The organism is Streptomyces sp. NPDC002564, from assembly GCF_042889645.1.
In the GTDB taxonomy this organism is placed as follows: Bacteria; Actinomycetota; Actinomycetes; order Streptomycetales; family Streptomycetaceae; genus Streptomyces.
The window spans coordinates 195,292-251,986 of the sequence record NZ_JBIARE010000008.1 but is presented as its reverse complement, the minus strand read 5'-3'; the positions used below and the strand labels follow the sequence as shown (position 1 = coordinate 251,986).

52 protein-coding genes and 1 pseudogene (1 of these 53 cut by a window edge) are annotated in these 56,695 nt (G+C 72.1%); 11 read left to right on the top strand and 42 right to left on the bottom strand.

The genetic code is table 11. The features are described from left to right. Positions 1–41, bottom strand: the start of a protein-coding gene (locus tag ACFYXE_RS27750) for an ROK family transcriptional regulator (protein WP_361176935.1). The gene continues 1,135 nt to the left of window position 1, outside the view; only the first 41 of its 1,176 coding nucleotides appear in the window; its start codon is at positions 39–41; its stop codon lies off the left edge, out of view. A 97-nt stretch (positions 42–138) separates the two neighbouring features. Here ACFYXE_RS27750 and ACFYXE_RS27745 point away from each other — a divergent pair, with 97 nt between their 5' ends. The 3 genes from ACFYXE_RS27745 to ACFYXE_RS27735 all read left to right on the top strand — a co-directional run bounded on the left by ACFYXE_RS27745 (position 139) and on the right by ACFYXE_RS27735 (position 4,331). Then, positions 139–1,350 (top strand): MFS transporter, encoded by a 1,212-nt coding sequence (locus ACFYXE_RS27745; protein ID WP_389316632.1) that lies wholly within the window; start codon positions 139–141, stop codon positions 1,348–1,350. Between the two features lie 139 nt (positions 1,351–1,489). Next, entirely contained in the window at positions 1,490–2,893 is a 1,404-nt protein-coding gene (locus ACFYXE_RS27740) for a uracil-xanthine permease family protein (RefSeq protein ID WP_389316629.1), read from the top strand. Positions 2,894–3,140: 247 nt separating this feature from the next. Beyond that, positions 3,141–4,331 (top strand): Cmx/CmrA family chloramphenicol efflux MFS transporter, encoded by a 1,191-nt coding sequence (locus ACFYXE_RS27735; RefSeq protein ID WP_389316626.1) that lies wholly within the window; start codon positions 3,141–3,143, stop codon positions 4,329–4,331. On the opposite strand, the gene ACFYXE_RS27730 is transcribed toward ACFYXE_RS27735, so the two are convergent. Continuing rightward, positions 4,332–5,282, bottom strand: coding sequence for an NADP-dependent oxidoreductase (locus ACFYXE_RS27730; protein WP_389316623.1), 951 nt, complete (start codon positions 5,280–5,282; stop codon positions 4,332–4,334). Between the two features lie 89 nt (positions 5,283–5,371). Between ACFYXE_RS27730 and ACFYXE_RS27725 the strand changes: the two genes are divergently transcribed. The 3 genes from ACFYXE_RS27725 to ACFYXE_RS27715 all read left to right on the top strand — a co-directional run bounded on the left by ACFYXE_RS27725 (position 5,372) and on the right by ACFYXE_RS27715 (position 7,869). Continuing rightward, positions 5,372–5,944, top strand: a complete 573-nt coding sequence (locus tag ACFYXE_RS27725; RefSeq protein ID WP_389316620.1) for a TetR/AcrR family transcriptional regulator — start codon at positions 5,372–5,374, stop codon at positions 5,942–5,944. A 147-nt stretch (positions 5,945–6,091) separates the two neighbouring features. Then, a complete protein-coding gene (locus ACFYXE_RS27720; RefSeq protein ID WP_389316617.1) occupies positions 6,092–6,796 on the top strand; it encodes a DUF5995 family protein in 705 nt (234 codons plus the stop codon). Between the two features lie 143 nt (positions 6,797–6,939). Continuing rightward, entirely contained in the window at positions 6,940–7,869 is a 930-nt protein-coding gene (locus ACFYXE_RS27715) for an LLM class F420-dependent oxidoreductase (protein WP_389316614.1), read from the top strand. Positions 7,870–7,896: 27 nt separating this feature from the next. Here the strand turns inward: ACFYXE_RS27715 and ACFYXE_RS27710 are convergent, their stop codons facing one another. The 9 genes from ACFYXE_RS27710 to rpe all read right to left on the bottom strand — a co-directional run bounded on the left by ACFYXE_RS27710 (position 7,897) and on the right by rpe (position 17,339). Then, positions 7,897–9,591, bottom strand: a complete 1,695-nt coding sequence (locus ACFYXE_RS27710) for a flavin monoamine oxidase family protein (protein ID WP_389316611.1) — start codon at positions 9,589–9,591, stop codon at positions 7,897–7,899. 56 nt (positions 9,592–9,647) lie between these two features. Then, on the bottom strand, positions 9,648–10,445 hold the full coding sequence (locus tag ACFYXE_RS27705; protein WP_389316608.1) for a carbon-nitrogen hydrolase family protein: 798 nt from the start codon (positions 10,443–10,445) through the stop codon (positions 9,648–9,650). 256 nt (positions 10,446–10,701) lie between these two features. Beyond that, complete coding sequence (locus ACFYXE_RS27700) at positions 10,702–11,157, bottom strand: Lrp/AsnC family transcriptional regulator (RefSeq protein WP_389316605.1); 456 nt, start codon at positions 11,155–11,157, stop codon at positions 10,702–10,704. A gap of 10 nt (positions 11,158–11,167) precedes the next feature. Further along, on the bottom strand, positions 11,168–12,631 hold the full coding sequence (locus tag ACFYXE_RS27695) for an amino acid permease (RefSeq protein ID WP_389316602.1): 1,464 nt from the start codon (positions 12,629–12,631) through the stop codon (positions 11,168–11,170). A 316-nt stretch (positions 12,632–12,947) separates the two neighbouring features. Further along, on the bottom strand, positions 12,948–14,390 hold the full coding sequence (locus ACFYXE_RS27690) for a GuaB1 family IMP dehydrogenase-related protein (protein WP_389316599.1): 1,443 nt from the start codon (positions 14,388–14,390) through the stop codon (positions 12,948–12,950). Between the two features lie 173 nt (positions 14,391–14,563). After that, on the bottom strand, positions 14,564–15,001 hold the full coding sequence (locus ACFYXE_RS27685) for a barstar family protein (protein ID WP_389316595.1): 438 nt from the start codon (positions 14,999–15,001) through the stop codon (positions 14,564–14,566). Beyond that, entirely contained in the window at positions 15,001–15,420 is a 420-nt protein-coding gene (locus ACFYXE_RS27680) for a ribonuclease domain-containing protein (protein ID WP_389316592.1), read from the bottom strand. The genes ACFYXE_RS27685 and ACFYXE_RS27680 overlap by 1 nt, the downstream gene beginning before the upstream one ends. Before the next feature lie 101 nt (positions 15,421–15,521). Further along, positions 15,522–16,574: a sugar-binding transcriptional regulator gene (locus tag ACFYXE_RS27675; RefSeq protein ID WP_389316589.1), complete on the bottom strand. Its 1,053-nt coding sequence runs from the start codon at positions 16,572–16,574 to the stop codon at positions 15,522–15,524. A 78-nt stretch (positions 16,575–16,652) separates the two neighbouring features. Continuing rightward, on the bottom strand, positions 16,653–17,339 hold the full coding sequence (rpe, locus tag ACFYXE_RS27670; RefSeq protein ID WP_389316586.1) for a ribulose-phosphate 3-epimerase: 687 nt from the start codon (positions 17,337–17,339) through the stop codon (positions 16,653–16,655). A gap of 134 nt (positions 17,340–17,473) precedes the next feature. On the opposite strand from rpe, the gene ACFYXE_RS27665 reads away from it, so the two are divergent. Beyond that, on the top strand, positions 17,474–19,666 hold the full coding sequence (locus ACFYXE_RS27665) for an MMPL family transporter (RefSeq protein ID WP_389316583.1): 2,193 nt from the start codon (positions 17,474–17,476) through the stop codon (positions 19,664–19,666). On the opposite strand, the gene ACFYXE_RS27660 is transcribed toward ACFYXE_RS27665, so the two are convergent. Further along, positions 19,641–20,261 carry a TetR/AcrR family transcriptional regulator gene (locus ACFYXE_RS27660; protein WP_389316850.1) on the bottom strand — a complete coding sequence of 207 codons (621 nt, stop codon included), beginning with the start codon at positions 20,259–20,261 and terminating at the stop codon, positions 19,641–19,643. The genes ACFYXE_RS27665 and ACFYXE_RS27660 overlap by 26 nt on opposite strands. 184 nt (positions 20,262–20,445) lie before the next feature. On the opposite strand from ACFYXE_RS27660, the gene ACFYXE_RS27655 reads away from it, so the two are divergent. Next, positions 20,446–21,075: an MSMEG_1061 family FMN-dependent PPOX-type flavoprotein gene (locus tag ACFYXE_RS27655; RefSeq protein WP_361180588.1), complete on the top strand. Its 630-nt coding sequence runs from the start codon at positions 20,446–20,448 to the stop codon at positions 21,073–21,075. A 49-nt stretch (positions 21,076–21,124) separates the two neighbouring features. Beyond that, positions 21,125–22,039, top strand: coding sequence for a PDR/VanB family oxidoreductase (locus ACFYXE_RS27650; protein WP_389316578.1), 915 nt, complete (start codon positions 21,125–21,127; stop codon positions 22,037–22,039). A gap of 77 nt (positions 22,040–22,116) precedes the next feature. Here ACFYXE_RS27650 and ACFYXE_RS27645 read toward each other — a convergent pair whose 3' ends face one another. Then, on the bottom strand, positions 22,117–23,583 hold the full coding sequence (locus tag ACFYXE_RS27645; protein ID WP_389316575.1) for an RsmB/NOP family class I SAM-dependent RNA methyltransferase: 1,467 nt from the start codon (positions 23,581–23,583) through the stop codon (positions 22,117–22,119). A 163-nt stretch (positions 23,584–23,746) separates the two neighbouring features. Next, the gene (fmt, locus tag ACFYXE_RS27640; RefSeq protein ID WP_389316572.1) at positions 23,747–24,679 is read right to left on the bottom strand and encodes a methionyl-tRNA formyltransferase; all 933 of its coding nucleotides are present in this window, start codon (positions 24,677–24,679) and stop codon (positions 23,747–23,749) included. A gap of 294 nt (positions 24,680–24,973) precedes the next feature. On the opposite strand from fmt, the gene ACFYXE_RS27635 reads away from it, so the two are divergent. After that, complete coding sequence (locus tag ACFYXE_RS27635; protein ID WP_361180585.1) at positions 24,974–25,528, top strand: hypothetical protein; 555 nt, start codon at positions 24,974–24,976, stop codon at positions 25,526–25,528. A 104-nt stretch (positions 25,529–25,632) separates the two neighbouring features. Here the strand turns inward: ACFYXE_RS27635 and ACFYXE_RS27630 are convergent, their stop codons facing one another. From ACFYXE_RS27630 to pyrR, 14 genes are all read right to left on the bottom strand, one after another. Further along, positions 25,633–27,801 carry a primosomal protein N' gene (locus ACFYXE_RS27630; protein ID WP_389316568.1) on the bottom strand — a complete coding sequence of 723 codons (2,169 nt, stop codon included), beginning with the start codon at positions 27,799–27,801 and terminating at the stop codon, positions 25,633–25,635. A 103-nt stretch (positions 27,802–27,904) separates the two neighbouring features. Then, positions 27,905–29,128, bottom strand: a complete 1,224-nt coding sequence (gene metK / locus ACFYXE_RS27625) for a methionine adenosyltransferase (RefSeq protein ID WP_389316565.1) — start codon at positions 29,126–29,128, stop codon at positions 27,905–27,907. Positions 29,129–29,550: 422 nt separating this feature from the next. Further along, positions 29,551–30,795, bottom strand: coding sequence for a bifunctional phosphopantothenoylcysteine decarboxylase/phosphopantothenate--cysteine ligase CoaBC (gene coaBC / locus ACFYXE_RS27620; RefSeq protein WP_361168875.1), 1,245 nt, complete (start codon positions 30,793–30,795; stop codon positions 29,551–29,553). 57 nt (positions 30,796–30,852) lie between these two features. Further along, positions 30,853–31,125 carry a DNA-directed RNA polymerase subunit omega gene (rpoZ, locus tag ACFYXE_RS27615; protein WP_005319902.1) on the bottom strand — a complete coding sequence of 91 codons (273 nt, stop codon included), beginning with the start codon at positions 31,123–31,125 and terminating at the stop codon, positions 30,853–30,855. 60 nt (positions 31,126–31,185) lie between these two features. Next, positions 31,186–31,779 (bottom strand): guanylate kinase, encoded by a 594-nt coding sequence (gmk, locus tag ACFYXE_RS27610; protein ID WP_389316562.1) that lies wholly within the window; start codon positions 31,777–31,779, stop codon positions 31,186–31,188. 38 nt (positions 31,780–31,817) lie between these two features. Then, entirely contained in the window at positions 31,818–32,144 is a 327-nt protein-coding gene (locus ACFYXE_RS27605) for an integration host factor (RefSeq protein WP_055564204.1), read from the bottom strand. Positions 32,145–32,467: 323 nt separating this feature from the next. Beyond that, entirely contained in the window at positions 32,468–33,313 is an 846-nt protein-coding gene (pyrF, locus tag ACFYXE_RS27600) for an orotidine-5'-phosphate decarboxylase (protein ID WP_389316559.1), read from the bottom strand. After that, positions 33,310–34,416 (bottom strand): quinone-dependent dihydroorotate dehydrogenase, encoded by a 1,107-nt coding sequence (locus ACFYXE_RS27595; RefSeq protein WP_389316557.1) that lies wholly within the window; start codon positions 34,414–34,416, stop codon positions 33,310–33,312. The genes pyrF and ACFYXE_RS27595 overlap by 4 nt, the downstream gene beginning before the upstream one ends. A gap of 87 nt (positions 34,417–34,503) precedes the next feature. Further along, positions 34,504–37,812 (bottom strand): carbamoyl-phosphate synthase large subunit, encoded by a 3,309-nt coding sequence (gene carB, locus ACFYXE_RS27590; RefSeq protein WP_389316555.1) that lies wholly within the window; start codon positions 37,810–37,812, stop codon positions 34,504–34,506. Further along, entirely contained in the window at positions 37,805–38,977 is a 1,173-nt protein-coding gene (gene carA / locus ACFYXE_RS27585; RefSeq protein ID WP_389316552.1) for a glutamine-hydrolyzing carbamoyl-phosphate synthase small subunit, read from the bottom strand. The genes carB and carA overlap by 8 nt, the downstream gene beginning before the upstream one ends. Beyond that, positions 38,974–39,546, bottom strand: coding sequence for a hypothetical protein (locus ACFYXE_RS27580; protein ID WP_361168894.1), 573 nt, complete (start codon positions 39,544–39,546; stop codon positions 38,974–38,976). The genes carA and ACFYXE_RS27580 overlap by 4 nt, the downstream gene beginning before the upstream one ends. Then, entirely contained in the window at positions 39,543–40,829 is a 1,287-nt protein-coding gene (locus ACFYXE_RS27575) for a dihydroorotase (RefSeq protein ID WP_389316550.1), read from the bottom strand. Before ACFYXE_RS27575 ends, ACFYXE_RS27580 begins: the two co-directional genes overlap by 4 nt. 2 nt (positions 40,830–40,831) lie before the next feature. Then, positions 40,832–41,818 carry an aspartate carbamoyltransferase catalytic subunit gene (locus ACFYXE_RS27570; protein WP_361168900.1) on the bottom strand — a complete coding sequence of 329 codons (987 nt, stop codon included), beginning with the start codon at positions 41,816–41,818 and terminating at the stop codon, positions 40,832–40,834. A gap of 85 nt (positions 41,819–41,903) precedes the next feature. Continuing rightward, entirely contained in the window at positions 41,904–42,476 is a 573-nt protein-coding gene (gene pyrR, locus ACFYXE_RS27565; protein ID WP_361168903.1) for a bifunctional pyr operon transcriptional regulator/uracil phosphoribosyltransferase PyrR, read from the bottom strand. Positions 42,477–42,700: 224 nt separating this feature from the next. Here pyrR and bldD point away from each other — a divergent pair, with 224 nt between their 5' ends. Next, a complete protein-coding gene (bldD, locus tag ACFYXE_RS27560) occupies positions 42,701–43,201 on the top strand; it encodes a transcriptional regulator BldD (RefSeq protein WP_030787240.1) in 501 nt (166 codons plus the stop codon). Between the two features lie 176 nt (positions 43,202–43,377). Here the strand turns inward: bldD and nusB are convergent, their stop codons facing one another. From nusB to ACFYXE_RS27490, 14 genes and pseudogenes are all read right to left on the bottom strand, one after another. Further along, positions 43,378–43,812: a transcription antitermination factor NusB gene (gene nusB / locus ACFYXE_RS27555; protein WP_361168907.1), complete on the bottom strand. Its 435-nt coding sequence runs from the start codon at positions 43,810–43,812 to the stop codon at positions 43,378–43,380. A gap of 2 nt (positions 43,813–43,814) precedes the next feature. Then, positions 43,815–44,381, bottom strand: coding sequence for an elongation factor P (gene efp, locus ACFYXE_RS27550; RefSeq protein ID WP_361168910.1), 567 nt, complete (start codon positions 44,379–44,381; stop codon positions 43,815–43,817). Positions 44,382–44,438: 57 nt separating this feature from the next. Further along, positions 44,439–45,551, bottom strand: a complete 1,113-nt coding sequence (locus tag ACFYXE_RS27545) for a M24 family metallopeptidase (protein WP_389316545.1) — start codon at positions 45,549–45,551, stop codon at positions 44,439–44,441. A gap of 88 nt (positions 45,552–45,639) precedes the next feature. Then, positions 45,640–45,741 (bottom strand): annotated as a pseudogene (locus ACFYXE_RS27540) (excalibur calcium-binding domain-containing protein); the annotation flags it as partial. Between the two features lie 102 nt (positions 45,742–45,843). Then, positions 45,844–46,809, bottom strand: a complete 966-nt coding sequence (locus ACFYXE_RS27535) for a Pro-rich N-terminal domain-containing protein (RefSeq protein ID WP_389316543.1) — start codon at positions 46,807–46,809, stop codon at positions 45,844–45,846. 151 nt (positions 46,810–46,960) lie between these two features. Beyond that, positions 46,961–48,058, bottom strand: coding sequence for a 3-dehydroquinate synthase (aroB, locus tag ACFYXE_RS27530; RefSeq protein ID WP_389316541.1), 1,098 nt, complete (start codon positions 48,056–48,058; stop codon positions 46,961–46,963). After that, positions 48,055–48,570 (bottom strand): shikimate kinase, encoded by a 516-nt coding sequence (locus tag ACFYXE_RS27525; RefSeq protein ID WP_361168925.1) that lies wholly within the window; start codon positions 48,568–48,570, stop codon positions 48,055–48,057. The genes aroB and ACFYXE_RS27525 overlap by 4 nt, the downstream gene beginning before the upstream one ends. Beyond that, positions 48,567–49,751, bottom strand: coding sequence for a chorismate synthase (gene aroC / locus ACFYXE_RS27520; RefSeq protein WP_389316538.1), 1,185 nt, complete (start codon positions 49,749–49,751; stop codon positions 48,567–48,569). Before aroC ends, ACFYXE_RS27525 begins: the two co-directional genes overlap by 4 nt. Positions 49,752–49,918: 167 nt before the next feature. Further along, positions 49,919–50,749 (bottom strand): shikimate dehydrogenase, encoded by an 831-nt coding sequence (locus ACFYXE_RS27515; RefSeq protein WP_361168931.1) that lies wholly within the window; start codon positions 50,747–50,749, stop codon positions 49,919–49,921. Then, positions 50,746–52,497, bottom strand: coding sequence for an endolytic transglycosylase MltG (gene mltG / locus ACFYXE_RS27510; protein WP_389316536.1), 1,752 nt, complete (start codon positions 52,495–52,497; stop codon positions 50,746–50,748). The genes ACFYXE_RS27515 and mltG overlap by 4 nt, the downstream gene beginning before the upstream one ends. A 124-nt stretch (positions 52,498–52,621) precedes the next feature. Continuing rightward, a complete protein-coding gene (gene ruvX, locus ACFYXE_RS27505; protein ID WP_361168937.1) occupies positions 52,622–53,098 on the bottom strand; it encodes a Holliday junction resolvase RuvX in 477 nt (158 codons plus the stop codon). Beyond that, positions 53,098–55,767 carry an alanine--tRNA ligase gene (alaS, locus tag ACFYXE_RS27500; RefSeq protein WP_389316533.1) on the bottom strand — a complete coding sequence of 890 codons (2,670 nt, stop codon included), beginning with the start codon at positions 55,765–55,767 and terminating at the stop codon, positions 53,098–53,100. Before alaS ends, ruvX begins: the two co-directional genes overlap by 1 nt. Beyond that, positions 55,767–56,132, bottom strand: a complete 366-nt coding sequence (locus ACFYXE_RS27495) for a DUF6167 family protein (RefSeq protein ID WP_361168943.1) — start codon at positions 56,130–56,132, stop codon at positions 55,767–55,769. Before ACFYXE_RS27495 ends, alaS begins: the two co-directional genes overlap by 1 nt. 7 nt (positions 56,133–56,139) lie before the next feature. Continuing rightward, positions 56,140–56,598: a DUF948 domain-containing protein gene (locus ACFYXE_RS27490; protein ID WP_389316530.1), complete on the bottom strand. Its 459-nt coding sequence runs from the start codon at positions 56,596–56,598 to the stop codon at positions 56,140–56,142. Positions 56,599–56,695: the final 97 nt, after the last annotated feature.

Sequence of the window (56,695 nt, the reverse complement as noted above, 5' to 3'; positions counted from 1 at the left end):
ATGGCCCGGGCGGTACTCGGCGAGGCAGGCGAGGCTGGCATGTCCGGATCCTCCCACAGAAGCTCTTCTATTTATCAGGCAGGGTTCCTGATAGTTTACGTCGCCGTATCGCGACAGCACTCGGGAGGGGCGAACGGCATGAGTGAAGTGGTCTACGACAAGCACCGGTTGAGGCGGGCCCGGATCGCGGTGGCGACCGTGTTCTGTGTGCACGGCGCCGTCGCCGGCTCCTTCGCGACACGGGTGCCCTGGATCCAGGAGCACTCCGACGTCAGCGCGGGCATGCTGGGCCTGGCCCTCGCCTTCCCGGCGATCGGCGCCTCGGTCGCGATGCCGCTCGCGAGCCGGATCAGCCACCGCTTCGGTGCCCGTACCGCGCTGCGCGGCCTGCTCGCGATGTGGACGCTCGCCCTGGTCCTGCCGTCGCTCGCGCCCAACCTGCCGACGCTGTGCCTGGCGCTCTTCGTCTACGGCGCGACCTCGGGCATGTCCGACGTGACGATGAACGCCATCGGCGTCGAGACCGAGACCCTGATGCGCAAGTCGATCATGTCGGGCCTGCACGGCATGTGGAGCGTCGGCGCCCTGATCGGCTCCGCGGCCGGCACGGTCGCCGCCCACCTGGGCTCGGACGCCCGCCTGCACCACGTGCTCGCCGCCGCGGTGCTCACCGCGACCGGACTCGCCGTCTGCCAGGGCGTCCTGGACGTCCAGGCAGAGCCCGATGAGGAGGCGCCGCCGCGGTTCTCGCTGCCGCCCAAGTCGGCGCTGCTCATCGGCGCCGTCGGCTTCTGCGCGGTCTTCGCGGAGGGCGCGAGCCTGGACTGGTCCGCGGTCTACCTGCGGGACGTCCTGGACACCTCGGCCGGCGTCGCCGCCGCGTCCACCACCGGCTTCACGCTCACCATGGCGATCGCGCGGCTCGTGGGCGACGCGGTGGTGGACCGGTTCGGCGCGGTGCGCACGGTGCGGGCCGGCGGCGTCCTCGCGGCGCTCGGCGGCCTCCTGGTGGTCCTCGCCTCGCACCCGGTGATGGCCATGGGCGGCTTCGCGCTGATGGGCCTCGGCATCGCGGTCGTGGTGCCGCTCGCCTTCGCCTCCGCCGGGCGCAGCGGCCCCAACCCCAGCCAGGCCATCGCGGGCGTCGCCACTATCACGTACACCTCCAGCCTGATCGCCCCGTCGGCGATCGGCGCGCTGGCGCAGGCGACGAGCCTGGTGACCTCCTTCGCCCTGGTGACCCTGCTCGCCTGCGGCCTCACGGTCTTCGCGGGCGTGCTGCGCACGGACGGCCGCACGGCGGCGCGGGCCAGGACCACGGACGCGGCGGCCCCCGGTCCCAGGTCCTGACCCGAGGGGACCACCGTCCCGCGCACGGCCCGGTGGTCCCGCACCGGGCCGTGGGCGCACTGACGTCGCATTAACATGGCGACGATCATTTCGGGCCACCCTCTCGGCCCGGCCCGGCGCACAGAAAGCGACACTCACCATGGATCTCGGCGTGCGCTGGAAACTGCACGGCGACGGCCGCACCCCCGCCCCCGGCGCGGTCGTGCGGCCCGACGAGCGCCTCTCCTGGCCGCGGACCTTCGGGCTCGGCGCACAGCACGTGGTGGCGATGTTCGGGGCGTCCTTCGTCGCCCCCGTCCTCATGGGCCTGGATCCGAATCTGGCCATCATGATGTCGGGCGTCGCCACCGTCATCTTCCTGCTCGCCACGCGCGGCCGGGTGCCGAGCTACCTCGGCTGCTCGCTCTCCTTCGTGGGCGTCGCCGCGGTCATCCGCGCGCAGGGCGGCTCCAGCGCGACGGTGACCGGCGCGGTCTTCGTGGTCGGCGCCGCGCTGTTCCTGGTGGGACTCGCGGTGCAGAAGTTCGGGGCGCGGATCATCCACGCCGCGATGCCGCCGATCGTCACGGGCGCGGTCGTCATGCTGATCGGCTTCAACCTGGCGCCGGTGACCGCGTCGACGTACTGGCCGCAGGACCAGTGGACGGCGCTCCTGGTGATGCTCTTCACCGGTTTGGCCGTGGTGTGCCTGCGCGGCTTCTGGTCGCGCATCGCGATCTTCCTCGGGCTGATCTTCGGGTACGGGATCTCCTGGGCGTTCGACCGGATCTTCGGGAGGATCCACTCCGCGGACGCCTCCGGCAAGGTCGTGGACCACTGGCGCCTGGACCTGTCCGCGGTGGGCCACGCGGACTGGATCGGGCTGCCGTCCTTCCACGCGCCGAGCTTCGAGTGGTCGGCGATCCTGGTGGCGCTGCCCGTCGTCATCGCGCTCGTCGCGGAGAACGCCGGCCATGTGAAGGCCGTCGGCGAGATGACCGGCGACAACCTCGACGGCAAGCTGGGCACGGCGATCTCCGCCGACGGCGCCGCCTCCATGCTCTCCACCGCGGTCGGCGGCCCGCCCAACACGACGTACTCCGAGAACATCGGTGTGATGGCCGCGACCCGCGTCTACTCGACGGCCGCGTACTGGGCGGCGGCCTGCTTCGCGCTGCTCTTCGGGCTCTGCCCCAAGTTCGGCGCGGTCGTCGCCGCGATCCCCGGCGGCGTGCTCGGCGGCATCACCGTCATCCTGTACGGCATGATCGGCCTGCTCGGCGCCCAGATCTGGATCAACGCCAAGGTGGACCTGCGCAATCCGCTGAACCTCGTACCGGCCGCCGCGGGCATCATCATCGGCGTCGGCGGCGTCTCGCTGAAGATCACGGACAACTTCCAGCTCAGCGGCATCGCGCTCGGCACGGTCGTCGTCATCACCGGCTACCACGTGCTGCGGGCCTTCGCCCCGCCGCACCTCAAGTCGCAGGAACCGCTGCTGGATTCGGGCACCTCGACCTACGACGAGGGCGAGCGGTCCGAGCGGTCCGAGGGGGAGCGCTAGCCGCACGACAATCGGCTGGACGGGGTGCGCGACGCCTGACTAGGGTGCGCACCATGTCCAGTCCCGAAGCCTCAAGGCCCAGGCCACCGGTCGTCCGGTGGCCTTTCGTGCGCTCGCACTGACGCTCTCGCCGCCGCCCCGTCCGGGGCCGCGCGCAGCCGTCCCGCGTCCGTGGCACCGCCACCGCCGGACCACCGCTCCCGTGTCCCGATCGTCTCGATCCACACCGTGGTTGCGGAGTCTTGCTGTGCCCTTCTCCTTGTACCTGCTCGGCCTTGCCGTCTTCGCGCAAGGCACCTCCGAGTTCATGCTGTCCGGCCTGGTGTCGGACATCGCCCGGGACCTGTCGGTCCCCATCCCGGCGGCCGGCCATCTGACCTCGGCGTTCGCCGTCGGAATGATCGTCGGCGCGCCGCTGATGGCGGCCCTGGGCCGCCGCTTCGCGCGGCGGACGGCACTCCTGGTCTTCCTGGTCGCCTTCCTGCTCGTCCATGTCGTCGGCGCGCTCACCACGAGCTTCGCGGTGCTGCTCGCCACCCGCGTCGTCGGCGCCCTCGCCAACGCCGGTTTCCTCGCCGTCGCGCTGGTCACCGCCACCGGCATGGTCGCGCCCGACGCCAAGGGGCGCGCCACGTCCGCGCTGCTCGGCGGGGTGACCGTCGCCTGTGTGGCGGGCGTGCCCGCGGGGGCGCTGCTCGGCGAGGCCTGGGGCTGGCGCTCGGCCTTCTGGGCCGTGGCACTGCTCTCCCTGCCCGCCGTGGTCGCCATCGCCCGGGCCGTGCCCCCGGGCGCGCCGGACACCGCGGGCCCGGGCGTGGCCGGTGAACTGCGTGCCCTGCGCCGCCCCCGGCTCCTGGTGACGCTGCTGCTCGGCGCGCTGGTGAACGGCGCGACGTTCTGCGCGTTCACCTACCTGGAGCCGCTGATCACCCAGGTCACCGGGCTCGGCTCCGGGTGGGTGCCCGTGGTGCTCGCGCTGTTCGGCATCGGCTCGTTCGTCGGCGTCGGCATGGGCGGCCGTCTCGCCGACGGCCGTCCCCTGCCGCTCCTGGTGGGCGGCTCGCTCGCGCTGCTCGCGGGCTGGGTGCTGTTCGCGCTGACGGCCGGGCACCCGGCGGCGGCCTTCGTGCTGGTCCTCGTCCAGGGCGCGCTGTCGTTCGGTGTCGGCTCCACGCTCATCGCGCAGGCGCTGTACGCGGCGTCCGGGGCGCCCTCGCTGGCGGGCGGGTTCGCGACGGCCGCGTTCAACGTGGGCGGCGCGCTCGGCCCGTGGCTCGGCGGCCTCGCGATCTCCGCGGGGCTCGGCTACCGCTCGCCGCTCTGGGTCAGCGCGTTCCTGGTGGCGGCGGCCCTGATCGCCGGGGGCACGGCCCTCGCCCTGGGCCGGGACGACCGGGCCCCGGCCCGGCCGCACGCCGCCCCCGAGCCGGCAAGGTGATCACAGGACGAGCACGAGTTTGCCGCCGGGGCGGCGGGACCGGCTGAGCTCGGCCGCTTCCTGGATCTGGTCCAGGGTGTAGGTGCGGGCGACCGGTACGGCCAGGACGCCTTCGCCGGCGAGCCCGGCGAACTCGTCCATCCGGTCGTAGCGCATCTCGGTGGTGGTCCGGACGCCCAGTTCGGCCGCGGCGGCGAAGTCCGAGACGGTGAGGACCCGGTCGGGATCCCCGGTCAGCGCTATCAAGGCCGGCAGCGAGCCGCCGGCCGGGCTGGGCCGGTCGGCGCGGTCGATCCGGCCCCCGGTCGGCGTGGTGTCCAGGGCGCGGTCCACGGCGCCCTGGGTCAGTGCGCCGACGCGTTCGGCCATGCCCTCGCCGTAGGCGGTCACCCGGGCGCCGATCGCTTCCAGGGCGGCGGCCCGTGTCGGCCCGGCCGTGGCGATCACCCGGATACCCCGGTGCAGCGCGAAGCGCACCGCCGCCTCGCCCACGGTGGTGCCCGCGCCGTGGACGAGCAGCAGCTCACCCGGCTGGACGCCGAGGTCGTCGAGCGCGCGCCACGCCGTCTCGGCCGCCATCGGCAGCGCGGCGGCCTGCTCGGCGGTCATGCCCTCGGGAATGGGTGCCCAGGCCGGCATCAGCGCGTACTCGGCGGCGCCGGCCGTCGGGCCGTCGAAGGAGGCCGGGCCGAACACGCGGTCGCCGATCCGAACGCCGGTGACGCCCTCGCCGAGCGCGTCGACGGTGCCCGCGACCTCGAGGCCGAGCCCGCGCGGCAGCGGCGGCAGACGGTCGGCGAGGAGACCGTCGACGACGTGCCAGTCGGCCGGTGTCAGGCCGCACGCCCGCACGGCGATCCTGATCCGGCCGGGTCCCGGCTCCGGCTGCGGGACATCGCGGAGCACGATCACGTCCGGGGAACCGAACCGGTCGAATTGCAGAGCCTTCATGACGATCTCCCGCTCTCGAGTTATAACAGCATCTGTTGTCATCGACCGTAGCAGCTGATGACAGCTTCTGTTGTCGTAGGCTGGTGGGCATGCCACGATGGGAATCCGACGCACAGGGCCGGCTCGAACGCGCGGCGCTCGACCTGTTCGAGACGCAGGGCTTCGAGCGCACCTCGGTGGCGCAGATCGCGGAGGCCGCCGGTCTGAAGGAGCGCTCCTTCTACCGGTACTTCCCGGACAAGCGGGAAGTCCTCTTCGCCGGCGACGAACTGGAGACCCACCTCGTCGCCCAGGTCGAGGCAGCCGATCCGGGCCTCACCCCGATCGAGACGCTGGTGACCGCGCTGGGAACCGCCGAGGAGATCTTCCGTCCCCGCGAGTTCCTGCTGCGCCGGGGCAGGGTGATCGCCGCCAACCCGGCACTGGCCGAGCGCGATCTGATCAAGCTCGCCGCGATCGCCGACGCGCTGGCACCGGCGCTCGAGCGCCGCGGTGTCGAGCCAGGAAAGGCACGCTTCGTCATCGACGTGGTGCTGGCGATCCACCGGCGCGCCGTGCCCCGGTGGCTGGCCGAGCCGGACACCACCCTCGCTCAGCTCATGGCTCAGGCCGCCGCCGAGCTGCGCGAAGTGGTCGCGCCACCGGCTCCGACGATCCGCTGAGCCCGCCGCACACCCGCCTCGCGGATCAGCGCAGAACCGTCCGGGAAACGGCCTCACCTCAGTCCCGAACGGCTGCCGTTCCCTCGTTTCGGGGAAGTGCCCGGTGCGCTGGCACCCGCGCCCGCCCGGGGCTGGGACCCTGCCCCCATGGCGCGCTTGGAGCGGTTCGCAGAGTTCAGGGTCCCGGCTCACGGGGTCGACGACGTGCTGGCACGGATGCGCACGCTCGGCGACGACTGGCCGCCGCGCGACGGGGTCGCCGTCTTCAACCGCGTGTACCTGTCGGTGACCGAGGAGGTCGCCCGGCGCGTCCGCCTCGGCGCCTTCCCGGACCTCAGGACCGCGAGCACGCTGGCCGTCCGCTTCGCCGAGCGCTATCTCGCCGCGGTCGACGCGGCCTCCGACGGGCGCCGCACACCCGCCTGCTGGCGCCCGCTGTTCCAGTACCGCCGCCACCCCGGTGTCCGGCCGCTGCAGTTCGCGCTCGCGGGCATCAACGCGCACATCGGGCACGACCTGGCCCTCGCCCTGATCGACAGCTGCCGCGCCCTCGGCTGCGAACCGGCCGATCTGGAGGACGAGTTCGACCGCGTGGGCGACGCCCTGGTCACGCTGGAGGAGCGCATCCGCGAAGAGCTGATGCCGGGCCCCGACCTGCTCCAGGTCGGCGACCCGCTGACGCATCTGGCCGGTTCCTGGAGCCTGGAGCGGGCCAGGGACGGCGCGTGGGCATCGGCGCGGGCCCTGTGGGCCCTGCGCGAACTGCCGGGCGTCGCCGAGGAGTTCGGGGAGCGCTTGGACGGCGCGGTGGGCCTGGTGGGCCGGATCCTGCTCACCCCGCTGCCCGACTGACCCGGCGCACCCGCCCCGGCCGCCCCCGCCGGAGCACCGCCCCCGCCCGCCCTTTTCGGCCACGCCCGCCACCACGCCCCGGGGAACGCGCACGCGATCGTTGTACGTTGAAACGACCGACCCCGACGCGAAGGAGCACCGGCATGGCGACCCGACTCGGACTGAGCCTCCCGCAGACCCGGCAGTACGCCGTGGGGCGCGACGTGCCCGCGGTGGCCCGGGCCGCCGAGGACATCGGCTACGACAGCCTGTGGGTCTTCGAGCGGATCCTCTACCCCGAGCCGGCCACCCAGGGGCTCTACGGCGTCCCGGACCTGCCCTGGCCCGACCACTACCGCTCGGTCGCCGACCCGCTGGTCACCCTGACGCTCGCCGCCGCGGCCACCGAACGGGCCGAGCTCGGCACCAGCGTGCTGGTCGCCCCGCTGCACGTGCCGTTCCAGCTCGCGCGCACGCTGGCCTCGCTGGACGCGGCGAGCGGCGGCCGGGTCGTCGCGGGGCTCGGCACCGGCTGGTCCCACGACGAGTACGCGGCGGCGTCGGTCGCCCCCTTCGAGCGGCGCGGCAAGGTCCTGGACGAGCTGATCGACGTCTGTCACGCGGTGTGGGGTCCGGACCCGGTGTCGTACGAGGGTGAGCTGACCCGGATCGCGCCCTCGGTGGTCGGCCCCAAGCCCGCGCGGCCCGTGCCGATCCTGCTGCCCGCGGGTGGCCCGCGCGCGCTGCGCAGGCTGGTCGACCGGGCCGACGGCTGGATGCCGGTGGCCGGCGGCGCACAGGCCCTCGCCGAGCAGTGGGCCACCGTGCGCCAGGCCGCCGCGGAGCGGGGCCGGGAGCGGCCGGTGCGCAGTGTCCTGCGGGCCAACGCCCGGTATTCCGCCAAGGCCTACGACGGGCCGGACCGAGCCCCCTTCCGGGGCGACGTCGCGCAGATCGTCGACGATCTCGCGGCGCATGCGGCGGTCGGCGTCGACGAGATCATCGTCGAGCTCGCCGCGTCGACCCGCGACGCGCAGGAGCTGAAGGACGTCGCGGGCCAGCTGTACGAGGCGGCGCGGGCGGCCGGGGTCTGAGCCCCGGCGACCCGCCGCCGCCCCCGCTCAGTCCTCCGGCAGCTCGACCGGCGCGATCTCGTCGTACACGTCACCCGGGCCCGGGTTGGTCGCGTCGGTCGCCCCGCCGAAGTGGTGCATGACGCCCCACACCGCGTTGAGCGCCGTCTGGATCGCGCCCTCGGCCCAGCCCGCCGTCCAGGAGATGTCGTCGCCCGCGAGGAAGATGCCCCGCTTGTCCGCGGGCAGGTCCTCCTGCATGAAGTGGGTGAACAGGCGCCGCTGGTAGCGGTAGTGGCCCGGCAGGTTCGCCTTGAACGCGCCCATGAAGTAGGGCTCGTTCTCCCAGGACACGGTCACCGGGTTGCCGATGATGTGCTTCCTGATGTCGACGTTCGGGTAGATCTCGCCGAGCGACTTGAGCATGACCTCCATGCGCTCGTTCGCCGAGAGCGGCAGCCACTTCAGGCTGTCGTCGCACCAGGTGTAGGAGAGGCAGATGACGGCGGGCTTGTCCGGGCCGTCGTCGAGCAGGTAGGTGCCGCGCGTCATCCGGTCGGTGAGCGTCATCGACATGACGTCGCGGCCGGTCCGCTCGTCCTTGTCCAGCCAGAAGGGCCGGTCCACCGGCACGAAGAGCTTCGAGCTCTCCATGTAGTGGGTGCGCTCCATCGCCGTCCAGTGGTCGATGGGGAAGAGCGAGTCGTCGCACTCGATCTTGGAGAGCAGCAGCCAGGACTGGGCGGTGAAGATCGCGGCCCGGTAGGTGCGGATGTCGCCCGAGGAGTCGGTGACCGTGACGCGGTTGCCCGCGGTGCGGTTCAGCCGGGTCACGGCGGGCTTGGGCGCGCCGTCCTGGTGCAGGGACTTCAGGGACGTGCCCTGCGCCCAGTGCACGATCTTCTGCGGCTCGCGGTCCCACAGGCGCAGCGGCAGCTGCTGGCTGCCCCCGACGATGCCGCGGTGGTGGTCGTCGGCCTCCGTGTAGACGACGCGCAGGATCTCCAGGATGGAGTTCGGGAAGTCGGTGTCCCAGCCGCCGGTGCCGAAGCCGACCTGGCCGAAGATCTCGCGGTGCCGGAAGGACTTGAACGCCTCGGAGTCGCAGAGGAAGCCGTAGAAGGTCTGGTTGTCGAGCTTCTCGACGAGCTTCGACCAGATCTCGCGGATCGTGGGCACGTCGCGCTCGCGCAGGGCGCGGTTCATGTCGGAGAAGTCCGCGCCCTCCTCCAGGCAGGCGTTCCAGGCGTTCATCACGTCGCGGTAGACCTGCGGCAGGTCGTCGACGGTGGTGGCGTAGTGCGACTCGCCCTTGAGGTCCACGACCGTCGAGGGGGTCGACTCGGCGAGCGGGTTGGGGAACGCCTTGGTCTTCAGGTCCACCAGGTCGATGTAGTGCTGCAGCGCCGTCGAGGACGGCGGGAAGCGCATCGCGCCCATCTCGGCGGTGAGGTCGCCCGCACAGCCGTCGAAGCCCACGGTCCGCAGCCGGCCGCCGATCTGGTCGGCCTCGTAGACGACGGGCTTGAGGCCCATCTTCATCAGCTCGTACGCGGCGACGATGCCGGACAGACCGCCGCCGATGACGGCGACCTCAGCGCCGTGCTCGGTCGCGGGTATCTGGCCCAGGCCCGCGGGGTGCGCGAGGAAGTCGTCGTACGCGTAGGGGAAGTCCGGGCCGAACATGGTGATCGGCGGCTGGGCGTCGGTGTGCTGGACAGCGGTGGGCACCGTGGACGTCATGGGGTACGGACTCCTTGCACGGAACTGAAAGGCAGGTGAGGGGGGCGCGGGCGCGGTCAGACGAGGGACGCGTACAGGCCGGGGCGGCGGTCGCGCAGGTAGGGGTTGGTCGCGCGGGAGGCGCTCAGGAACTCGGGGTCGACGTCACCGACGACCAGCTCCTCGGCGCGGCCGGCGCGGGCCCGCGCCACGCCGTCGGGCCCGGCCAGGGTGGAGAGCCCGACGAACTCGAACTCGCCCTCGGGGCCGACCCGGTTGACGTAGGCGACGTACATCTGGTTCTCGAAGGCGCGCACCGGCACGACGGACTCGGCGACGAACTGGAAGGGGTGCATCTGCGCGGTGGGGACGACCAGCAGGTCGGTGCCCGCGAGGGCGTGCGCGCGGACGTTCTCCGGGAACTCCACGTCGTAGCAGATCATCAGGCCCACCCGGACGCCGCCCAGCTCCGCCTGGACGACGGCCTGGTCACCGGGGGTGAAGGAGTCGCGCTCGAAGCCGCCGAAGAGGTGGGTCTTGCGGTAGTTCGCGAGGCGGGCACCGTCCGGACCGACCAGCTGGGCGGAGTTGAAGACGCGCTCGTCCGCGCGCTCGGGGTAGCCGTAGACGACGCCGACGCCGTGCCGGGCCGCGATCTCGGCGACGGCCCCGGCGGAGGTGCCGTCGGCGGGTTCGGCCAGCCGGGCGATGTCGTCGCCGATCGCGTACCCGGTGAGGAACAGCTCGGGCGCCACGAGCAGGCCCGCGCCCTGCGCGGCGGCGCGTCCGGCCGCCTGATCCAGCGCCTTCAGGTTCTCGGCGACGGATCCAAGCTGCCCTGAGCTCTGGAACAGGGCGGTGCGCAGCGCGGGCATGGCGGAACCTCGGGGCGTACGAAGGGGAAGGCGGGGTCGTTTAAGACGGTACGGTCGGCGGCCCGGCCCGGACAAGGTGCGACCGTTGCGGGCCGCTGCGCGATCTGTTGCGCGTGGGACGGGAGGGGCGGCGATTCATTGCGCGCCGGAGGCCGCCTCGCGGGGCGATGGTGCGTTTTCCCGCGGTTTCCGCGTCCGGGCGCTCCCGCGCGAGGGGTCTCGCGTGCGGGGCGTCCCGTGTGCGGGGCGGACGTCCCTAAGCGGGAGACCCCGAGGAGAAGCGCCGCAGCAGCGGCGAGAGGACGAGCACGGACTTGGTCCGCTCCACGAACGGCTCCCCCGCGATCCGCTCCAGGACCCGCTCGAAGTGCCGCATGTCCGCGGCGAAGACCTGGACGATCGCGTCCGCGTCACCGGTGACGGTGGACGCGGACGCGATCTCCGGGTACCGCTCGAGGCCGCGGCGGATGGCCTCGGGCGAGGTGTTGCGACGGCAGTAGATCTCGATGAACCCCTCGGTCTCCCAGCCGAGCGCGGCCGGGTCGACCCGCACGGTGAATCCCGTGATCGCTCCGGTCTCCCTGAGCCGGTCCACGCGCCGCTTCACGGCGGGCGCGGAGAGTCCGACCAGCTGGCCGATGTCGGCGTAGGAGCGGCGGGCGTCCTCGGCGAGGGCGTGCACGATGCGTTCGTCGAGATCGTTCAGTCGCACGGGGGGTGGATCACTTCTCTGCGGAGGCCAATCGGGAGCGGCTCATGCCGTACAGGAAGTAGAACACGAGGCCGACGGCCATCCAGACACCGAACACGACCCAGGTGATGGAGTCGAGGCTGAACATGTTGTAGGCGCAGAAACCGAAGCCGAGCACCGGGAAGAGCCAGCCCAGCGGCACCCGGAAGGTGCGGGGCATGTCCGGGCGGGTCCTGCGCAGCACGATGACGGCGATGTTGACGAGGCCGAAGGCGAAGAGCGTGCCGATGCTGGTGGCGTCGACGAGCTTGCCGAGCGGGATGACCGAGGCGAGCGCGGCGCAGAAGAGCGACACGATGACCGTGTTCACGCGGGGCGTGCCGGTCTTCTTGCTGACCTTGCCGAACGCCTTGGGGACCAGGCCGTCGCGGGACATGGCGAACAGCACGCGGGTCTGGCCGTAGAGCACGGTCAGGACGACCGACGCGATGGAGATGACCGCGCCCGCGGCGAGCAGCGTGCCCCAGAAGTGCTGGCCGCTGACGTCGTTCATGATCGCGGCGAGCGTGGCCTCGGAGCCCTCGAAGTCCTTCCAGTTCCAGGCGCCGACCGCGACGGCGGCGACCAGGACGTAGAGGGCCGTGACGATGACCAGCGAGAGCATGATCGCGCGGGGCAGGTCGCGCTGCGGGTTCTTCGCCTCCTCACCGGCGGTGGAGGCGGCGTCGAAGCCGATGTACGAGAAGAACAGGCTCGCGGCGGCGGCGCTGACCCCGGCCGTGCCGAGCGGCATGAAGTCCGAGTAGTTGCCGGACTTGAAGCCCATGAAGCCGATGGTGCAGAAGAGCACGAGCGCGGCGATCTTCACGATGACCATGATCGTGTTGGCCCGCGCCGACTCCTTGGCCCCGCCGAGCAGGAACACCATGGCGAGCAGCACGACGATGAGGCCGGGCAGGTTGATGATGCCGCCCTCGCCGGGCGCGGAGGACAGGACGTCCGGGATGGTGACGCCGATGGTCCCGTCGAGGAGCTCGTTGAGGTACTCGCCCCAGCCGACGGCGACGGCCGCGACCGAGACGCCGTACTCCAGGACCAGGCACCAGCCGCAGACCCAGGCGACGAGTTCGCCCATCGTTGCGTACGCGTACGAGTAGGAGGAACCGGCGACCGGGATGGAGCCCGCCAGCTCGGCGTACGAGAGGGCCGAGAAGAGCGCGGTGAGTCCGGCGATCACGAACGAGATGGTGACCGCGGGGCCGGCCTTGGGGACGCTCTCGCCGAGGACGACGAAGATGCCGGTGCCGAGCGTGGCACCGATGCTGATCATGGTCAGCTGCCACATGCCGAGGGAGCGCCGCAGCGAGCCGCCCTCTCCCTGGCCACCCTCCGCGACCAGGCGTTCCACCGGCTTGCGCCGCATCAGTCGGCTGCCGAGGCCAGGGCTGCCCGGGGGGCGTGGGCGGTTCTGCGGGGGTGCGCCTTGGTCGAGCACGCGCTGGCTCCTTCATCGCTGCCGGTCAGGGCGGCGAGGACCCGTGGCACCCGCGCTTGGCGACGGGAACCACCGAGCAGGCAGTCCCCGCCACACCACGTACAGCGGATGACTCTAGAGTCCGCGCCTTCCCGACCGTAATGCAGCAACCTTGCGTACCGACGGATGATCATTGCGCACTTCCGGAATCGATGACTCTTTGTTGCGCAGTCCGTTTAGTCCGTTGCGTTCCGCCCCGGAAAAGGCGAAAAGGCGGGATGTGCCCGTCAGGGTCACATCCCGCCTTCTCAGGACTTCTCGGGGGCGGCGCCGGCGCCTAGCTCCAGCTGGCGTGCAGCGGCTTGCCCTCCGCGTACCCGGCGGCGCTCTGGACGCCGATCGTGGCCTTCTCGGTGAACTCCTCCAGGGAGCCCGCGCCCGCGTACGTGCAGGAGGAGCGGACGCCCGCGATGATCGAGTCGATCAGGTCCTCGACGCCCGGACGGGTCGGGTCGAGGAACATGCGGGAGGTCGAGATGCCCTCCTCGAAGAGCGCCTTGCGCGCCCGGTCGTACGACGACTCCTCGCTGGTGCGGTTGCGCACCGCGCGCGCGGAGGCCATGCCGAACGACTCCTTGTAGAGGCGGCCGTTGGCGTCCTGCTGGAGGTCGCCCGGGGACTCGTAGGTGCCCGCGAACCAGGACCCGATCATGACGTTCGACGCGCCGGCGGCCAGCGCCATGGCGACGTCGCGCGGGTGCCGGACACCGCCGTCCGCCCAGACGTGCTTGCCGAACTTCTTGGCCTCGGTGGCGCACTCCAGGACGGCGGAGAACTGCGGGCGGCCGACACCGGTCATCATGCGGGTGGTGCACATGGCGCCGGGGCCCACACCGACCTTGATGATGTCCGCGCCGGCCTCGATCAGGTCGCGCACGCCCTCGGCGGCGACAATGTTGCCCGCGACGATCGGGACCTGCGGGTCGAGCGCGCGCACGGCCTTGACCGCGGCGATCATCGACTCCTGGTGGCCGTGCGCGGTGTCCACGACGAGCGTGTCGACGCCCGCGTCGAGGAGCTGCTTGGCCTTGCCCGCCACGTCGCCGTTGATGCCGACGGCGGCGGCGATGCGCAGACCGCCGTTGGCGTCGACGGCCGGGGTGTAGAGCGTGGCGCGCAGCGCGCCCGTCCGGGTGAGGATGCCGGCGAGACGGCCGTCCTTGTCCACCGCGGGGGCGTACCGGCGGTTGGCGCCGTCCAGCTTGTTGAAGGCGTCGCGCGGCTCGATGTCGGCGTCCAGGAGCAGCAGGTCCTTGGACATGACCTCGGAGAGCTGCGTGAAGCGGTCGACGCCGCTGAGGTCGGCGTCCGTAACGACACCGACGGGCTTCTGGTCGGCGTCGACGACGACGCCCGCGTTGTGCGCGCGCTTGGGCAGCAGGGCCAGCGCGTCCGCGACGGTCTGCGACGGGGCCAGGACGATCGGGGTGTCCAGGACGTGGTGCCGCGTCTTGACCCAGGAGATGACCTCGGTGACGACCTCGATCGGGATGTCCTGGGGGATGACGACGATGCCGCCGCGGCGGGCGACGGTCTCGGCCATGCGGCGGCCGGCGATCGCGGTCATGTTGGCGACGACCAGCGGGATCGTGGTGCCGGTGCCGTCGGGCGACGAGAGGTCCACGCCCTGGCGGGATCCGACGGCGGAGCGCCTCGGGACCATGAAGACGTCGTCGTACGTCAGGTCGTACGCAGGCTGGATGTCATTGAGGAAGCGCACGTGCTGCTCATCCCAGTCGATCAGAGGTGGCCCCCGGACAGTTAGGCCGAGGGAAAAGCACGTACTTCATTGTCCCATGCCGCCGGGGTCGTACCGCCTGGGACGATCACCCAGGCAGGTCAGGGGGGCGTGGTCGGATCGTCCAAGCGGGCCACCGAAGCGGAACGCACGGTTCACTCCTTGCCACGCTCCGTGCCGGTCCCGGGCCCGGCGGTGTCGACGGGGCCGAGGGATCCGGCGGGCCCCAGAGCCAGGACGATCTCCAGGCCGGTCTCCGCGCCGCGCCAGTGCTCGACCGCCGAGGAGAACACCTCCTGGGCGACGGCCCACTCCCCCGGCGCCGCGTCCGCGTACGCCTGCCAGCCGGAGACGACGAGCAGCCGCCCGCGCGCGCGGGGCGCCCAGGACAGGTCGGTGAGGCAGTCGGCCAGCGCGTCCCAGTTGCGCCCGAACCAGTCGGGCAGGCCGAGGCCCCGCGCGCAGCGCTCCATGAAGGCGGCCTTGTCACTCACCCCGTCCAGGGAGAGCGTCGCGGTGGTCCAGCCCGCGCCGCGCGCCGCGTCGAGCACGGGGGCGAGCGGGTCGGGTGCGCTGTCAGTACCGCCGGGCATTACCTGAGCACCGCCTTGAAGGACGCGTAGTGGTCGTCGGTGTAGTAGATCTCGCCGTCCCTGCCGGTGACCAGCCGCCGGGCGCCGCGGTCGCGCTCGCCGGGCGTGCGGACGGTGTACTCGCGGTAGTGCCCGCGTTGCCGGCGCGGCAGCTCCCCTTCGAAGTTGCCGAAGACGGTGCCGTCCTTCTCGTACGGGAAGGGGCCCCCGTCGTCGATGCGGCGCAGCGTCCGCCGGGCCTCGGCGGGCAGCCGGTCGGCCGGGACCGTGGCCATGCCGCGCGCCCAGGCCGGCACCGAGGCGGACGCGGAAGCGGGGGCGTCCCGGCTTCCGCCGCCGCCCGACGAGCATCCGGCCACCAGGACGGCGAGACAGGCGAGGAGCACCCCCAGCGCGCGGGGGACGATCCGGGTCAGCATGCGTCAGACCTTGCCACAGCACCCCGGAAGGGGCGCGGGGAACCACCCCCTGCGCCCCCGTGCGGAATTGCGCCCCGTGCGGAATTGCGCCCCGTGCGGAATCAGCTGCCGTCGGGGTCCGCGCGGTTCAGCGCGGGCCGCGGCGGCGCCCCCGCCACCAGCAGCTGATCGGCCGCCGCCGTGTCGGTGACCAGGCTGGTGACGAGCCCGGACCGGAGCACCGCGTCGATCGCCGCGGCCTTCCTGCGCCCGCCGGCGATGGCGACCACCTCGGGGATGCGCCGCAGCCGGTCCGTCTCGACGGTGATGCACCGCTCGCCGAGGTCACGCCCGACCCGGCGGCCCTCCGCGTCGAAGAGGTGCGCGGACATCTCGGCGGCCACGCCCAGCGAGGCGTAGTGGGCCCGCTCCTCGTCGCTGAGCATGTCGTGGACGGTGGAGATGCCCGGCTCCCAGGAGCCGATGGAGACGCAGGCCACCGTGACCTTGTCGAAGTACTCGAAGGCGCGGGCGATGCCGGTCTGGTTGCGCAGCGCCGCCGCGGTGGCGGGGTCGGGCAGCAGCATCGGCGCGTAGATCGGGTGGGCCTCGCCGCCGGAGACCTGAGCGGCGCGGCGGACGGCCTCGACCGAGCCGCGCTCCGCGGTCCCGGCGTCGTAGACCCCGGTCAGCTGCACGACGGTGCACGGCGGCAGCTGGTTCAGCGCGGCCGCCATGTGGATCGTGGAGCGGCCCCAGGCCAGGCCGAGCACGTCGCCCTCGGTGACCAGCTCGCCCAGGAGGTCCGCGGCGACCTCGCCGAGGTTCTCCGGGTCGGGCGACTCGTCGATCTCGTCGGCGGGCGCCGGCGACTCCACGACGACGGCGTGCCGCAAGCCGTAGCGGGCGCGCAGCGCGTCCGAGCGCTCCGCGTCCAGCTCGGCGGGCACCCGGATCTCGATGCGTACGAGATCCCGCTCCAGGGCGGTCTCCAGGACCCGGGCCACCTTGAAGCGGCTGACGCCGAACTCCTCGGCGATCTGGATCTTGGACTTGCCCTCGAGGTAGAAGCGGCGGGCCATGGCCGCCGCCTGCACCAGCTCCGCGGGTCCCATCCGCATGGCTGACCGACCCGCCGACATGGCCGACACGGCGCTCTCCTCACTGCTGTTCACAAACTGGGTTCGCCGTTCATCCTTGCAGATCCGGCCTGGTTGATCAGCCCTGGCGGACTGCGTTCACGTTCCCGTGGCTCAGTGGTCGCATCCCCAGCCGCTTGACGCGGTCTTTGCCTCGGCTTGGGTGCGCAATGAACGTACCGCCTCCGCCGGATCCTTGGCGCCGTAGACCGCGGAGCCCGCGACGAAGACGTCGGCGCCGGCCTCGGCGCAGCGCTCGATGGTCTCGGCCGAGACACCGCCGTCGACCTGCAGCCACATCTCCAGGCCGTGCTTGGCGATCAGCTCACGGGTGCGGCGGATCTTGGGCAGCATGATGTCCAGGAACGCCTGGCCGCCGAAGCCCGGCTCGACCGTCATGATCAGCAGCATGTCGAGCTCGGGGAGCAGGTCCTCGAACGGCTCGACGGGCGTCGCGGGCTTCAGCGCCATCGAGGCGCGGGCCCCCTTGGCGCGGATCTCGCGCGCGAGCCGGACCGGGGCGGCGGCCGCCTCGGCGTGGAAGGTGACCGATCCGGCACCCGCCTCGACGTACTGCGGGGCCCAGCGATCGGGGTCCTCGATCATCAGGTGGCAGTCCAGAGGCGTGTCCGTCGCGCGGGCCAGCGACTCTACGACCGGCACCCCGAGGGTGAGGTTCGGGACGAAGTGGTAGTCCATCACGTCGACATGGAGCCAGTCGGCGCCTTCGACGGCCTTCGCCTCCTCGGCAAGGCGGGAGAAGTCCGCGGACAGGATGCTGGGGTTGATCTGCACGGCCATGCCCCAAGCCTGCCATGCCCGGCGCGTGTTGCTGACCGCAGTCCACCGCTCGGGCCCAGCGGCTCCCGCGGCCGCACCCCGGCTGCCATGCTGGACGGTCCAGCGGCACCGCGCACGGCAGGCGGGGGGAAGCCATGGCGGACGTTCAGGGGCAGGGCCGGCGCGGGCGGAGCGGGGACCGGCGGTCGGTGGCGCGGCTGGTGTGCGGGCGGCGCACCAAGTGGCTGGTGGTGCTGTTCTGGCTGGTGGTGATCATCGTCGCCGCGCCTCTGGCGCAGAAGCTCACCGACGCCCAGGAGAACGACGCGGAGTCCTGGCTGCCCGGCTCCGCGGAGTCGACCCACGTACTCGACCTCTCCGCCGAGTTCCGCCCCGAGGTGATCCCGGCCGTCGTCGTGTACGCCCGCGAGGGCGGCCTCACCGCCGGGGACCGCGCCCGGATCGCCGAGGACGTGCGCCAGATCGAGGAGCTGCGGGCGAACGGGGTGCGCGGCGCCGAGACGCGCGGGCCCGTCCAGGACAGGAAGACGCGCGCCGAGGCGGCCCAGGTCCTCGTCCCGATCACCATGGACGCCGGGGGCTGGGAGCGCATCGGGCCCGCCGTGGACTCGGTCCGGGCACGGGTGGGCCACGGCGGCGACGGCCTGTCCGTGCACGTGACCGGGCCGGGCGGCACGGCGGCGGACTCCGCCGAGGCGTTCGAGGGCATCGACTCGACCCTGCTGCTCTCGGCGGCGGGCATCGTCGTGGTGATCCTGCTGTTCACCTACCGCAGCCCGACGCTGCTGCTGGCGCCGCTGCTCGCCGTGATCATCGCGCTGTTCACCGCCCAGGCCCTGGTCTACCTGCTCGCCGAGCACGCGGACCTCACCGTCAACGGGCAGAGCGCGGGCATCCTGACGGTGCTCGTCTTCGGCGCGGGGACGGACTACGCCCTGCTCCTGGTCGCTCGCTATCGCGAAGAGCTGCGCCGGCACGAGGACCGCCACGAGGCGATGGCCCTCGCCCTGCACCGGGCGGGCCCCGCGGTCCTGGCCTCCGGCGCGACGGTCGTCCTGAGCATGCTGGTGCTGCTCGCCGCCGAGATGAACTCCACCAGCGGCCTCGGCCCGGTCGCCGCGGTCGGGGTCACCGTCGGCCTCCTCGCCATGCTGTCGCTCTTCCCGGCCCTCCTGGTGATCTTCGGCCGGTGGTTCTTCTGGCCGCTGATCCCGCAGCACGGCTCCGCCGAGCCGACCGAGCGCGGCCTGTGGGCCCGCACCGGACGGCGCATCGACCGCAGGCCCCGGCTGATCTGGGGCGTCACGGCCGCGGCCCTCGCGCTGCTCTCCCTCGGACTGCTGCAACTGCGGGCCGACGGCCTCGGCAACGCGGACGCGTTCACCGGGAAACCGGACTCGGTCACCGGCCAGGAGGTGCTCGCCGAGCACTTCCCCGCGGGCTCCGGCGACCCGCTGGTGATCGTGGCGGACGCGGCGCGGGCCGACGAGGTCGTGCGGGTCGTCCGCGCCGCCCGGGGCGTGGTGCCCGACAGCGTCGCGCGGGCGCCGGGCACGAAGGCGGAGCGGGGCGGCGCGGTGCTCCTGGAGGCCACGCCGGTCGACCCGCCGGACGGCGCGGCCGCCAAGGCGACCGTGGCACGGGTGCGTGCGGCCGTGCACGCGATCCCCGACGCGAACGCAAAGGTGGGCGGCGGCACGGCGGCCCTGCTCGACATGGACCGCGCGACCGCCCACGACAACAAGCTGATCATCCCGCTGGTCCTGCTCGTGGTCCTGGTGATCCTCGCCGTACTGCTGCGCGCGGTCCTCGCCCCGCTCCTGCTGATCGCCACGGTGGTGCTGTCCTTCGCCGCCGCGCTGGGCCTGAGCGCGCTCGCCTTCCGCCATCTCTTCGGCTACGCGGGCGAGCCGACCGACTTCCCGCTCTTCGTCTTCGTGTTCCTGGTCGCGCTCGGCATCGACTACAACATCTTCCTGTCGACCCGCATCCGCGAGGAGGCCGGCCGCCGGGGCACCCGCGCGGGCGTCCTGACGGGTCTTGCCGCGACCGGCGCGGTCATCACCTCGGCGGGCCTGGTCCTCGCGGGCACGTTCGCCGCGCTCGGCACGCTGCCGATGGTGGCGCTCGCCGAGATCGGCTTCGCGGTGGCCCTCGGCGTCCTGCTCGACACCTTCGTCGTACGGTCGGTCCTGGTGACGTCGCTGTTCCTGGACGTGGGGCCCGGGGTGTGGTGGCCGCACCCGCTGTCCCGGCGCCCGGAACCGCCCGCCGCCCCCGCGCCGAGCGCCCCCGGGGCCGCTAGGGCACCGTCAGATACCGCGTGACCATGGCGACGAGCTCGTCCTCCAGACGCCCGGCGTCGACGGCACGCGGCGCGGCGACGAGCTGGTGGACGACGGTCTCGACGGTGGCCACGACGAGATGGGCGGCGACGTCGACGTCGGTGACGCGGACCTCGGGATGGCGTGCCAGCAGGTCGCGGGTGAAGGCCACCCGCTCCCGCTCGTACCGCGTGACCTTCTCCGTCAGCTCCGGGGCGCGCGGCGTCTGCTCCATCATGACCTGCAGCAGCTTCGGGTCGTCGAGGTGGTTGCCGATCACGGAACGGACGACTCCGCGCATGATCTCCTCGATGGACTCGGGCTGTTCGCCGTGCTGGTGCGCCATGAGCGAGAGCCGCCCGGCCTCCAGGTGCCGGGTCACCAGCTCCAGCAGGATCGCGTCCTTGTTCGGGTAGTACTGGTACAGCGATCCGATGGAGATCCGCGCGTGCTCCGCGATCCGGTTCGTGGTCCCCGCCGCGTACCCGTGTTCGGCGAAAACGTGAGCAGCCGCGGTGAGGATGCGCTGCCGGGTGAGCTCGGCGCGCGCCTGCCGCGGCTCCTTACGTGCACGAAGCGAGTGCCGGTCCGCCGCCATGGCCACCCTCCTGGTCACGCCCCCAATGCGAGTAGCGCGCGATGCGAGTAATTGCTCACAATGGTGCCACGACCTGCGGGTAAGCAGGCACGGCCGACACGGGCGTGGGGGACGTACGACACGAGCCCCACCCCGGCCGTCACCCCCTTCCCCGCAGCCCCGCCCCTCGGCCCAAGGAGCCTTCGTGACACCTGCCCGCGTCCGTCCCCGGCGGCTCTCCCCGGCCGCGGTCCGCGAGTTGCTCGGCGCGCCCGACGCCCTGATCGAGGCGAAGGTCCGCGACCGCATCGACCCGCACGTCCGCCGCTTCATCGCGCACTCCCCCTTCCTCAGCCTGGCCACGGCCGACGCGGCGGGCCGCGCCGACTGCTCGCCGCGCGGCGACTACCCGGGCTTCGTGAAGGTCCTCGACGAGCGCACCCTCGCGATGCCCGACCGCCCCGGCAACAAGATGGCCGACTCCTTCCGCAACCTCGCGGAGAACGACGGGGTCGGGCTCTGCTTCTTCATCCCCGGCGTACGCGAAGTGCTGCGGGTCAACGGCAGCGCGTACCCCACCGACGAGCCCGACGTCCTGGCCCGGATGCACGCCGAGGGCCGGGAGGCCGTCCTCGCGATCGTCGTCGAGGTCGAGCAGGCCTACTTCCACTGCGGCCGCGCGCTGGTCCGCTCCCGCCTGTGGGACCCCGCGAGCCAGGCGCTCGCCGACGAGATGCCCTCGGCGGGCGAGCTCGTCACCGCCCAGCTGGGCCTCGACATCGACCCGCAGGTCCTCGACGACGGCCTCGAGGACGCCTATCACGCGCTGTACTGACCCGCCGTCACACCCCGTCCCACCGAACCGTCCCGAGGTGAATCACCCGATGCAGGTGCAGCACACCGTCATCGACCGCGTCGACCCCGTCGCCGACGACGTCGTCTCGCTCGTCCTGCGCGCCGCCGACGGCCCCCTGGCGTCCTGGGAGCCGGGCGCGCACATCGACCTGACGCTGCCCAACTGGCTGACCCGCTCGTACTCGCTGTGCGGCGATCCGGCCGACCCGGAGCACTACCGCGTCGCGGTGCGCCACGACCCGCTCAGCCGCGGCGGCTCGGAGTACGTCCACCACTACCTGCGGCCGGGGCGCGCCCTGGACGTGTCGGCGCCCCGCAACCACTTCCCGCTGCTGCCGGCCCCGGAGTACCTGTTCCTCGCGGGCGGCATCGGCATCACCCCGCTGCTGCCCATGCTGTCCGCGGCCGTGCGGGCGGACGTCCCCGCCACCCTCGTCTACGTGGGGCGGTCGGCGTCGGCCATGCCGTTCGCCGACGAACTGCGCGCGCGCTTCGGCGACCGGGTGCGGCTCGTGGTCACCGCGCGGGACGGCAGGCCGGACCTCGCGGCGCTGGCCGCCGCCGTGGCGCCCGAGGCCCTCGTCTACTGCTGCGGACCGGCCCCGATGCTCGCCGCGGCGCAGGCCGCCTTCCCCGCCGGGCGGCTCCGCACGGAGCGCTTCCGCCCGGCCGTGCGGACCTTCGCCCCCAACACCGCCTTCACCGCGGTGTGCGCCCGCTCCGGGGAGAGCGTGCCGGTCGGCCCCGAACAGTCGCTCCTCGACGCCCTGCGGCGCGCCGGGCGCCCGGTGCTCGCGGGCTGCCGCGAGGGCGTCTGCGGCAGCTGCGAGGTCACCGTGCTCTCCGGCACGCCGGACCACCGCGACGACATCGGCGCCCCCGCGGGCCGCATGTACGCGTGCGTGTCCCGGGCGCTCGGCCCGGAACTGCGCCTGGACGTCTGAGTCCGGCGCGGGACGGCGTGCCGCCGGCGGTACGACGTCCCGCGCCGCGCCGTGCCCTGCCGTGCCGTGCCGTGCCGTCAGGCCGTGCGCCGGATCAGCGCCAGATACATCGCGTCCGTGCCGTGCAGGTGCGGCCACAACTGGACGTCCGGGCCGTCGCCCAGCGCGGGGACGCCCGGCATCAGCGGCCGCGCGTCGAGCAGTTCGGCGCCGCCGGTCTGCTTGAGGACGTCGTCGACGACCGCGCGGGTCTCCGCGAGGTGCGGCGAGCACGTCGCGTACCCGACGACACCGCCGACCCGCACCGACTCCAGCGCCGTGCGCAGCAGCGAGCGCTGCAGCGGTGCGAAGCCCTCCAGATCCTGCGGACGACGGCGCCAGCGCGCCTCGGGCCGGCGGCGCAGCGCGCCGAGTCCCGTGCAGGGCACGTCCATCAGGACGCGGTCGAACGTGCCGGGCCGCCACGGAGGGCGGGTGCCGTCGGCCGCGATCACGGCGTACGGCCCGGGGTTCCCGGCGAGGGCCTGCGCGACGAGGCCGGCCCGGTGCGGCTGCTTCTCGGAGGCGAGCAGGACGGCCCCGCGCTGGGCGGCGAGCCCGGCGAGCAGGGCCGCCTTGCCGCCGGGGCCCGCGCAGCCGTCGAGCCAGGCGCGGTCGGGGCCCTCGACGGGGGCGTTCGCCAGCGCGAGCGCGACCAGCTGGCTGCCCTCGTCCTGCACGCCCGCGCGCCCCTCGCGCACGGTCTCCAGCGAGCCGGGCTCCCCGCCCTCGCTGAGCCGGACGGCATAGGGGGACCAGCGCCCGGGCAGCGCGGACTCCTCGCCCACGGAGTCCAGGATCTCGTCCGCGGTGGCCCGCCCCGGCCGAGCCACCAGCGTCACCTCGGGCCGTTCGTTGTCGGCCTCCAGCAGGTCCTCGATGCCCGCGCGGCCGCCGCCGAGCGAGTCCCACAGCGCCGAGACGACCCAGCGGGGGTGCGAGTGGACGACGGCGAGGTGGTCCTCGGCGTCCTCGTCGTAGGGCGGCGCCACCTTCTCCACCCAGGCGTCCAGGTCGTCCTGGGAGACCTTGCGCAGCACGGCGTTGACGAACTTGGCGCGGCCGTCGCCGAGCACCACGCGGGCCAGCTCCACCGAGGCGGAGACGGCGGCGTGCGTCGGGATGCGGGTGCCCAGCAACTGGTGCACGCCCAGGTTCAGCACGTCGAGGACCGGCGGGTCGACCTCGCGCAGCGGCCGGTCGATGCAGGCCGCCACGATCGCGTCGTACGTCCCCTGGCGGCGCAGCGTGCCGTAGACCAGCTCGGTGGCGAGGGCCGCGTCCCTGGCGTCGAAGTCGCCCTTCTCGCGGGCCTTGCGCAGCAGCGGCGGCAGGACGAGGTTCGCGTACGCGTCGCGCTCGTCCACGGCCCGCAGCGCCTCGAAGGCCAGGATGCGGACGGGGTCCCGCTGGGGGCGGCGGTAGGGCTTGCCGGACTTGCCCGGGCGGCCCGGCTTGCCGGACTTGCCGGAGGACTGGGGACGCCGGTTCGGCTGGTCGTTCAAAGGTGCTCCGCTGCTGGAATGGGTCGAACCTGTCCAGCCTACGTCGCCCGCGCCCGCGCTCCCACCCGCCTCCACTCGCCCCCTGCCGCACCCGGCCTCACGCCCGGTGCGGCGAGAGCACGTGCCGGACGCCGCCCGGCGGAGTGGACGTCACGGACAGGATCTAGGCGCCGGCCCGCTCCCCCGCGGCGATCCGCACCCCGCGCGCCCAGTCGGCGCCGCGCATCGGCTTCTTGCCCTGCGGCTGGACCCAGAGCAGCTCGACGGCGTGCGATCCGGAACCGACGTACACGTTGTTCTTGGCGGCGGCCAGCTCGCCGGGCGCGAGGTCCGTGCGGTCCGGGACGAGCGCGGCCTGGATGACCTTGAGGCGCTCGCCGCGGAAGACGGTCCAGGCGCCGGGCGCGGGGGTGCAGCCGCGCACCACCCGGTCGACGCGCAGGGCCGGGGCGGCCCAGTCGATCTGCGCGTCCTCGACGGTGATCTTGGGGGCGAGGGTGACGCCGTCGGCGGGCTGCGGCACCGCCGTCAGGCTGCCGTCCTCGATGCCGTCCATGGTCGCGACGAGCAGCCCCGAGCCCGCGAAGGCGAGCCGGGTCAGGAGGTCGCCGCTGGTGTCGGTGGACCGCACCTCCTCGGTGACCGTGCCGTACACCGGACCGGAGTCGAGCCCCCGCTCGATGAGGAAGGTGGAGGCCCCGGTGATCTCGTCGCCCGCCATCACCGCGTGCTGCACCGGGGCGGCGCCGCGCCAGGCGGGCAGCAGCGAGAAGTGCAGGTTGACCCAGCCGCGGGCCGGTACCTCCAGAGCGACCTCGGGCAGCAGCGCGCCGTAGGCCACGACGGGGCAGCAGTCGGGACCGATCTCCCGCAGCCGCGCCAGGAACTCCTCGTCGCGCGGCTTCGCGGGCTTGAGCACCTCGATGCCGGCCTCCTGCGCACGCTCCGCGACCGGGCTCGCGACCAGCCTGCGGCCCCGGCCCGCGGGCGCGTCCGGACGGGTCACGACGGCGGCCACCTCGTGCCGGTCGGAGGCGATCAGCGCGTCCAGGGCGGGGACGGCGACCTCGGGAGTGCCTGCGAAGACGAGCTTCACTCGGGGGTACCTCGGATCTCTGGTCAAGGGTGGGGCGACGGCAGCGCACCAGTCTATGGGCCGCTCCCCGCGCCCGCCCGGGACGGTCCGCCCGGGGTCCGGGTCGCCGTCGGGCGGTCCACGGGCCGCCGCGGCCGCCGGGGGCGTACGAATGGGCGCGCGCCCTGTGCATATGCGCATACGCCCCTGCACCGTGACCCCACACGAACTAGCGCGTTGGTCAAGAAAGAGTTGACCACAACGGGCCGCCGCCGCGGCCCGATCCTTTTCAACGCCGGTTCGAGAGGCTTGTTCATGGCCGACCACGCAACCCACGACGCCCAGGCACGGGCCAGCCTGCACCTGCTGGTGCGGGACATCGAGCGGGTCCGCCGGCAGGTGGACGCACTGCGTACCCTCACCGCCCAGCTCGGCAACGTCTACCGCCCGCGCCGCTCCAGCCCGTCCGCGGGCTTCGTCGTGTACGGGCGGGCCCCCGCCCCGACCGTCCGCCTCGCCCAGGAACTGCGGGACAGCGTCGAGACGCTGGTCACCGCCGCGGTCGACTTCGACCGCTCGCTCGGGTTCTCGTGGGACGCGGTGGGCTCGGCCCTCGGTGTCACCAAGCAGGCGGTCCACCGCCGCTACGGCGCGCGCAGGGCCACCACGCAGGCGGCGGCCGAGGCGGAGCGTGCCACCGAGACCCCGGCGCAGGCCGTGACGTCCACGGCCACCCGCGCGCTGCCCGTCGGTGTCCCCCTGCCGTCCGTCCCCGCCGCCCGCGCCATGCCGACCCAGCCGACGGCGGGCAGCCCGACGCTCCGCGAAGAGACCAGGCCGACGGCCTTCCCCGGCCCCCGCAACGGCTGACCCCGCGCCCCCTCCATGCCCTCTCGCTCCCCGGGGCGAGGGGGCATCTGCACGTCCTGCCCGGCTCCCCGAACGGCGTCGGCCGCCGACGGGCGCGGCGTCCGTCAGCCGATGTCCGGCGGGTCCACCCGCACCCGCACCGGCTCGCCCCCCGCCTCCCGCGCGCCCTTGGCGCCCCGGGCCATCCGCGCGGCCTGCGCCGCCTTCAGCGCGGCCGCGAGCGCGGCGCCGCTGCCCGGCGGGACCCGCAGGAGGACCCGCTCCGCCTGCTCCCCGGCGGGCGCGCCGCCGCCCTTGCGGGTGGCCCCGGGGCCGGTGTCCCGCACCGGCACGGGCCCCAGCACCACGGCGTCGCCCGGCAGTTCGGTCCCCGCGAGGAACTCCGTGAGCGCCTCGGGCGGACCGGACACCGACGCCATCCGCGACACCGGCGGGAACCCCAGCTCCGCCCGCTCGGCGAGCTCACGGACCGCGTGCCCCACCGGGTCCCAGCGCACCAGGGCCTGCACCGGCCGCAGCGTGGGCTCGGCGACGACCACGACCGTGCCGCCCGAGCCCTGCGGACGCACCAGCGCGGAGGCGCCGATCCAGCGCCGCAGCGCGTCCTCGCCCGCCCGCAGGTCGGGCCGCCCGAGCATGGCCCACCCGTCGAGCAGCAGCGCCGCCGCGTAACCGCCCTCGGCGACGGGCTCGGCCCCCGGCGTGCTCACCACCAGCGCCGGTGTCCCCGGCACCGTGTCGAGCACCTGCTCGCGGCCCGACGTCCGCACCGGCACCGCGGGGAAGGCACGCCCCAGCTCCTCGGCGGTCCTGCGCGCGCCCACGATCTGCGCCCGCAGCCGGAACGCGCCGCAGGACTCGCAGTGCCAGGCCGCCTCCTCGACGCCGCACCAGCCGCACCGCAGCGCGGCACCGCTCTCCTGCGCCTCCAGCGGCCCGGCGCAGCGCCGGCACCGGGCGGGCTCGCGGCACCGCTCGCAGGCGAGCCGCGGCACATAGCCGCGCCGCGGGACCTGCACCAGGACGGGCCCGTGCTTGAGCCCCTCGCGCGCGACCTGCCAGGCGAGCGAGGGCAGCCGCGCGGCCCGCGCCGCCTCGTCCCGCGCCAGGTCCCCGTCGCCCACCGTGCGCACGAGCGGCGCGGCCCCGCGCACCTGCTCGCGGTCGGCGACGAGCGGCACGGCCCAGCCGCTCTCGACCAGTTGCGCCGCCTCCACCGTGCAGCTCGCGCTGCCCAGCAGGAAGCCGCACTTGTCGCGCGTGGCGCGCAGCTCCAGGACCTCCCGCACATGGGGGAAGGGGGCGTTGTCGTCGCTGTGGTTGGAGTCGCCGTCGTCCCAGACGACGACCAGGCCCAGGTCCCGTACCGGCGCGAACATGGCGGCCCGTGTGCCGACCACGGCCCGCACCGCGCCGCGCCGCACGGCGAGCCACTCCTGATAGCGGCGCTCCTGCCCGGCGTCGGCGGTCAGCAGGGCGTGCCGGCCCGTGCCGAGCAGCTCGGTGAGCGCGGCGTCCACGCGCGCGGCGGGCCGTCCGGTCGGTACGACGACGAGGGCGCCCCGGCCCGAGGCCAGCGTGGCCTGCACGGCGCAGGCGATCTCCTCGGCCCACCGGGGTCCGGGCAGCGCGGTCCACACGGCCCGTGGCGCTCCCCCGGAGGCCAGCGCGTGCAGGAACTCCGGACCGTGCCCGTACCGGCGCCAGCTGCCGGGCTCGGGTGCGGCGGGCGGCGCGGGCGGCGCGGGCGAGACCCGCGACTCGGCGCGCGCGTGCCGGGGCGGGATCGCCAGCTGCAGCACGTCGGCGAGGCTGCCCGCGTACCGGTCGGCCACCGCCCGGGCCAGCCCGAGGAGCCCCGCGTCGAGCACCGGCTCCGGCGACACGACCTGGGCCAGGGCGGCCAGCGGACCGCTGTAGTCGCTCTCGGCGCGCCGCTCGACGAGGTAGCCGTCGATCAGCCCGCCGCCCTCGCGCCGCCCCTGGCGGACATTGCGCGACCCCGCCCCGAACCGCACCCGGACCCGCACCCCCGGCTGCGCCTCGGCGTCCAGCTCCTGGGGCACGGCGTAGTCGAAGTACCGGTCGAGGTGCAGCACGCCCTTGTCGACGAGCACACGCGCGACGGGCAGCTCCTTAGCCAGCGCGGCACCCCGCCACGTCCGCGGCTTGGCCCGCGGCACCTTGGCCGTACGCACCGACTCCCGGATGAGCGCGAGCTGCTCGGGCTCCTCGGCACCCCCCGCCCCGGACTCTTCGTTCTCCCTGCTCACAGCTGCATTCCTACCAGACGGCTCGGACACCGCCGGGAGAACGATGAGGCCCGGCACCCCTCGCGGGAGTGCCGGGCCTCATCGGAGCCGTGCCGGGCGGGGACTAGAGCCCCGCCGCCGCGCGCAGCGCGTCCACGCGGTCCGTGCGCTCCCACGTGAAGTCGGGGATCGCCCGGCCGAAGTGGCCGTACGCGGCGGTCTGCGAGTAGATCGGGCGGAGCAGGTCGAGGTCGCGGATGATCGCGGCCGGGCGCAGGTCGAAGACCTCGCCGATGGCCGACTCGATCTTGTCCGTGTCGATCGTGGCCGTGCCGAAGGTCTCGACGAAGAGACCGACCGGCTCGGCCTTGCCGATGGCGTACGCGACCTGGACCTCGCAGCGGGCCGCGAGGCCGGCCGCGACGACGTTCTTGGCGACCCAGCGCATCGCGTACGCCGCGGAGCGGTCGACCTTGGACGGGTCCTTGCCGGAGAATGCACCGCCGCCGTGGCGGGCCATGCCGCCGTAGGTGTCGATGATGATCTTGCGGCCGGTGAGGCCGGCGTCACCCATCGGGCCGCCGATCTCGAAGCGTCCGGTCGGGTTGACCAGGAGGCGGTAGCCCTCGGTCTCCAGCTTGATGCCGTCCTCGAGGAGGGCCTTCAGCTCGGGCTCGACGACGAACTCGCGGATGTCGGGCGCGAGCAGCGAGTCCAGGTCGATGTCGCTCGCGTGCTGCGAGGACACCACGACCGTGTCGAGGCGGACGGCCTTGTCGCCGTCGTACTCGATGGTGACCTGGGTCTTGCCGTCGGGACGCAGGTAGGGGATCGTCCCGTTCTTGCGGACCTCGGAGAGGCGCCGCGAGAGCCGGTGCGCGAGGTGGATCGGGAGCGGCATGAGCTCCGGGGTCTCGTCGCAGGCGTAGCCGAACATCAGGCCCTGGTCGCCGGCGCCCTGCTTGTCGAGCTCGTCCTCCTGGTCCCGCTGGGAGGCGCCCTCCACACGCTTCTCGTAGGCGGTGTCGACGCCCTGCGCGATGTCGGGGGACTGCGAGCCGATGGACACCGAGACGCCGCAGGAGGCGCCGTCGAAGCCCTTCTTCGAGGAGTCGTAACCGATCTCGAGGATCTTGTCGCGCACGAGCTGCGCGATCGGCGCGTACGCCTTCGTCGTGACCTCACCGGCCACGTGGACGAGGCCGGTCGTGATCAGCGTCTCCACGGCGACCCGGGACGTCGGGTCCTCCCGCAGAAGCGCGTCGAGAATGGTGTCGCTGATCTGGTCAGCGATCTTGTCGGGGTGACCCTCGGTCACAGACTCCGAGGTGAAGAGGCGCCGGGACACATCGCTCCCTGTGGTTGCAGCGGCTGCTGGCTGATCATGGGTGGACGGCCGGGAGCTGCGCCCGGCGTCGTCCGAGACCAGTTTATCGGTCACACTCGGCCGCCGGTCCACATGTCTCGCCACTTGGGAGGCCTGTGACCTGCGGCACTGCGTTGCGCGGTACGACGATCGGTCTCCCCCAGCGGGTCTCGCGCCCCGCTTTCCCCGGCCTTCTCCGGGCTTTCCCCGGGTTTTCTCCCGGTTTTTCCCAGGATTTCCCGGGGTGCGAGGCGCCCGCTGGGGCGAAGATGACATTCAGCCCTGCCCGTGCGGACCCCGTCAAGAGAGCCGCCGAAATGTGGCCGAGTTCCGCCGAGAGGCGAACCGCGGGCCCAGGAACCGGACACTTCGCCGTCCGGATGGTGAGACGGGGTGGCGCACGGTCAGGACAGCCGGGGGACGACCAGGTCCCAGACCGTGTCCGCGAGGGCCTCCTTGGGGCCGTACGGCACCGGTGTCTCGCTGCCGTCGGCGCCGAGCACGACCGCCTCGTTCTCCTCGGAGCCGAAGGTCTTCCGCTCCCCGACCTCGTTGACGACCAGCAGGTCGCAGCCCTTGCGGGCGAGCTTGGCGCGGCCGTTGGCCAGGACGTCGTCGGTCTCCGCGGCGAAGCCGACGACCACCTGTCCCGCGCGGGGCCGCTCCCCCGCGATCTCGGCCAGGATGTCGGGGTTGCGCACCAGCGCGATGGGGGCCGGTTCCTGGCCGTCCTTCTTCTTGATCTTGCCCGCCGCGTACGTCTCGGGGCGGAAGTCCGCCACGGCGGCCGCCATCACCACGGCGTCGGCGTCGCCCGCGGCCTTCAGGACCGCCTCGCGCAGCTGGACGGCGGTGCCCACCGGCACGACGTCGACGCCCGCCGGATCGGGCAGCGCGGCGTTGGCCGCGACGAGCGTGACCCGGGCGCCGCGCGCGGCCGCGCTGCGGGCCAGCGCGTAGCCCTGCTTGCCGGAGGAGCGGTTGCCCAGGAAGCGGACCGGGTCCAGGGGCTCACGGGTGCCGCCGGCGCTCACGACGACGTGCCGCCCCGCGAGGTCCCGGGGCCGGTCGCCGCGCGCCAGCACCCGGCGGACGACCTCGAAGAGCTCGACGGGGTCGGGGAAGCGGCCCTTGCCGGTGTCGACGCCGGTGAGCCGGCCGACGGCCGGCTCGACGACGAGCGCGCCGCGGCGGCGCAGCGTCGCCACGTTCTCCTGGGTGGCCGGGTGCTCCCACATCTCGGTGTGCATGGCGGGCGCGAAGACCACCGGACAGCGGGCGGTCAGGAGCGTGTTGGTGAGCAGGTCGTCGGCGAGGCCGTGGGCCGCCTTGGCGAGCATGTCGGCGGTGGCGGGGGCGACGATCACGAGGTCGGCGTGCTGGCCGATGCGGACGTGCGGCACCTCGTGGACGTCGGACCAGACCTCGGTCGAGACGGGGTGGCCGGACAGCGCGGACCAGGTCGCGGCACCGACGAAGTGCAGCGCCGACTCGGTGGGCACGACGCGTACGTCGTGGCCCGACTCGGTCAGCCTGCGCAGCAGCTCGCACGCCTTGTAGGCGGCGATGCCACCGCTGACCCCCAGGACTACCTTCGGCTTCTCGGCCACTGCCTTCGTCTCCCCGCACTCGGATGCGTACGACTCCATGACACACCACAGGCCCGGCAGCCGTGCTGCCGGGCCTGTGGTGAAGGTACGAACCGCTTACTGAGCCGGGCCCTCGATGGCCTCGGAGGTCAGCAGGCCGGCGTTGATCTCGCGGAGCGCGATCGACAGCGGCTTCTCGTGGACGTGCGTGTCGACGAGGGGGCCGACGTACTCCAGGAGGCCCTCACCGAGCTGCGAGTAGTACGCGTTGATCTGGCGCGCGCGCTTGGCGGCGTAGATCACGAGGCTGTACTTCGAGTCGGTGGCTTCGAGCAGCTCATCAATCGGCGGGTTGATGATGCCCTCGGGCGCGGTGATGGAAGAGGACACTCTCTGCCTTCCGATGGGATCAAATGAAGTCGAGACCAGAAGTCAAGACAGGGTTAAAGATCAAAGAACCTTCATCAAGGCTAGCAGCTCACGGGCCACGTCCTCGACGGAGGTGTTGACGAGGGTCGTGTCGAACTCGGCCTCCGCGGCGAGCTCCACCCTGGCGGCGGCGAGCCTGCGCTCGATGACCTCGGGTGCCTCGGTCCCGCGGCCGGTGAGCCGGCGGACCAGCTCGTCCCAGCTCGGCGGGGCGAGGAAGACGAGCTGCGCCTCGGGCATCGACTCGCGCACCAGGCGCGCGCCCTGCAGATCGATCTCCAGGAGGACGGGCTCGCCCGCCTCCAGGCGCTCGATCACCGCGCGGCGCGGGGTGCCGTAGCGGTTGCCCGCGAACTCGGCCCACTCCAGGAGCTCGCCGTTGGCGATGAGCTTGTCCATCTCGTCGTCGGAGACGAAGAAGTACTGGACGCCGTGCTTCTCACCGGGGCGCGGCTTGCGGGTGGTGGCCGAGACCGAGAGCCAGACCTCGGGGTGTTCTTTGCGCATATGAGCGACGACCGTGCTCTTGCCGACCCCGGAGGGGCCGGAGAGCACGGTCAGCCGCGGACGTACGTCCGGGGGCACGGGGGTCGTCCCCCGGGATGTTGCAGCCATGCAGCGATTATCCAGGTTCTCAGGAGTGCCCGAGAACATCAGCCGGCGGCACCGCCGCCGAACTCGCGCTCGAGCGACGCGATCTGGTTGGAGCCGAGACCGCGCACACGGCGGCTCTCGGAGATGCCAAGACGCTCCATGATCTGCTTGGCGCGGACCTTGCCCACGCCCGGCAGGGACTCCAGGAGGGCGGAGACCTTCATCTTGCCGATGACATCGTTCTCCTGACCCTGCTTGATGACCTCGTGAAGGGAGGCGCCGGAGTGCTTGAGTCGATTCTTGACCTCGGCCCGCTCCCGGCGAGCCGCGGCGGCCTTTTCGAGCGCGGCTGCGCGCTGTTCAGGGGTAAGGGGCGGAAGAGCCACGCCTACGTCACCTCGGATGTCGAACTGTCGGATACGGACCGGTGAGGAACCTAGTCGCCCCACACCAGGGGAGCAACGTGCAACGCGCTTGCCCGTTGTCCCCCACTACCTCGAAAGGCGTGGAGGGGACCCCCACTCGTCGGAGACTAGCGGGCATGGCCGCCGGAGTCAGCGAGAACAGACGAAAAGTCCTGGTCAGCCTCTGCCGAGCCGGACATATCCGGCATTTCTCCCCGGATTTGAGTCCCCGGACCCCCGGCGACCCCTCGGTGGCCTCTCGCCGAACCGTCGACGGAACGTGTGCGCGGCCCTCGTCGCCCCGCTCAGGCCGCCGCGACCGCCGCCCCGATCTCGTCCGCGAAGCGCGTCGCGGCATCGCGCAGGCCCGTGACATCGGGTCCGTGCCGCAGCACGCCCCGGCTGACGCTCGGCACGACATTGCGTACGGCCGCGCCGAACACGCCGGGCAGGTCGGCCGGGGTCGCCCCCTGCGCGCCGATCCCGGGCGCCAGGAGCGGGCCGTTGACCGCGAGGTCGTACGAGGACAGGTCGCCCAGCGTCGCCCCGACGACGGCACCGAAGGAGCCCAGGGGCTCCTGTCCCGCGTTCTCCGCGGCCAGGTGGGCCAGGACCGTGGCACCGACCGTGCGGCCGTCCTCGCGCACCGCGTGCTGCACCTCGGCGCCCTCGGGGTTGGAGGTGAGGGCGAGCACGAAGAGTCCCGCGCCGTTCTCCCGTGCGAGGTCGACGGCCGGCTTCAGCGAGCCGTAGCCGAGGTAGGGCGAGACCGTCAGCGCGTCGCTGAACAGCGGTGCGTCCTTGTGCAGGAAGGTCTCGGCGTACGCGGCCATGGTCGAGCCGATGTCGCCGCGCTTGGCGTCCATCACGACCAGGGCGCCGGCCGCCCGCAGCTCGGCGACCGCCTTCTCCAGGACGGCGATGCCCCGCGAGCCGAAGCGCTCGAAGAAGGCGCTCTGCGGCTTGAACACCGCGACGGTGCCCGCCAGGGCCTCGACGACGGTCCCGGTGAACCGCTCCAGGCCCGCGACGTCGTCGTTCAGGCCCCACGCGGACAGCAGGGAGGCGTGCGGGTCGATGCCGACGCACAGCGGCCCGCGCTCGTCCATGGCGTGGCGGAGGCGCGTGCCGAAGGGTTCGAGGGCGCTCATGCGGACTTCCTGACGTCGGCGCCGACGGCCTCGGCGAGGGTGGCGTACGGGGAGGCGTTCAGCCGGGCGGCGAGGCCCTTGTGGATCGCGCGGCCCCAGAAGGGCCCCTCGTAGATGAAGGCGCTGTAGCCCTGGACCAGGGTGGCGCCCGCGAGGATGCGCTGCCAGGCGTCCTCGGCAGTCTCGATGCCGCCGACGCCCACGAGCGTGATCCGGTCGCCCACGCGCGCGTAGAGGCGGCGCAGGACCTCCAGGGAGCGCTCCTTGAGGGGGGCGCCGGACAGGCCGCCGGTCTCCTTGACCAGCGCCGGGTCGGAGGTCAGCCCGAGGCCTTCGCGCGCGATGGTGGTGTTGGTGGCGATGATGCCGTCCAGGCCGAGCTCGACGGCCAGGTCGGCGACCGCGTCGACGTCCTCGTCGGCCAGGTCCGGGGCGATCTTGACAAGGAGCGGGACCCGGCGGCCCTGGACGCTGCGGTCGGCGGCCTCGCGCACGGCGGTGAGCAGCGGCCGCAGCGACTCGGTGGCCTGGAGGTTGCGCAGCCCCGGGGTGTTGGGCGACGACACGTTGACGACGAGGTAGTCGGCGTGGCGGGCGAGCCGCTCGGTCGACTTCACGTAGTCGGCGGCGGCCTCCTCCTCGGGGACGACCTTGGTCTTGCCGATGTTCACGCCCACGACGGTCCGGAACACCGCGTCGCGGGCGGCCAGGCGCTCCGCGACGGCCGCCGAGCCCTCGTTGTTGAAGCCCATGCGGTTGATCAGCGCGCGGTCCTGCACCAGGCGGAAGAGCCGCTTCTTGGGGTTGCCGGGCTGCGGCTCGCCGGTGACCGTGCCGATCTCGATGTGGTCGAAGCCGAGCATCGACATGCCGTCGATCGCGACGGCGTTCTTGTCGAAGCCTGCGGCGAGCCCGAAGGGGCCGTGCATCCGCAGGCCCAGGGCCTCGGTGCGCAGCTCCTTGTGGCGCGGCGCGAGGACGGCCGCGACGAAGGTGCGCAGGACCGGGACGCGGGCCGCGAGGCGGATCCAGCGGAAGGCCAGGTAGTGGGCCCGCTCCGGGTCCATCCGCTTGAAGACGAGCTGGAAGAAGAGCTTGTACATGAAGAGTGTCCTCGGTGTTCTCACCGGAAGCCGGTGTCCTCACCAGAAGGGGGACACCGTGTGCTTCGGTGTCCCCCTTGTGGGCTGCTAGTCGCGGGTCGCGGTCAGGTGTTCCGCGTGTTCCTGGAGCGATCGGACGCCCACGTCCCCGCGGCCCAGCGCGTCGATGCCCTGGACGGCCGCGGCGAGCGCCTGGACCGTCGTCAGGCACGGCACCGAGCGCGCCACGGCGGCCGTACGGATCTCGTAGCCGTCGAGGCGGCCGCCGGTGCCGTACGGGGTGTTGACGATGAGGTCGACACCGCCGTCGTGGATGAGCTGGACGATGGTCTTCTCGCCGTTCGGGCCTTCGCCCTCGGACTGCTTGCGCACGACCGTGGCGTTGATGCCGTTGCGCTTGAGCACCTCGGCCGTGCCGGACGTGGCGAACAACTCGAAGCCGTGCGCGACCAGTTCGCGGGCCGGGAAGATCATCGAGCGCTTGTCGCGGTTGGCGACGGAGATGAAGGCACGGCCCTTGGTCGGCAGCGGACCGTAGGCGCCCGCCTGGGACTTGGCGTACGCGGTGCCGAACACCGAGTCGATGCCCATGACTTCGCCGGTGGAGCGCATCTCCGGGCCGAGGACGGTGTCGACGCCGCGGCCGTGGATGTCGCGGAAGCGCGACCACGGCATGACGGCCTCCTTGACGGAGATCGGCGCGTCCATGGGGAGCGTGCCGCCGTCGCCGACGGCCGGGAGCATGCCCTCGGCGCGCAGCTCGGCGACGGTCGCGCCGAGCGAGATGCGCGCGGCGGCCTTGGCCAGCGGCACCGCGGTCGCCTTCGAGGTGAAGGGGACGGTGCGCGAGGCACGCGGGTTGGCCTCCAGGACGTAGAGGATGTCACCCGCCATCGCGAACTGGATGTTGATGAGTCCGCGCACGCCGACGCCCTTGGCGATGCCCTCCGTGGAGGCGCGCAGGCGCTTGATGTCGAAGCCGCCCAGCGTGATGGGGGGCAGCGCGCACGCCGAGTCGCCGGAGTGGATGCCGGCCTCCTCGATGTGCTCCATGACGCCGCCGAGGTAGAGCTCCTCGCCGTCGTAGAGCGCGTCGACGTCGATCTCGATGGCGTCGTCGAGGAAGCGGTCCACGAGGACCGGCCGCGAGGGGCTGATCTCGGTCGACTCCTCGATGTACGCGGAGAGCCGGGTCTCGTCGTAGACGATCTCCATGCCGCGCCCGCCGAGCACGTACGAGGGCCGCACGAGCACCGGGTAGCCGATCTCGTCGGCGATGGCCTTCGCCTCGGCGAACGTCGTCGCGGTGCCGTGCTTCGGGGCGGGCAGGCCGGCCTCGTCGAGGACCCGGCCGAAGGCGCCGCGGTCCTCGGCGGCGTGGATGGCCTCGGGCGAGGTGCCCACGACCGGTACGCCGTTGTCCTTGAGGGCCTGGGCGAGGCCCAGCGGGGTCTGGCCGCCGAGCTGGACGATGACGCCCGCGATGGGTCCGGCCGCGGCCTCGGCGTGCACGATCTCCAGGACGTCCTCCAGGGTGAGCGGCTCGAAGTAGAGCCGGTCGGAGGTGTCGTAGTCGGTGGAGACGGTCTCGGGGTTGCAGTTGACCATCACGGTCTCGTAGCCCGCCTCGCTGAGCGCGAAGGAGGCGTGGACGCAGGAGTAGTCGAACTCGATGCCCTGGCCGATGCGGTTCGGGCCCGAGCCCAGGATGATGACCGCGGGCTTCTCGCGCGGGGCGACCTCGCTCTCCTCGTCGTAGGACGAGTAGAAGTACGGGGTCTTCGCGGCGAACTCGGCGGCGCAGGTGTCGACCGTCTTGTAGACCGGGCGCACGCCGAGGGCCTGGCGCACCTCGCGCACGACGTCCTCGCGCAGGCCGCGGATCTCGGCGATCTGGGCGTCGGAGAAGCCGTGCCGCTTGGCCTCGGCGAGCAGCTCGGGCTGGAGCTTCTCGACGGCGGTCAGCTCGTCGGCGATCTCCTTGATCAGGAAGAGCTGGTCGACGAACCACGGGTCGATCTTCGTGGCGTCGAAGACCTCCTGGGGGGTGGCGCCCGCGCGGATGGCCTGCATGACGCAGTTGATGCGGCCGTCGGTGGGGCGCACCGCCTCGCGCAGCAGCTCGTCCTTGTCGCCGGGCTCGCCGACGAAGGTGAACTGCGAGCCCTTCTTCTCCAGCGAGCGCAGCGCCTTCTGCAGGGCCTCGGTGAAGTTGCGGCCGATCGCCATGGCCTCGCCGACCGACTTCATGGTGGTCGTCAGGGTGGAGTCCGCCGAGGGGAACTTCTCGAAGGCGAAGCGCGGGGCCTTGACGACGACGTAGTCGAGGGTCGGCTCGAAGGACGCCGGGGTCTTCTCCGTGATGTCGTTCGGGATCTCGTCGAGGGTGTAGCCGACGGCCAGCTTGGCGGCGATCTTCGCGATCGGGAAGCCGGTGGCCTTCGACGCGAGCGCCGACGAGCGCGAGACGCGCGGGTTCATCTCGATCACGATGACCCGGCCGTCCTCGGGGTTCACCGCGAACTGGATGTTGCAGCCGCCGGTGTCGACGCCGACCTCGCGGATGATCGCGATGCCGATGTCGCGCAGGGTCTGGTACTCGCGGTCGGTGAGCGTCATCGACGGGGCGACGGTGATGGAGTCACCGGTGTGCACGCCCATGGGGTCGAAGTTCTCGATGGAGCAGACGACCACGACGTTGTCGTTCTTGTCGCGCATCAGCTCCAGCTCGTACTCCTTCCAGCCGAGGATGGACTCCTCCAGGAGCACCTCGGTGGTCGGCGAGAGCGTGAGGCCCTGTCCGGCGATGCGGCGCAGCTCCTCCTCGTCGTGCGCGAAGCCGGAGCCGGCGCCGCCCATGGTGAAGGAGGGGCGGACGACGACCGGGTAGCCGCCGAGCTCCTCGACGCCCTTGAGGACGTCGTCCATGGAGTGGCAGATGTAGGAGCGGGCGGACTCGCCGTGCCCGATCTTCTTGTTGACCTCTTCGACGACGCCCTTGAAGAGCTCGCGGTCCTCGCCCTTGTTGATGGCCTCGACGTTGGCGCCGATGAGCTCGACGCCGTACTTCTCCAGGACGCCCTGCTCGTGCATGGAGATGGCCGTGTTGAGGGCCGTCTGGCCGCCCAGGGTGGGCAGCAGCGCGTCGGGGCGCTCCTTGGCGATGATCTTCTCGACGAACTCCGGGGTGATCGGCTCGACGTAGGTGGCGTCGGCGATCTCCGGGTCGGTCATGATCGTCGCCGGGTTGGAGTTGACGAGGATGACGCGCAGGCCCTCGGACTTGAGGATGCGGCACGCCTGGGTGCCTGAGTAGTCGAACTCGGCGGCCTGGCCGATGACGATCGGGCCGGAGCCGATGACCAGGACGGACTGGATATCGGTGCGCTTAGGCACGCTGGCCCTCCAACAGGACGGTGTTCATCAAAGACGTGAAGCGGTCGAAGAGGTACGCGGCGTCGTGCGGGCCCGCGGCTGCCTCGGGGTGGTACTGGACGGAGAAGCCCGGCTGGTCGAGCAGCTGGAGCCCCTCCACGACGTCGTCGTTGAGGCAGACGTGGGAGACCTCGACGCGGCCGAAGGGGGTGTCGCTGACCTTGTCGAGCGGCGCGTCCACGGCGAAGCCGTGGTTGTGCGCGGTGACCTCGACCTTGCCGGTGGTGCGGTCCTGCACCGGCTGGTTGATGCCGCGGTGGCCGTACTTCAGCTTGTACGTGCCGAAGCCGAGGGCGCGGCCGAGGATCTGGTTGCCGAAGCAGATGCCGAACAGCGGCGTCCGGCGCTCGAGGACCGCGGTCATCAGCGCGACGGGGCCCTCGGCGGTGGCCGGGTCGCCCGGGCCGTTGGAGAAGAAGACGCCGTCGGGGTCGACGGCGTAGACGTCCTCGACGCTCGCCGTGGCGGGCAGTACGTGCACCTCGATGCCGCGCTCGGCCATGCGGTGCGGGGTCATGCCCTTGATGCCGAGGTCGATGGCGGCGACGGTGAACTTCTTCTCGCCGACGGCCGGGACGACGTAGGCCTCCTTGGTGGCGACCTCCTCGTAGAGGCTGGCGCCCTTCATCGGGGGCTGGGCCAGGACGCGCTCGACGAGCTCGGCGTCGGTCGCGAGCGACGCGCCGGAGAAGATGCCGGAGCGCATGGAGCCGCGCTCGCGCAGGTGGCGGGTGAGGGCGCGGGTGTCGATGCCGCTGATGCCGACGATGCCCTGGGCGACCAGTTCGTCGTCGAGGGAGCGCCGTGCGCGCCAGTTCGAGGGGATGCGGGCGGGGTCGCGGACCACGTACCCGGAGACCCAGATGCGGCTCGACTCGTCGTCCTCGTCGTTCCAGCCCGTGTTGCCGATCTGCGGGGCGGTGGCGACCACGATCTGGCGGTCGTACGAGGGGTCGGTGAGGGTCTCCTGGTAGCCGGTCATGCCGGTGGAGAACACCGCTTCGCCGAAGGTCTCCCCCACGGCCCCGTAGGCACGGCCGCGGAAGACGCGGCCGTCCTCCAGGACGAGTACGGCGGGAGACGCCTCCTTCCTCTGCGAGGCAATCCCCTGCTTGGAGGTCGTCATCGTGCGGTGCCTTCCGTAGTGCTGTTCTTGTCGGTCATGTTGTTGAGCGTCTCGACCCACTGGGCCTGCTCGGCGGCGTGGTCCGAGCGGAACCCGGAGTCCAGCAGCTTCCCGCCGTGCTCCCAGGTGACGATCAGCAGACCGCCCTCCGTGAGGACCTTGCCCGCGATGCCCTTGTCGAGGCGGGCCTCGCGCAGTTGCGCGGCCGGGATGAAGAAGTCGGCCGCTCCGGGGCGTACCACGTCCAGGCCCGCGTCGGTGAGCGTGAGCTCGACCCGGCTGCGGGTGCCCAGTCCGTGCGCCACGATGCGGTCGAGCCACTGTCCCGCCGTGGTCGAGCCGTGGTAGCGGCCGCTCAGCTCAAGTGTGGCCGGACCCGGGTCGTCCGGCGCGGCGGGCAGCTCGGGCAGGTCGCCCTGGAGCGTGCCGCGCCACTTCCAGCCCTCGCGCATCAGCCAGTAGACGAGCGCGATGAACAGGAGGAGTCCGACGACCCAGCCGGCGCGCGCGGCCCAGTCGGTGACGTCCGCCGATTCCTTCTCGGCGGCCAGTTCCAGGAGTGATGTCACGTGAGCTTCCCGTCGACGAGCGTGGCCCGGCCCCTGAGCCACGTGTGCGTGACGCGGCCCGGCAGCTCACGGCCCTCGTAGGGCGTGTTGCGGCTGCGCGAGGCGAAGCCCGCGGGGTCCACTGCCCCACGGTAATCGGCGTCGACCAGCACGAGGTTCGCGGGCTCACCTGCCGAGACGGGACGGCCGTGGCCGGTGGCCCCGCCGATCTGCGCGGGCTTCACCGACATCCGGTCGGCGACGGCCTCCCAGGTCAGCAGGCCGGTCTCGATCATCGTCTGCTGGACCACGGAGAGGGCGGTCTCCAGGCCCACCATGCCCATGGCGGCCGCGGCCCACTCGCAGTCCTTGTCCTCGTGCGGGTGCGGGGCGTGGTCGGTGGCGACGATGTCGATGGTGCCGTCGGCCAGGGCCTCGCGCAGCGCCATGACGTCGCGCTCGGTGCGCAGCGGCGGGTTGACCTTGTAGACCGGGTCGTACGAGCGGACCAGCTCGTCGGTGAGGAGGAGGTGGTGCGGGGTGACCTCGGCGGTGACGTCGATGCCGCGGGACTTGGCCCAGCGGACGATCTCGACGGACCCGGCGGTCGAGAGGTGGCAGATGTGGACGCGGGAGCCGACGTGCTCGGCCAGCAGCACGTCGCGCGCGATGATCGACTCCTCGGCGACGGCGGGCCAGCCGCCGAGGCCGAGCTCGGCGGAGACGACGCCCTCGTTCATCTGGGCGCCCTCGGTGAGCCGGGGCTCCTGCGCGTGCTGGGCGACGACACCGCCGAAGGCCTTCACGTACTCCAGGGCGCGGCGCATGATCACCGCGTCGTCCACGCACTTGCCGTCGTCGGAGAAGACGGTGACCCCGGCGGCCGACTCGTGCATCGCGCCGAGCTCGGCGAGCTTCTTGCCCTCCAGGCCCACGGTGACGGCGCCGATGGGCTGCACGTCGCAGTAGCCGGACTCCTTGCCGAGGCGGTAGACCTGCTCGACGACGCCCGCGGTGTCGGCGACCGGGAAGGTGTTGGCCATGGCGAACACGGCGGTGAAGCCGCCGGACGCGGCGGCGCGGGTGCCGGTGAGGACGGTCTCGGAGTCCTCGCGGCCCGGCTCGCGCAGGTGGGTGTGCAGGTCCACGAGGCCCGGCAGGAGCACCTTGCCGTCGGCCTCGACGACGGTCGCGCCCTCGGCGGAGAGCCCGCTGCCGATCTCGGCGATCGTCTCGCCGTCGATCAGGACGTCCTGCGCCTCGCCGCCGAGCACCTTCGCACCACGGATCAGGATCTTGCTCATGCTTACTTGTTCTCCGAATCATTGGGGCGGGTGTGGGTGACGGCGGGCTCGTTGCCGCCCAGCAGCAGGTAGAGGACGGCCATCCGGATGGAGACGCCGTTGGCGACCTGTTCGACGACCGTGCAGCGGTCGGAGTCGGCGACCTCGGCGGTGATCTCCATGCCGCGGACCATCGGGCCGGGATGCATGACGATGGCGTGCTCGGGCATCTTGGCCATGCGCTCGCCGTCCAGGCCGTAGCGCCGGGAGTACTCGCGCTCGGTGGGGAAGAACGCGGCGTTCATCCGCTCGCGCTGCACCCGCAGCATCATCACGGCGTCGGACTTGGGCAGCACGCTGTCCAGGTCGTAGCTGACCTCGCAGGGCCACTGCTCGACGCCGACCGGCACCAGCGTGGGCGGGGCGACGAGGGTGACCTCGGCGCCCAGGGTGTGCAGCAGGTCCACGTTGGAGCGGGCGACGCGGCTGTGCAGGACGTCACCGACGAGCGTGATGTGACGGCCCGCGAGGTCCTTGCCGAGGCCCTCGTCGGGGCCGACCAGGCGGCGGCGCATGGTGAAGGCGTCGAGCAGGGCCTGCGTCGGGTGCTGGTGGGTGCCGTCGCCCGCGTTGATGACGGCGGCGTCGATCCAGCCGGAGGTCGCCAGGCGGTAGGGGGCGCCGGAGGCGCCGTGCCGGATGACGACGGCGTCGACGCCCATCGCCTCCAGGGTCTGCGCGGTGTCCTTGAGCGACTCGCCCTTGGAGACCGACGAGCCCTTGGCGGCGAAGTTGATGACGTCGGCGGAGAGGCGCTTCTCGGCGGCCTCGAAGGAGATCCGGGTCCGCGTCGAGTCCTCGAAGAAGAGGTTGACGACGGTGCGGCCGCGCAGGGCGGGCAGCTTCTTGATCGGCCGGTCGGCGACGCGCGCCATCTCCTCGGCCGTGTCGAGGATGAGGACGGCGTCGTCGCGGGAGAGGTCGGCGGCCGAGATGAGGTGTCGCATCATCTGCGTGTACTCCGGTGTGTGGAGGTCTGCGGGCACGCGGGCGCACAGGGGTGTGCCCCTGGCCCCGTGAGGGAGGAAACCGGTCTTACGCGGAGGCGGGCTTGGCGCCGAGCAGCACGGCGTCGCGGCCGTCCTCCTCGGCGAGCTGCACCTTGACCGTCTCCCGCAGCGACGTGGGGAGGTTCTTGCCCACGTAGTCGGCACGGATGGGCAGTTCGCGGTGGCCGCGGTCGACGAGGACGGCGAGCTGCACCGCGCGGGGGCGCCCGATGTCGTTCAGCGCGTCGAGGGCGGCACGGATGGTGCGGCCGGAGAAGAGGACGTCGTCGACGAGGACGACCAGGCGGCCGTCGATGCCGTCACCGGGGATCTCGGTGCGGGCCAGGGCGCGCGGCGGGTGCATGCGCAGGTCGTCGCGGTACATGGTGATGTCGAGGGAGCCGACCGGGATGGTGCGTCCGGTGATCTCTTCGAGCTTCTCGGCGAGCCGGCGGGCGAGGAAGACGCCGCGGGTGGGGATGCCGAGCAGGACCACGTCGTCGGCACCCTTGGCGCGCTCGACGATCTCGTGGGCGATGCGGGTCAGAACCCGCGCGATGTCCGGACCCTCGAGAACGGGGCGCGCGACATCGGAGTCTTTGCTGTGCTGCGTGTCCATATGAAACGGACCTCCTTCTCCGCCTCACGGGACGGACTTTAAAGGACGTCGAAATTGCGCCATCCACAGTACCAGTACTCAAGAGGGAGCACGTCACGGGCCTCCACCGAAGGGGCGGTAAGGACCTTTCGGCTTGACGCAGGCAAGTAACGCTGCGTAACCTCACAGTGAGTTACCAGCCACGCGGCGGAGCCGCATGATTGTCGCAGCGTCCGGGGAGCTATATGTCCAGCGAATACGCCAAGCAGCTCGGGGCCAAGCTCCGCGCGATCCGTACCCAGCAGGGCCTTTCCCTCCACGGCGTCGAGGAGAAGTCCCAGGGACGCTGGAAGGCGGTCGTCGTGGGGTCGTACGAGCGCGGCGACCGTGCCGTGACCGTGCAGCGCCTCGCCGAGCTGGCGGACTTCTACGGCGTCCCCGTGCAGGAGCTCCTTCCGGGCACCGCGCCCGGCGGTGCCGCCGAGCCGCCGCCCAAGCTCGTCCTCGACCTCGAGCGTCTTGCCCACGTCCCGCAGGAGAAGGCCGGCCCGCTCCAGCGTTATGCCGCCACGATCCAGTCGCAGCGCGGTGACTACAACGGCAAGGTGCTCTCGATCCGCCAGGACGACCTGCGCACCCTCGCCGTGATCTACGACCAGTCCCCCTCGGTGCTGACCGAGCAGCTGATCAGCTGGGGCGTCCTGGACGCGGACGCCCGCCGCGCCGTCGCCCACGAAGAGGTCTGACCCCGCGCGGGGCAACAGCAGAAACGTGCCGCCGGGGCGGCCGCAGCCGAAAGGCGCGGCCGCCCCGGCGGCTTTTTCGCATTTCCCGGCCATTCATCCCGGAGAACGGGGCGCGGAGAAAGTCGGAGGGCCCGCAGCGGATTGCTGCGGGCCCTCTCGATGACGTACGAGGACGCTTACGCCTCGTCCCGGCGCAGGGACGGCTTCAGGTCCTTGAAGCGCCCGAGCAGGCCGTTGACGAAGGACGGCGACTCGTCCGTGGAGAACTCCTTGGCGAGCTGGACCGCCTCGTCGAGCACCACGGCGTCCGGCGTCCCGTCGACCCACACGAGTTCGTAGGCGCCGAGCCGCAGGATGTTCCGGTCGACGACCGGCATGCGGTCCAGGGTCCATCCGACGGCGTACTGCGCGATGAGTTCGTCGATACGGCGCTCGTGCTCCGCGTATCCCTCGACGAGCTCCATCGTGTACTCGCTCACCGGCGGCTGCCGGGTGTCGGACCGCGAGTGGCGCACCCAGTCCGCGAGGACCGTCAGGACGTCGGTACCGCGCTGGTCTGCCTCGAAGAGGATCTGGAAGGCGCGCTTGCGGGCCGTGTTACGAGCAGCCACGGTTAGCTGTTCACCCGGCCGAGGTAGCCGCTGTCACGGGTGTCGACCTTGATCTTCTCGCCCGTGGTGATGAAGAGCGGGACCTGGATCTGGTGACCGGTCTCCAGGGTGGCGGGCTTGGTGCCACCGGTGGAGCGGTCGCCCTGGACGCCCGGCTCGGTCTCCTGGATGACGAGCTCGACGGCGGCGGGCAGCTCGACGTAGAGCACCTCGCCCTCGTGCTGCGCCACGGAGGCGGTGAAGCCCTCGATCAGGAAGTTGGCGGCGTCACCGACGGACTTGCGGTCGACGTGCAGCTGGTCGTACGTCTCCATGTCCATGAAGACGAAGTAGTCGCCGTCCATGTAGGAGAACTGCATGTCGCGCTTGTCGATCGTGGCCGTGTCGACCTTGACGCCGGCGTTGAACGTCTTGTCGACGACCTTGCCGGAGAGCACGTTCTTGAGCTTGGTGCGCACGAAGGCCGGGCCCTTGCCGGGCTTGACGTGCTGGAACTCGACGACGGACCAGAGCTGGCCGCCTTCGAGCTTGAGCACCAGGCCGTTCTTGAGGTCGTTCGTGGAAGCCACGGTTGCGGAATCTCCTGCACTGACTGACTGGTGGACGACCCCGGGGGCGCACGCGCGCTAGAGCGCGAGCAGTTCCTTGGTCGTGATGGTGAGTAGCTCGGGTCCGCCGTCCGCCTCGGGGCGCACGACGAGCGTGTCATCGATCCGGACACCACCCCGGCCAGGGAGGTGAACCCCCGGTTCGACGGTGACCGGCACGCAGGCATCCAGTTTACCCATGGCCGCGGGCGCCAACTGCGGGTCCTCGTCGATTTCGAGCCCCACCCCGTGTCCCATCACCGGAGCAAGCGCTTCCGCATGGCCCGCTGAGTCCAGTACGTGACGTGCCGCCCGGTCCACGTCACGGCAGGCGGCGCCGGGTGCGAGGGCCTCGCGACCGGCACGCTGGGCGGCGAAGACCAGGTCGTACAGCTCGATCTGCCAGTCGGCGGGCGTGGTCCCGATGACGAACGTCCGCCCGATCTCGCACCGGTATCCGCGGTAGCTCGCCCCCAGGCACACGGAGAGGAAGTCGCCCTCCTCCACCCGCCGGTCCGTGGGCCGGTGGCCGCCCTTGCCGGAGTTCGGCCCGGTGCCGACCGCGGTGGGGAACGCGGGTCCGTCCGCGCCGTGGTCGACGAGCCGCCGCTCCAGCTCCAGGGCGAGGTGCCGTTCCGTGCGGCCGACGAGGATCGACTCGAGCAGCTCGCCCAGCGCCTGGTCGGCGATCTCGGCGGCGATCCGCAGGCAGGAGAGCTCCTCGGCGTCCTTGACCAGCCTCAACTGCTCGACGGCCGTGCCCAGATCGTTCAGCCGCAGCCGCGGGGCGACCGACCCGAGCGCCCGGTGCCGGGCCACGGTCAGGTGGTGCTCCTCGACGGCGAGCACCTCGGTTCCCCGGGCGGCGGCGAGCCCGGCACCGGCGACGGCCGGGTCGCCGTCCGGCGCGGCCAGCAGCTGCGTGCGCAGCGACTCGTCGGCCCGCCCCTCGCCCTGCTGGTCGCCGGGTGGGCGCCCGCACAGCAGCACGTCCTCTTCCTGTTCCTGCCCGACGAGCAGCACCGCGCCGTGCGGTGCCGCACCGGCGAGATAGCGGACGTTGGCGGGCCGGGAGACCAACGCCGCCGCACCACCGGCGGCGGCACACCGCTCCCGAACCCGCTCCCTGCGGACCGCGTAGACCTCTGACATGGGGCGAGCCTACGAGCGCACTCCCGGCACGGCCCGGCGGGCGCGTCCGGACGGGCGGCCGGGGCAGGTCGGCGCCGCCGCGGCCGGGTCAGGTGTCGCAGCCGATTCCGTCGCCGTCCCGGTCGAGGTGCCGTCCGTAACCGGGCTCGCCGCGGTGCACGGGAGCGGCGCCGGCGGCGCGGGCCGCGGCGCAGTTTTCGTAGGACGCGGCCCCTCCCCCGCCGGACCCGGATCCGCCGGTGAAACGGGGCGTCGGTGCCCTAACCGTGACCGACGGCCCCGGCGCCCCGCCCTACCACTGCGGCGGGCTCGCGATGGCCCGGGACAGGACGTCGTCCAGGACGCGGGCCGTGGCGGGGACGTCCAGGTGGGAGTTGTCGACGATGGGGAGGCCCGAGCCGTACCAGCCGGCCATGCGGCCGTGAATGCGGGCGACCTCCTCGTCGGTGAGGCGGCGGTTGCCGCTGCGCTCGGCATTGCGCTCCAGGACGACCTCCAGGCCGGGGAGCAGGACCACGGGCAGCAGGCCGGGGCCCACGTGCCGCTTCCAGCCGCCGAGGCCGACGGCCGGGCGGTCGGGGAAGACCGCGTCGTCGAGGATGCAGGAGATGCCGTTGGCCAGGAAGTTGCGTGCGGCGAAGCCGCAGGTGCGGCGGGCCAGGCGGTACTGCGCCTCGGAGTGGTCGTTCCAGCCGGACTGGGGGTCGGCGAAGCCCGAGCGCACCCATTCGCGTACGTCGTCGAGGCTGATGTGGGCCGTCGGCACACGGCGGTGCTCGGCCCAGTACTTGGCGACGCTCGTCTTGCCCGCGCCGGCCGGGCCGATCAGCAGCACGGCGAGCGTCGTGGCGCCGGTGTCGGCCTGGGCCGTGCCCGGCGGGGGGCTCGGCATCACCACGGGGCCGCCGGGCGGCAGCTGGATGTGGCCCGTGCTGTCCGGGGCCGGGTGCACCGGGCCCGGCCCGGGCGGGGCCTGCGGAGGATGCTGCGCGTGCTGAGGCGGCTGGCCGTGCTGCGGGGGCTGGGGGGCCGCCGGGGCGTGCGGCACCGGGGCCGGGCCGGGGGCGTGCGCGGTGTGCGGCGGCGGGCCGCCCGTGAAGCCGGGGGCGGGCGGCATCGCACCCGGGGGCACGGCTCCCTGCGGAACCGCTCCGGGGGGCGGAGCGCCCGGGTGGTGTGCGGCCGGCGACCAGCCGGTGGCGGGTCCGTGCCCCGGCTGGTGGGGCGGCGGCAGCGGAGACCCCACTGCGTGCTGCATCCGGTGCCACTCCGTCTCGTGCGACTGACGCTGGTCGGGCGGCGGCCGGGCCGCCCGTTACCGAACGGTACCGTCCCCGGCCGCCGTTGTGTGAACGGCCGGGGAGGCCAAGAGGTGCCCGTGGCCGGAACCGAAGGCCACGAAAAGGGTGTTACTGACCCACTTCCCCGTACGCGGCGAGCAGCACGGCCGGGTCGGGACCCTCCAGGACGGTCGGCTTGCCGAGGCCGTCGAGGACGATGAAGCGCAGCAGGTCACCGCGGGACTTCTTGTCGACCTTCATGGTCTCGAGCAGCTTGGGCCACTGGTCGTAGCGGTAGGTCAGCGGGAGACCGACCGATGCGAGGACCGTGCGGTGCCGGTCGGCCGTCGCGTCGTCCAGGCGGCCCGCCAGACGGCCGAGTTCGGCCGCGAAGTGCATGCCGACGGAGACCGCGGCGCCGTGCCGCCACTTGTAGCGCTCGTTCTTCTCGATGGCGTGCGCGAGGGTGTGTCCGTAGTTCAGGATCTCGCGCAGGCCCGCCTCCTTCAGGTCGCCGGAGACGACCTCGGCCTTGACCTTGATGGAGCGCTCGATGAGCTCGGCGGTGTGCGGACCGGCGGGGGTGCGGGCCGCCTCCGGGTCCGCCTCGATGAGTTCGAGGATCGCCGGGTCGGCGATGAAACCGGCCTTGATGATCTCCGCGAGCCCGGAGACGTAGTCGTTCACCGGCAGCGAGTCGAGCGCCGCGAGGTCGCAGAGCACACCGGCGGGCGGGTGGAAGGCGCCCACGAGGTTCTTGCCCTCGGCGGTGTTGATGCCGGTCTTGCCGCCGACCGCCGCGTCGACCATGCCGAGGACCGTCGTCGGTACGGCGATCCACCGCACCCCGCGCAGCCAGGTCGCGGCCACGAATCCGGCGAGGTCGGTGGAGGCGCCGCCGCCGACGCCGACGATGACGTCGCTGCGGGTGAAGCCGGACTGGCCGAGGGCCTTCCAGCAGTACGCGGCGACCTCGGCCGTCTTGGCCTCCTCGGCGTTCGGCACCTGGATGGCGACCGCCTCGTAGCCCTGGTCGGCCAGGTCCTGGCGGAGCGCCTCGCCGGTCTCGGCGAGCGCCTCGGGGTGGATCACGGCGACCCGCTTGGCCTGGTCGCCGATGAGTCCGGGCAGCTCGCCGAGGAGCTGTCGACCCACCAGGACCTCGTACGGATCCGTGCCGGCGGTACCGCCGACGTGGATACGGGTGGGGGTCTGCTCCGTCGTCATGCTTCCTTCAACTCCAGTGCGTCGAGGATCGCCTGGGCGACCTCATCGGGGGTGCGGTCGTCGGTGGTGACGACCACGCGGGCGACTTCGGCGTACAGGGGGCGGCGGGCCTCCATCAGCTCGCGCCACTGCTTGCGGGGGTTGACCGCGAGCAGGGGGCGCGCCTGGTTGAGGCCGGTCCGCCGGACGGCCTCCTCGACGTCCATGGCGAGGCAGACGACGGGGTGCTCGGCGAGGAGCGCGCGCGTCGTCCCGTCGAGGATGGCGCCGCCGCCGAGCGCGAGGACGCCGTCGTGGCCGGTCAGCGCGGCCGCGACCGCGGCCCGCTCCAGGTCGCGGAAGTACGGCTCGCCCTCGTCCACGAAGATGTCGGAGATCTCCCGGCCCTGCGCCGTCACGATGTCCGCGTCGGTGTCCCGGAACGAGGTGCCCAGCCGCTCGGCCAGCAGCTCGCCGACCGTCGTCTTGCCGACGCCCATCGGTCCGACGAGCACGATCTTCGGGCCGGTCACCGGATCTGGAGGTGATCGAGGTAGGACCGCACATTGCGCCGCGTCTCGGGCACACTGTCACCGCCGAACTTCTCCACCACCGCGTCCGCCAGCACCAACGCCACCATCGCCTCGGCCACGATCCCCGCCGCCGGCACCGCACACACATCCGAACGCTGATGATGCGCCCTGGTCGCCTCACCCGTGGCCACATCCACCGTCGCCAGCGCCCGCGGCACCGTCGCGATCGGCTTCATCGCCGCACGCACCCGCAACAGCTCACCCGTACTCAGACCACCCTCGGTACCACCCGAACGCCCCGAGGTCCGGCGGATACCGTCCTGGGTGGACACGATCTCGTCGTGCGCCTTCGACCCCGGCACCCGCGCCAGCTCGAAACCGTCACCGACCTCCACCCCCTTGATCGCCTGGATCCCCATCAACGCCGCCGCCAACCGCGCATCAAGACGCCGGTCCCAGTGCACATGCGACCCCAGCCCCACAGGCACCCCATAGGCCAGCACCTCCACCACACCGCCCAGCGTGTCCCCGTCCTTGTGCGCCTGATCGATCTCGGCGACCATCGCCTTCGAGGCATCCGCATCCAGACACCGCACCGGATCCGCATCCAACTTCTCGACATCCCCCGGCACCGGGTACACCCCGTACGGGGCCTTCGCCGCCGCCAGCTCCGTCACATGCGAGACGACCTCGATCCCGGCCGCCTCCTTCAAGAACGACCGCGCCACCGCACCCAACGCCACCCGCGCAGCCGTCTCCCGCGCCGACGCACGCTCCAGCACCGGACGCGCCTCATCGAACCCGTACTTCTGCATCCCCGCCAGATCGGCATGACCCGGCCGCGGCCGCGTCAACGGAGCATTACGCGCCAGATCCGCCAACACCCCAGGATCCACCGGATCCGCCGACATCACCTGCTCCCACTTGGGCCACTCCGTATTGCCCACCATCACCGCGACCGGCGACCCCATGCTCAACCCGTGCCGCACACCACCCAAAAACGTGACCTCATCACGCTCGAACTTCATCCGCGCACCACGCCCGTACCCCAGACGACGCCGCGCCAGATGATCCGCCACCAACTCCGTGGTGATCGGCACGCCGGCGGGAAGACCCTCCAACGTCGCCACAAGCGCGGGTCCGTGCGACTCCCCCGCGGTCAGCCAACGCAACCTGCTCAACGGTGCTCCTCATGCTCGCGCCTCGAACTGCGATCTTCGACGGCGCGGCCGGGTGCGCGGCCCTGGCCCGCCACCTCCGATCCTCCCACGTCCGGGAGCGGATCCCGGCGGCCGGTCCATCTGACGGACGGACTCGACCACCGTGCGAGCAGGGCCCGACCTGCGTTTTACCGGGCGGCGAGCGCGTGTTCCCCGGCCTTGCGCATGGCGGCGAGCGGGGCGGGGGTACGGCCCGTCATCTGTTCGACCTGGAGCACGGCCTGGTGCACGAGGAGGTCGAGCCCGCCGACGACCGCGCCGCCGTACGCCGACCAGCGGGCCGCGAGCTCGGTGGGCCAGGGGTCGTACAGCACGTCGAAGAGGGTGGCGGGCCGCTCGGGCACGAGGGGTGCCAGGGTGTCCGTGGTGCCGGCCGGGGTGGTGGCGATCACCAGGGGGGCGGTCAGCGCGTCGCGGGCGTCCTCCCAGGGCTCGGTGGTGACCTCGACGCCGAGGCGCTCGCCCCACTCCCGCATCTCCGCGGCCCGGGTGTCGCTGCGGACGTACGCGACGACCTGGCCCGTGCAGATCCGCGCGAGCGCGGCCAGCGCGGAGGACGCCGTGGCGCCCGCGCCCAGGATCGCGGCCGACTCGACCTGCTCGATGCCGCGCTCGCGGAGCGCGGCGACCATGCCGGGGATGTCGGTGTTGTCGCCGGTGCGCCGCCCGTCGTCGCCGAACACGACCGTGTTCACCGCCTCGACGGACGCCGCGGTCTCGCTGACCTCGTCGAGCAGCGGAATGATCGCGCGCTTCAACGGCATCGTCAGCGAGAGCCCCGCCCACTCAGGACCGAGTTTCCCGATGAATTCGGGCAGCGCCGCCTCATCGATCTCGAACCGGTCGTACTCCCAGCCGCCGAGACCCAGCTCCTCGTATGCCGCGCGGTGCAGCACCGGGGAGAGGGAATGGGCGATCGGAGAGCCGAGGACTGCGGCCTTTCGCTGCTGCGCGCTCATTGCCCCTTCAGGTATTTCTCGCGGTTTCGATTCTGTTCTTCGTTGGTCTCGGCGAAGAGCGTCTTGTCCTCGCTGACGGACACGAAGTAGTACCAGTTGCCCTTCGCGGGATGCAGCGCGGAATTCAGCGCGACCTCGCCCGGGTTGCCGATCGGCCCGGGGGGCAGACCCTTGATCTTGTACGTGTTGTACGGGTCTTCCAGCTTGCGGAGTTCGTCGACCGTACCGGTGCCGAGCTTGGACTCGCCGCGCAGGTAGTTCACCGTCGAGTCGAAGTCCAACAGGCCATACGTCTCGGTGTTGTTGGGCTTGAGACGGTTGTAGACGACGGTCGCGACCTTCTCGAAGTCGTGCTTGTACTTGCCCTCCGCCTGGACCAGGCTCGCCACGGTCAGGACCTGCAGCGGGTCCTTCAGGCTGAGCTCCTTGGCCTTCGAGGCGAGGCCGAGCTCGTCGTACTTCTCGCTGGCGTGGGCGACCATCTTCTTGAGGACGTCCTCGGGCTTCTGGCCCTTGGCGACGGGATAGCTGGAGGGGTAGAGGAATCCTTCCAGCGGGTCCTTGATGTCCTTGCCCGTATTCGCCCAGGAGGGAAGTCCGAGGGTCTTCCAGTCCTTCTCTGCGACGGTTTTCGTGGTGCCCTTCTTCAATTCCAGGCGCTTGTCGATCTGGGCATAGACCCAGGCATTCCGACGGCCTTCCGGAATGATCAGGTTGTTGCGGCTCTTCGGGTTGAGCATGAGCTGGACGGCGCTCTCGGCGGACATCTGCTTCTTCAGCACGTAGACGCCGGCCTGGATGGACTGCCCGTCGGGGTGCTTCCCCTGCGCGGAGACGAAGGCGTCGACGCTCTTGACGACGCCCGCCTCCTTGAGCTTCTGCCCGATCGCGTAGCCGCCGGAGTCCTTGGGGATGTCGACCGTCGCCGTGCCCGAGCCGTCGCCCGCGTAGTCCGGCGCCGTGCCGAAACGATCCTGATAGAACTGGTAGCCGAAGTAGGCGACGCCGCCGAGTCCGCCCGCGAAGACGAGCGTGACGACCAGACAGGCACAGCCGCTGCGGCGCTTCTTCGGCTTCTTCCCGCCGCGTCCGCCGCGCCGGTCGCCGCGGCCACCGCGCCGGCCCGGGTCGTCCTCGTCGCCGTCGTCCGCGTCACCCGCGAAGAAGGCGTGTTCGCCCTGGTCGGGGCCGGGATCCCAGTCCGTCCTGTGCTCCGGCTCGGGCGGTTCGCCCGGGCGGCGGCGGCCGGGCGGTTCCGGCGGCGAGTAGGCGTCCGGCGTGGCGTAGTAGTCATGCCCCTCCGCGCCGTACGCGTTGTGCCGGCCGCCGTAGGGGTCCATCGGGTCGCCGCCGTAGGGGACCTGACCCTGCTGACCGGTGTCCCAGCCACCGTTGTGGCCCGGGTCGGAGCCACCGTTGTACTCGTGGGCGGGGCCGCCGCCGTATCCCTGGCCGGGGTCACCGCCGTACCCCTGGTTCGGGTCGGCCGTGTACTGCTGCTGCCCGCCGTACGACTGCTGGCCGTAGCCCTGCTGCTGGCCGGTGCTCCAGTCCTCGCCGTACGCGGACTGGTGCGGAGGCTGAGCCTGGTGCTGCTGCTGGTGCGGCTGCTGAGGGTAGTACTGCCCCTGGCCGCCGTAGGGGGACGTGCCGCCCGCGGGCTGCTGTCCTCCCCATCCGCCGTCCCCGTACAACGGGTCCTCCGGATGCCACGGTTCGGAGCCTGGGCCCCGGCCATACTCAGTCATCGATCCCCTACATGCCGCGAGGCGGGGCCGCCGTCTGGATGGCCGGGCAACCGTTCCGCCTCTTGATGCTGTGCGGCAGCTGTTCGAACACCGCCGCATCGCGCGGAACGTTACCGTATCGCGATCAGATGACCACTTCGACGCCCTCGCCGGGAGCTTTACCTGACGCCCGTTCGGACTCCAGTGCCTGCTGGAGAATGATGACCGCCGCGGCCTGATCGATGACAGACCTGCCCTTTTTGGACTTCACGCCGGAGGCGCGCAGGCCCTGACTGGCCGTCACTGTGGTCATCCTCTCGTCCACCAGCCTCACCGAAATGGGGGCGACCATGCGGGCGAGGTCCTGGGTGAAAGCGCGGATCTTGGCGGCCGCCGGGCCCTCGCCCCCGTTGAGGGAGCGAGGGAGTCCGACGACGATCTCGATCGGCTCGTACTCGTCGGCGAGTTGCTTCAGCCGGCGCCGGGCCGCCGGGACGTCCCGCCCCGGCACCGTCTCGACCGGCGTGGCGAGGATCCCGTCGGGGTCGCACGAGGCGACCCCGATGCGGGCGTCACCGACGTCGATGGCCAGACGCCGGCCCCTGCGCATGCCCTCGGTCATCAGGCCGTCTCGGTGACGAGGCGCTCCACGGCGGCAATGGCCTCCGGGATCGCGGCCGCGTTCTGACCGCCGCCCTGGGCGACGTCCGGCTTGCCGCCGCCACCGCCGCCGAGGGTCTTGGCCGCGGTGCGGACCAGGTCGCCGGCCTTGAGGCCGCGCTCACGGCCGGCCTCGTTGGTGGCGATGACGGTCAGCGGGCGGCCGTTGGCCGTGGTGAACAGGGCGACGACCGCGGGACGGTCGCCCGGGATGCGGCCGCGCACGTCGAGGACCAGCCTGCGCAGGTCGTCGGCGCCCGTGCCGTCCGGCACCTGGCCGGTCACCAGGGCGACGCCGCGGATGTCCTTGGCGGACTCGACGAGACCGGCGGCGGCCTGCAGGACCTTCTCCGCGCGGAACTTCTCGATCTCCTTCTCGGCGTCCTTGAGCTTCGCGAGCATGCCGGAGATCTTCTCGGGCAGTTCCTCGGGGCGGCCCTTGACCAGCTCCTGGAGCTGGGCGACGACGGTGTGCTCCTTGGCGAGGAAGTTGTACGCGTCCACGCCGACCAGCGCCTCGATGCGGCGCACACCGGAGCCGATGGAGGACTCGCCGAGCAGCTTCACCAGACCCAGCTGGGCGGTGTTGTGCACGTGCGTGCCGCCGCACAGCTCCTTGGAGAAGTCGCCGATGGTGACGACGCGCACCCGCTCGCCGTACTTCTCGCCGAACTCGGCGATGGCACCCTGCTTCTTGGCGTCGTCGATCGACATGACCTCGGCCTGGACGTCCAGCTCGCGCGAGAGCACCGCGTTGATCTTCTGCTCGACGTCCGTCATCACGGCCGTGGGCACGGCGGACGGCGAACCGAAGTCGAAGCGGAAGCGGCCGGGCTGGTTCTCGGAACCGGCCTGGGCGGCCGTCGGGCCGAGCGCGTCGCGCAGCGCCTGGTGCGTGAGGTGCGTGGCGGAGTGGGCGCGGGCGATGGCGCGGCGGCGGTGGGCGTCGATCGAGGCCCACACCGGAGCACCGACCGTGATCTCGCCGACCTGCACGACACCCTTGTGGACGTGCACGCCGGGCACCGGCTTCTGCACGTCACGGATCTCGACGACGGCGCCGCTGTCCAGGCGGATGCGGCCGGTGTCGCCGATCTGGCCGCCGCCCTCCGCGTAGAAGGGGGTGCGGTCGAGGACGATCTCGACCTCGTCGCCCTCGGTGGCGGCGGGCGAGGAGACGCCGTTGACCAGCAGGCCGACGATCTGCGCCTCGTTCTCCGTGAGGGCGTACCCCGTGAAGTCGGTGGCGCCGGAGGCGTCGGCGATCTCGCGGTAGGCGTGCAGGTCGGCGTGGCCGGTCTTCTTGGCCCGGGCGTCGGCCTTGGCGCGGTCCCGCTGCTCCGTCATCAGGCGGCGGAAGCCGTCCTCGTCCACGGAGAGGCCCTGCTCGGCCGCCATCTCCAGGGTGAGGTCGATCGGGAAGCCCCACGTGTCGTGCAGCAGGAACGCCTTGTCGCCCGAGAGGACCTTGCCGCCGGCGGCCTTGGTCTCGGTGACGGCGGTGTCGAGGATGTTCGTGCCGCCCTTGAGGGCCTTGAGGAAGGCGGCCTCCTCGGCGAGCGCGACGGTCTCGATGCGCTTGCGGTCGGTGACGAGCTCCGGGTACTGCTGACCCATCGTGTCGATGACGACGTCGACGAGGTCCTTGACGACCGGGCCCGTGGCGCCCATCAGGCGCATGTTGCGGATGGCGCGGCGCATGATGCGGCGCAGCACGTAGCCGCGGCCCTCGTTGCCGGGGGTGACGCCGTCGCCGATGAGCATCGTCGAGGTGCGGATGTGGTCGGCGACCACGCGCAGGGAGACGTCCGAGCCGTGCTCGGCGCCGTAGCGCACGCCGGTCAGCTCGGTGGCCTTGTCCATGACGACGCGCAGGGTGTCGGTCTCGTACATGTTCTGCACGCCCTGCAGGATCATGGCGAGGCGCTCCAGGCCGAGGCCCGTGTCGATGTTCTTCGACGGGAGCTCGCCGAGGATCGGGAAGTCCTCCTTCCCGTCGCCCGCGCCGCGCTCGAACTGCATGAAGACCAGGTTCCAGATCTCCACGTAGCGCTCGTCGTTGACGGCGGGGCCGCCCTCGACGCCGAACTCGGGGCCGCGGTCGTAGTTGATCTCCGAGCACGGGCCGCAGGGGCCCGGCACGCCCATGGACCAGAAGTTGTCCTTCTTGCCCAGGCGCTGGATGCGCTCCTTGGGCACGCCGACGACCTCGTGCCAGATCCGCTCGGCCTCGTCGTCGTCCAGGTAGACCGTGATCCACAGGCGCTCCGGGTCGAGCCCGTACCCGCCGTCGGCCACGGAGCCGGTCAGCAGCTCCCAGGCCAGCTTGATGGCGCCTTCCTTGAAGTAGTCGCCGAAGGAGAAGTTGCCGCACATCTGGAAGAACGTGCCGTGCCGCGTGGTCTTGCCGACCTCTTCGATGTCGGGCGTGCGCACGCACTTCTGCACGCTGGTGACCCGCGGGGCGGGCGGCTTGACCTCACCCAGGAAGTAGGGCTTGAAGGGCACCATGCCGGCGGGGACGAGGAGCAGAGTCGGGTCGTCCGCGATGAGCGACGCCGAAGGGACGACGGCGTGCCCGCGCTCCTCGAAGAAGCTCAGCCAGCGGCGGCGGATTTCAGCCGACTCCATCAGTGGTCCTCATTCCGGTTGTACGGGCGCGTGGTGTTCGTCGTGTTCTCGACGTACCGCGTCTTCTTGTCGATCGTGTTGCTCTGGTGGTTCTCGATGACCGCGAAGCGGCGCTGCACGGGCAGCTCCGCGTCGGGGTGGTCCCGCAGGCCCAGTGCCTCGTCCAGCTCGGCCTCGCGCTCGGCCATGCCGTCGCGGATGTCGAGCGCGAAGTCCTTCAGGCGGTGGCCCGTCTCGATCGCCTTGTTCGCGGCCTGCGCCGCGAGGCTCTCGGGGGTCAGCTGCTTGATCTTGCGGTTGACCTTGGTGGTGGCCCATACGCCGGCGGCTGCGCCCGCGGTGAACCAGAACGTACGGCGGAACATCGCTGCGTCAGTCCCTCTTACTCCGGTTGGCCCGCTTGGTCCGCCGCGCGGACGGGACGGTGCGACCCACGATCACCGTACGACGGGACGGCTTGGCAGGCATTTCCTCTGTCGGGGGGACGGCCTTGCGGCTGATGGCCCGGCGCACGCCGTAGCCGAACGCGGCCACCTTCACGAGCGGGCCGCCGAAGGTGGAGGCGACCGTCGTGGACAGCGCCGACGCGTTGGACGTGACCTCCTGGACGTCGGACGCGATGGCGTCGACCCGGTCGATCTGCGTCTGCGCGGAGCGCACCGCGGTGGAGGCGTCGGCCAGCAGGGGAACCGCCTGCTCGGTCACGTCCGCGACGAGTTTGGTGGTCGCCCTGAGCGTCTGGGCCAGCCTCGCCAGTGCCACCGCGAGGAAGGAGACCAGGATCGCCCAGAAGACGGCCACCAAGATCCCGGCAACCTCTCCACCGGACACTTGGCACCGCTCCCTGAATCTCGTCCCTGAACTTCGAACCTGAACATCGAAAAGTCGTGCTCCGACCCTATCGCGCCGGGGCGCCGAGTCCGCACCG

What these genes read in the sequence shown, in the direction of transcription:
- alaS (WP_389316533.1), bottom strand. Translation starts at nt 55,767, where the DNA reads ATGGAGTCGGCTGAAATCCGCCGCCGCTGGCTGAGCTTCTTCGAGGAG.
- ACFYXE_RS27635 (WP_361180585.1), top strand. Translation starts at nt 24,974, where the DNA reads ATGGCCGACCACGCAACCCACGACGCCCAGGCACGGGCCAGCCTGCAC.
- pyrR (WP_361168903.1), bottom strand. Translation starts at nt 42,476, where the DNA reads ATGGACACGCAGCACAGCAAAGACTCCGATGTCGCGCGCCCCGTTCTC.
- ACFYXE_RS27515 (WP_361168931.1), bottom strand. Translation starts at nt 50,749, where the DNA reads ATGAGCGCGCAGCAGCGAAAGGCCGCAGTCCTCGGCTCTCCGATCGCC.
- ACFYXE_RS27740 (WP_389316629.1), top strand. Translation starts at nt 1,490, where the DNA reads ATGGATCTCGGCGTGCGCTGGAAACTGCACGGCGACGGCCGCACCCCC.
- ACFYXE_RS27715 (WP_389316614.1), top strand. Translation starts at nt 6,940, where the DNA reads ATGGCGACCCGACTCGGACTGAGCCTCCCGCAGACCCGGCAGTACGCC.
- ACFYXE_RS27720 (WP_389316617.1), top strand. Translation starts at nt 6,092, where the DNA reads ATGGCGCGCTTGGAGCGGTTCGCAGAGTTCAGGGTCCCGGCTCACGGG.
- ACFYXE_RS27745 (WP_389316632.1), top strand. Translation starts at nt 139, where the DNA reads ATGAGTGAAGTGGTCTACGACAAGCACCGGTTGAGGCGGGCCCGGATC.
- ACFYXE_RS27730 (WP_389316623.1), bottom strand. Translation starts at nt 5,282, where the DNA reads ATGAAGGCTCTGCAATTCGACCGGTTCGGTTCCCCGGACGTGATCGTG.
- ACFYXE_RS27705 (WP_389316608.1), bottom strand. Translation starts at nt 10,445, where the DNA reads ATGCCCGCGCTGCGCACCGCCCTGTTCCAGAGCTCAGGGCAGCTTGGA.
- ruvX (WP_361168937.1), bottom strand. Translation starts at nt 53,098, where the DNA reads ATGACCGAGGGCATGCGCAGGGGCCGGCGTCTGGCCATCGACGTCGGT.
- ACFYXE_RS27710 (WP_389316611.1), bottom strand. Translation starts at nt 9,591, where the DNA reads ATGACGTCCACGGTGCCCACCGCTGTCCAGCACACCGACGCCCAGCCG.
- ACFYXE_RS27595 (WP_389316557.1), bottom strand. Translation starts at nt 34,416, where the DNA reads ATGTACAAGCTCTTCTTCCAGCTCGTCTTCAAGCGGATGGACCCGGAG.
- gmk (WP_389316562.1), bottom strand. Translation starts at nt 31,779, where the DNA reads ATGGCTGCAACATCCCGGGGGACGACCCCCGTGCCCCCGGACGTACGT.
- rpe (WP_389316586.1), bottom strand. Translation starts at nt 17,339, where the DNA reads ATGGCCGTGCAGATCAACCCCAGCATCCTGTCCGCGGACTTCTCCCGC.
- ACFYXE_RS27545 (WP_389316545.1), bottom strand. Translation starts at nt 45,551, where the DNA reads ATGTCAGAGGTCTACGCGGTCCGCAGGGAGCGGGTTCGGGAGCGGTGT.
- pyrF (WP_389316559.1), bottom strand. Translation starts at nt 33,313, where the DNA reads ATGAGCGCCCTCGAACCCTTCGGCACGCGCCTCCGCCACGCCATGGAC.
- aroB (WP_389316541.1), bottom strand. Translation starts at nt 48,058, where the DNA reads ATGACGACGGAGCAGACCCCCACCCGTATCCACGTCGGCGGTACCGCC.
- ACFYXE_RS27575 (WP_389316550.1), bottom strand. Translation starts at nt 40,829, where the DNA reads ATGAGCAAGATCCTGATCCGTGGTGCGAAGGTGCTCGGCGGCGAGGCG.
- mltG (WP_389316536.1), bottom strand. Translation starts at nt 52,497, where the DNA reads ATGACTGAGTATGGCCGGGGCCCAGGCTCCGAACCGTGGCATCCGGAG.
- ACFYXE_RS27725 (WP_389316620.1), top strand. Translation starts at nt 5,372, where the DNA reads ATGCCACGATGGGAATCCGACGCACAGGGCCGGCTCGAACGCGCGGCG.
- ACFYXE_RS27660 (WP_389316850.1), bottom strand. Translation starts at nt 20,261, where the DNA reads ATGGCGGCGGACCGGCACTCGCTTCGTGCACGTAAGGAGCCGCGGCAG.
- carA (WP_389316552.1), bottom strand. Translation starts at nt 38,977, where the DNA reads ATGACGACCTCCAAGCAGGGGATTGCCTCGCAGAGGAAGGAGGCGTCT.
- ACFYXE_RS27680 (WP_389316592.1), bottom strand. Translation starts at nt 15,420, where the DNA reads ATGCTGACCCGGATCGTCCCCCGCGCGCTGGGGGTGCTCCTCGCCTGT.
- ACFYXE_RS27535 (WP_389316543.1), bottom strand. Translation starts at nt 46,809, where the DNA reads ATGCAGCACGCAGTGGGGTCTCCGCTGCCGCCGCCCCACCAGCCGGGG.
- ACFYXE_RS27570 (WP_361168900.1), bottom strand. Translation starts at nt 41,818, where the DNA reads ATGATGCGACACCTCATCTCGGCCGCCGACCTCTCCCGCGACGACGCC.
- ACFYXE_RS27650 (WP_389316578.1), top strand. Translation starts at nt 21,125, where the DNA reads ATGCAGGTGCAGCACACCGTCATCGACCGCGTCGACCCCGTCGCCGAC.
- bldD (WP_030787240.1), top strand. Translation starts at nt 42,701, where the DNA reads ATGTCCAGCGAATACGCCAAGCAGCTCGGGGCCAAGCTCCGCGCGATC.
- ACFYXE_RS27495 (WP_361168943.1), bottom strand. Translation starts at nt 56,132, where the DNA reads ATGTTCCGCCGTACGTTCTGGTTCACCGCGGGCGCAGCCGCCGGCGTA.
- ACFYXE_RS27685 (WP_389316595.1), bottom strand. Translation starts at nt 15,001, where the DNA reads ATGCCCGGCGGTACTGACAGCGCACCCGACCCGCTCGCCCCCGTGCTC.
- ACFYXE_RS27665 (WP_389316583.1), top strand. Translation starts at nt 17,474, where the DNA reads ATGGCGGACGTTCAGGGGCAGGGCCGGCGCGGGCGGAGCGGGGACCGG.
- coaBC (WP_361168875.1), bottom strand. Translation starts at nt 30,795, where the DNA reads ATGGAGTCGTACGCATCCGAGTGCGGGGAGACGAAGGCAGTGGCCGAG.